This is a genomic window from Christiangramia sediminicola (assembly GCF_031344135.1).
Taxonomy (GTDB): Bacteria; Bacteroidota; Bacteroidia; order Flavobacteriales; family Flavobacteriaceae; genus Christiangramia; species Christiangramia sediminicola.
Genome location: NZ_JAVJIU010000004.1, coordinates 461,371 through 519,041, shown reverse-complemented (window position 1 = coordinate 519,041; position 57,671 = coordinate 461,371). Strand labels below are relative to the sequence as shown.

General features: G+C 37.9%; 52 protein-coding genes (2 of these 52 only partly in view). 15 read left to right on the top strand and 37 right to left on the bottom strand.

What is annotated here, in order from left to right; all coding sequences use genetic code 11:
• The 15 genes from RE431_RS12880 to RE431_RS12810 form a co-directional block, all read right to left on the bottom strand.
• Positions 1-412, bottom strand: the 5' portion of a protein-coding gene (locus RE431_RS12880; protein ID WP_309562397.1) for a hypothetical protein. The gene continues 146 nt to the left of window position 1, outside the view; the window shows 412 of its 558 coding nt (coding positions 1-412); it begins with the start codon at positions 410-412; its stop codon lies beyond the left edge, outside the window.
• A gap of 154 nt (positions 413-566) precedes the next feature.
• Complete coding sequence (locus RE431_RS12875) at positions 567-1,295, bottom strand: hypothetical protein (protein ID WP_309562396.1); 729 nt, start codon at positions 1,293-1,295, stop codon at positions 567-569.
• A gap of 66 nt (positions 1,296-1,361) precedes the next feature.
• Entirely contained in the window at positions 1,362-2,588 is a 1,227-nt protein-coding gene (gene hflX / locus RE431_RS12870; protein WP_309562395.1) for a GTPase HflX, read from the bottom strand.
• 118 nt (positions 2,589-2,706) lie between these two features.
• On the bottom strand, positions 2,707-3,612 hold the full coding sequence (locus RE431_RS12865; RefSeq protein WP_309562394.1) for a DUF3078 domain-containing protein: 906 nt from the start codon (positions 3,610-3,612) through the stop codon (positions 2,707-2,709).
• 2 nt (positions 3,613-3,614) lie between these two features.
• The gene (locus RE431_RS12860; protein ID WP_309562393.1) at positions 3,615-4,127 is read right to left on the bottom strand and encodes a DUF2480 family protein; all 513 of its coding nucleotides are present in this window, start codon (positions 4,125-4,127) and stop codon (positions 3,615-3,617) included.
• Positions 4,128-4,136: 9 nt separating this feature from the next.
• Positions 4,137-4,460 carry an iron-sulfur cluster assembly protein gene (locus RE431_RS12855; RefSeq protein WP_309562392.1) on the bottom strand — a complete coding sequence of 108 codons (324 nt, stop codon included), beginning with the start codon at positions 4,458-4,460 and terminating at the stop codon, positions 4,137-4,139.
• Position 4,461: 1 nt separating this feature from the next.
• A complete protein-coding gene (locus RE431_RS12850; protein ID WP_309562391.1) occupies positions 4,462-4,884 on the bottom strand; it encodes a SufE family protein in 423 nt (140 codons plus the stop codon).
• A 37-nt stretch (positions 4,885-4,921) separates the two neighbouring features.
• On the bottom strand, positions 4,922-5,353 hold the full coding sequence (locus tag RE431_RS12845) for a hypothetical protein (protein WP_309562390.1): 432 nt from the start codon (positions 5,351-5,353) through the stop codon (positions 4,922-4,924).
• 82 nt (positions 5,354-5,435) lie between these two features.
• Complete coding sequence (locus RE431_RS12840; RefSeq protein ID WP_309562389.1) at positions 5,436-6,410, bottom strand: M43 family zinc metalloprotease; 975 nt, start codon at positions 6,408-6,410, stop codon at positions 5,436-5,438.
• A gap of 303 nt (positions 6,411-6,713) precedes the next feature.
• Positions 6,714-7,952 carry an aminotransferase class V-fold PLP-dependent enzyme gene (locus RE431_RS12835; protein WP_309562388.1) on the bottom strand — a complete coding sequence of 413 codons (1,239 nt, stop codon included), beginning with the start codon at positions 7,950-7,952 and terminating at the stop codon, positions 6,714-6,716.
• Between the two features lie 25 nt (positions 7,953-7,977).
• Entirely contained in the window at positions 7,978-9,294 is a 1,317-nt protein-coding gene (gene sufD / locus RE431_RS12830; protein ID WP_309562387.1) for a Fe-S cluster assembly protein SufD, read from the bottom strand.
• 47 nt (positions 9,295-9,341) lie between these two features.
• The gene (gene sufC / locus RE431_RS12825; protein ID WP_309562386.1) at positions 9,342-10,094 is read right to left on the bottom strand and encodes a Fe-S cluster assembly ATPase SufC; all 753 of its coding nucleotides are present in this window, start codon (positions 10,092-10,094) and stop codon (positions 9,342-9,344) included.
• 45 nt (positions 10,095-10,139) lie between these two features.
• Positions 10,140-10,526, bottom strand: a complete 387-nt coding sequence (locus RE431_RS12820; RefSeq protein ID WP_309562385.1) for a hypothetical protein — start codon at positions 10,524-10,526, stop codon at positions 10,140-10,142.
• Positions 10,527-10,547: 21 nt separating this feature from the next.
• Complete coding sequence (gene sufB, locus RE431_RS12815; RefSeq protein ID WP_309562384.1) at positions 10,548-11,993, bottom strand: Fe-S cluster assembly protein SufB; 1,446 nt, start codon at positions 11,991-11,993, stop codon at positions 10,548-10,550.
• Positions 11,994-12,042: 49 nt separating this feature from the next.
• Positions 12,043-12,372, bottom strand: coding sequence for a HesB/IscA family protein (locus RE431_RS12810; protein WP_309562383.1), 330 nt, complete (start codon positions 12,370-12,372; stop codon positions 12,043-12,045).
• Positions 12,373-12,597: 225 nt separating this feature from the next.
• Here RE431_RS12810 and thiL point away from each other — a divergent pair, with 225 nt between their 5' ends.
• The gene (gene thiL, locus RE431_RS12805; RefSeq protein WP_309562382.1) at positions 12,598-13,653 is read left to right on the top strand and encodes a thiamine-phosphate kinase; all 1,056 of its coding nucleotides are present in this window, start codon (positions 12,598-12,600) and stop codon (positions 13,651-13,653) included.
• Positions 13,654-13,667: 14 nt separating this feature from the next.
• On the opposite strand, the gene RE431_RS12800 is transcribed toward thiL, so the two are convergent.
• Complete coding sequence (locus RE431_RS12800; protein ID WP_309562381.1) at positions 13,668-14,348, bottom strand: hypothetical protein; 681 nt, start codon at positions 14,346-14,348, stop codon at positions 13,668-13,670.
• A gap of 262 nt (positions 14,349-14,610) precedes the next feature.
• On the opposite strand from RE431_RS12800, the gene RE431_RS12795 reads away from it, so the two are divergent.
• The gene (locus RE431_RS12795; RefSeq protein WP_309562380.1) at positions 14,611-15,066 is read left to right on the top strand and encodes a hypothetical protein; all 456 of its coding nucleotides are present in this window, start codon (positions 14,611-14,613) and stop codon (positions 15,064-15,066) included.
• On the opposite strand, the gene RE431_RS12790 is transcribed toward RE431_RS12795, so the two are convergent.
• The 3 genes from RE431_RS12790 to RE431_RS12780 form a co-directional block, all read right to left on the bottom strand.
• A complete protein-coding gene (locus tag RE431_RS12790; protein WP_309562379.1) occupies positions 15,063-15,314 on the bottom strand; it encodes a hypothetical protein in 252 nt (83 codons plus the stop codon). The genes RE431_RS12795 and RE431_RS12790 overlap by 4 nt on opposite strands.
• A 73-nt stretch (positions 15,315-15,387) precedes the next feature.
• Positions 15,388-16,167, bottom strand: a complete 780-nt coding sequence (locus tag RE431_RS12785) for an alpha/beta fold hydrolase (RefSeq protein WP_309562378.1) — start codon at positions 16,165-16,167, stop codon at positions 15,388-15,390.
• Positions 16,168-16,259: 92 nt separating this feature from the next.
• Positions 16,260-17,552: an aminopeptidase P N-terminal domain-containing protein gene (locus RE431_RS12780; RefSeq protein WP_309562377.1), complete on the bottom strand. Its 1,293-nt coding sequence runs from the start codon at positions 17,550-17,552 to the stop codon at positions 16,260-16,262.
• A 129-nt stretch (positions 17,553-17,681) separates the two neighbouring features.
• Here RE431_RS12780 and RE431_RS12775 point away from each other — a divergent pair, with 129 nt between their 5' ends.
• On the top strand, positions 17,682-18,206 hold the full coding sequence (locus tag RE431_RS12775; RefSeq protein ID WP_309562376.1) for a GNAT family N-acetyltransferase: 525 nt from the start codon (positions 17,682-17,684) through the stop codon (positions 18,204-18,206).
• A 12-nt stretch (positions 18,207-18,218) separates the two neighbouring features.
• On the opposite strand, the gene RE431_RS12770 is transcribed toward RE431_RS12775, so the two are convergent.
• Genes RE431_RS12770 through RE431_RS12760 form a run of 3 tightly spaced genes read right to left on the bottom strand, consistent with a single transcriptional unit; the run spans position 18,219 to position 19,948 of the window.
• A complete protein-coding gene (locus RE431_RS12770) occupies positions 18,219-18,509 on the bottom strand; it encodes a chaperone modulator CbpM (RefSeq protein WP_309562375.1) in 291 nt (96 codons plus the stop codon).
• Complete coding sequence (locus RE431_RS12765) at positions 18,506-19,423, bottom strand: DnaJ C-terminal domain-containing protein (RefSeq protein ID WP_309562374.1); 918 nt, start codon at positions 19,421-19,423, stop codon at positions 18,506-18,508. Before RE431_RS12765 ends, RE431_RS12770 begins: the two co-directional genes overlap by 4 nt.
• 15 nt (positions 19,424-19,438) lie before the next feature.
• The gene (locus RE431_RS12760; protein ID WP_309562373.1) at positions 19,439-19,948 is read right to left on the bottom strand and encodes a DinB family protein; all 510 of its coding nucleotides are present in this window, start codon (positions 19,946-19,948) and stop codon (positions 19,439-19,441) included.
• Between the two features lie 266 nt (positions 19,949-20,214).
• Here RE431_RS12760 and RE431_RS12755 point away from each other — a divergent pair, with 266 nt between their 5' ends.
• The 6 genes from RE431_RS12755 to RE431_RS12730 all read left to right on the top strand — a co-directional run bounded on the left by RE431_RS12755 (position 20,215) and on the right by RE431_RS12730 (position 26,424).
• Complete coding sequence (locus RE431_RS12755; protein ID WP_309562372.1) at positions 20,215-20,931, top strand: succinate dehydrogenase cytochrome b subunit; 717 nt, start codon at positions 20,215-20,217, stop codon at positions 20,929-20,931.
• Between the two features lie 3 nt (positions 20,932-20,934).
• A complete protein-coding gene (locus tag RE431_RS12750) occupies positions 20,935-22,938 on the top strand; it encodes a fumarate reductase/succinate dehydrogenase flavoprotein subunit (RefSeq protein ID WP_309562371.1) in 2,004 nt (667 codons plus the stop codon).
• 59 nt (positions 22,939-22,997) lie between these two features.
• The gene (locus RE431_RS12745; protein ID WP_309562370.1) at positions 22,998-23,741 is read left to right on the top strand and encodes a succinate dehydrogenase/fumarate reductase iron-sulfur subunit; all 744 of its coding nucleotides are present in this window, start codon (positions 22,998-23,000) and stop codon (positions 23,739-23,741) included.
• 79 nt (positions 23,742-23,820) lie between these two features.
• Positions 23,821-24,975, top strand: a complete 1,155-nt coding sequence (locus RE431_RS12740; RefSeq protein WP_309562369.1) for a methionine aminotransferase — start codon at positions 23,821-23,823, stop codon at positions 24,973-24,975.
• Positions 24,976-25,611: a ligase-associated DNA damage response endonuclease PdeM gene (gene pdeM, locus RE431_RS12735; RefSeq protein WP_309562368.1), complete on the top strand. Its 636-nt coding sequence runs from the start codon at positions 24,976-24,978 to the stop codon at positions 25,609-25,611. It begins immediately after the preceding gene.
• 15 nt (positions 25,612-25,626) lie between these two features.
• A complete protein-coding gene (locus tag RE431_RS12730; protein ID WP_309562367.1) occupies positions 25,627-26,424 on the top strand; it encodes a tryptophan-rich sensory protein in 798 nt (265 codons plus the stop codon).
• Here the strand turns inward: RE431_RS12730 and RE431_RS12725 are convergent.
• Entirely contained in the window at positions 26,421-27,776 is a 1,356-nt protein-coding gene (locus tag RE431_RS12725) for a dihydrolipoyl dehydrogenase family protein (RefSeq protein ID WP_309562366.1), read from the bottom strand. The two genes, RE431_RS12730 and RE431_RS12725, sit on opposite strands and share 4 nt — an antisense overlap.
• 143 nt (positions 27,777-27,919) lie before the next feature.
• Here RE431_RS12725 and mfd point away from each other — a divergent pair, with 143 nt between their 5' ends.
• Positions 27,920-31,303, top strand: coding sequence for a transcription-repair coupling factor (gene mfd / locus RE431_RS12720; protein WP_309562365.1), 3,384 nt, complete (start codon positions 27,920-27,922; stop codon positions 31,301-31,303).
• A 55-nt stretch (positions 31,304-31,358) separates the two neighbouring features.
• Here the strand turns inward: mfd and RE431_RS12715 are convergent, their stop codons facing one another.
• Both RE431_RS12715 and RE431_RS12710 read right to left on the bottom strand, forming a co-directional pair.
• Positions 31,359-32,735 (bottom strand): DUF5689 domain-containing protein, encoded by a 1,377-nt coding sequence (locus RE431_RS12715; RefSeq protein ID WP_309562364.1) that lies wholly within the window; start codon positions 32,733-32,735, stop codon positions 31,359-31,361.
• 13 nt (positions 32,736-32,748) lie between these two features.
• Positions 32,749-35,520: a TonB-dependent receptor gene (locus tag RE431_RS12710; RefSeq protein ID WP_309562363.1), complete on the bottom strand. Its 2,772-nt coding sequence runs from the start codon at positions 35,518-35,520 to the stop codon at positions 32,749-32,751.
• Between the two features lie 186 nt (positions 35,521-35,706).
• Here RE431_RS12710 and RE431_RS12705 point away from each other — a divergent pair, with 186 nt between their 5' ends.
• A complete protein-coding gene (locus RE431_RS12705) occupies positions 35,707-36,738 on the top strand; it encodes an endonuclease/exonuclease/phosphatase family protein (protein WP_309562362.1) in 1,032 nt (343 codons plus the stop codon).
• 45 nt (positions 36,739-36,783) lie between these two features.
• Here RE431_RS12705 and RE431_RS12700 read toward each other — a convergent pair whose 3' ends face one another.
• From RE431_RS12700 to uvrC, 12 genes are all read right to left on the bottom strand, one after another.
• On the bottom strand, positions 36,784-37,221 hold the full coding sequence (locus RE431_RS12700; RefSeq protein ID WP_309562361.1) for a hypothetical protein: 438 nt from the start codon (positions 37,219-37,221) through the stop codon (positions 36,784-36,786).
• A 49-nt stretch (positions 37,222-37,270) separates the two neighbouring features.
• Positions 37,271-38,902, bottom strand: coding sequence for an Ig-like domain-containing protein (locus RE431_RS12695; RefSeq protein ID WP_309562360.1), 1,632 nt, complete (start codon positions 38,900-38,902; stop codon positions 37,271-37,273).
• A gap of 107 nt (positions 38,903-39,009) precedes the next feature.
• Positions 39,010-40,725 (bottom strand): hypothetical protein, encoded by a 1,716-nt coding sequence (locus RE431_RS12690; protein WP_309562359.1) that lies wholly within the window; start codon positions 40,723-40,725, stop codon positions 39,010-39,012.
• Positions 40,726-40,735: 10 nt separating this feature from the next.
• Positions 40,736-43,273, bottom strand: coding sequence for a TonB-dependent receptor (locus RE431_RS12685; RefSeq protein WP_309562358.1), 2,538 nt, complete (start codon positions 43,271-43,273; stop codon positions 40,736-40,738).
• A gap of 189 nt (positions 43,274-43,462) precedes the next feature.
• On the bottom strand, positions 43,463-45,094 hold the full coding sequence (pgi, locus tag RE431_RS12680; protein WP_309562357.1) for a glucose-6-phosphate isomerase: 1,632 nt from the start codon (positions 45,092-45,094) through the stop codon (positions 43,463-43,465).
• On the bottom strand, positions 45,095-46,327 hold the full coding sequence (locus RE431_RS12675) for a peptidoglycan DD-metalloendopeptidase family protein (protein WP_309562356.1): 1,233 nt from the start codon (positions 46,325-46,327) through the stop codon (positions 45,095-45,097).
• Positions 46,328-46,331: 4 nt separating this feature from the next.
• The gene (locus RE431_RS12670; protein ID WP_309562355.1) at positions 46,332-47,297 is read right to left on the bottom strand and encodes a tryptophan 2,3-dioxygenase family protein; all 966 of its coding nucleotides are present in this window, start codon (positions 47,295-47,297) and stop codon (positions 46,332-46,334) included.
• A 2-nt stretch (positions 47,298-47,299) separates the two neighbouring features.
• Positions 47,300-48,076: a DUF3108 domain-containing protein gene (locus tag RE431_RS12665; protein ID WP_408914518.1), complete on the bottom strand. Its 777-nt coding sequence runs from the start codon at positions 48,074-48,076 to the stop codon at positions 47,300-47,302.
• A 299-nt stretch (positions 48,077-48,375) separates the two neighbouring features.
• Positions 48,376-49,518: a 4-hydroxyphenylpyruvate dioxygenase gene (gene hppD, locus RE431_RS12660; RefSeq protein WP_309562353.1), complete on the bottom strand. Its 1,143-nt coding sequence runs from the start codon at positions 49,516-49,518 to the stop codon at positions 48,376-48,378.
• Positions 49,519-49,621: 103 nt separating this feature from the next.
• The gene (locus RE431_RS12655; RefSeq protein WP_309562352.1) at positions 49,622-50,794 is read right to left on the bottom strand and encodes a homogentisate 1,2-dioxygenase; all 1,173 of its coding nucleotides are present in this window, start codon (positions 50,792-50,794) and stop codon (positions 49,622-49,624) included.
• Positions 50,795-50,965: 171 nt separating this feature from the next.
• Positions 50,966-53,188, bottom strand: coding sequence for a patatin-like phospholipase family protein (locus RE431_RS12650; RefSeq protein ID WP_309562351.1), 2,223 nt, complete (start codon positions 53,186-53,188; stop codon positions 50,966-50,968).
• Positions 53,189-54,982 carry an excinuclease ABC subunit UvrC gene (gene uvrC / locus RE431_RS12645; RefSeq protein ID WP_309562350.1) on the bottom strand — a complete coding sequence of 598 codons (1,794 nt, stop codon included), beginning with the start codon at positions 54,980-54,982 and terminating at the stop codon, positions 53,189-53,191.
• A 155-nt stretch (positions 54,983-55,137) separates the two neighbouring features.
• Here uvrC and RE431_RS12640 point away from each other — a divergent pair, with 155 nt between their 5' ends.
• The 4 genes in view from RE431_RS12640 to RE431_RS12625 are tightly spaced (at most 3 nt apart) and all read left to right on the top strand, a layout consistent with a single transcriptional unit that may run on beyond the window.
• On the top strand, positions 55,138-55,590 hold the full coding sequence (locus tag RE431_RS12640; RefSeq protein ID WP_309562349.1) for an ATP-dependent zinc protease family protein: 453 nt from the start codon (positions 55,138-55,140) through the stop codon (positions 55,588-55,590).
• The gene (gene rimK / locus RE431_RS12635; RefSeq protein ID WP_309562348.1) at positions 55,559-56,431 is read left to right on the top strand and encodes a 30S ribosomal protein S6--L-glutamate ligase; all 873 of its coding nucleotides are present in this window, start codon (positions 55,559-55,561) and stop codon (positions 56,429-56,431) included. The genes RE431_RS12640 and rimK overlap by 32 nt, the downstream gene beginning before the upstream one ends.
• 3 nt (positions 56,432-56,434) lie before the next feature.
• A complete protein-coding gene (locus RE431_RS12630; protein ID WP_309562347.1) occupies positions 56,435-57,430 on the top strand; it encodes a succinylglutamate desuccinylase/aspartoacylase family protein in 996 nt (331 codons plus the stop codon).
• Positions 57,417-57,671: the beginning of a 5-formyltetrahydrofolate cyclo-ligase gene (locus tag RE431_RS12625; protein WP_309562346.1), read on the top strand. The gene runs 318 nt beyond the window's last position; the window shows 255 of its 573 coding nt (coding positions 1-255); its start codon is at positions 57,417-57,419; its stop codon lies off the right edge, out of view. The genes RE431_RS12630 and RE431_RS12625 overlap by 14 nt, the downstream gene beginning before the upstream one ends.

The following is a 57,671-nucleotide window of genomic DNA, read 5'->3' as shown; positions in this document are numbered from 1 at the left end:
AATGAGAATGCCATGAGGTTCCAAAGTGGAAAAAATTACAATTATTTCCAGAAGAAATTCCGGTCTTATAAATTCCAGTTCCCTCAAACTCCTCTATACTACTGCCAATTCTTTGATATTCCCTATAACTTTTATCTTCAAGACCTCCCCAAATTACAAGAGAGTGATATGGAGCTCCAAAAGGTTTGTATTTGACAACCAATTTCGCACCGATATTATTTTCTTCCTGATTTTTTCTTTCCGCACCAAAGATCATTTGTTTAGAATCCATATTCACCAGAATATACTCTTCATAATTTTCAATGTTTATCGGGTCTGAAGCCTGTTGACTTTTAGCCTCACTTAGTTCATCTGAGGGTTCGCAAGCATAATAAATAATAGAAATCAGAATTACTTTGAGAAGAAAACGCATAATACCCTAATTTAAATTCATAAATGCAGGGTCGTTTCAATCTATAATTTACATTTTTAGTTGCTGATTATCAGTTATTTATAAAATTTTTAGATGATTTAAACAAAAAAATCGGCGTATTAGCCGATTTTCATTTTAATGTAAGAATTAGAGTTTATTTCTTATATGCTTTCGCATATTTTGACCATATCTCATAAATAGGATCTCCTTTTGAACTTTTTCCTGAATGATGCCATTCACCATCTTTTAATTCGTAATCAAACTCCAGGCTTGCTCCTATTCTACTTTTGTCTCTGGAGAAAACATCGATGCTCTCGGTATAGACTCCATTTTCAGCCGTATAAGTTCCGCCACCAGTACCATAAAATTCCTTGGTTGCAGAGTTGAATGCAACCCACTGAAATCTTTCTCCTCCAAGAATTTTGATGGTCCTGCGATCCCCGGGTTTCATAGTATTCATCACACCGTCTCTTTTTCTTCCAGTGATCACCCAGTTACCATCAAGATCATTATTATCATCTGAAATTCGTTCCCAAATCTGGGTGGAATTATCCGTAGTGATTTCGATTTTATCATCATCAGTAAATTCCAGATCTGCTTCGGTAGACTCGCCAACGACCTCCGGAGATTTGGTATTGAAATCTAAAAGAAAAGAATAATCAGAAGGCTTATATTCACCCCCGAGGGCCCATAAAAATTCATCTGAAGAGGAGTCTTTGGCAGTTTCTGCGAAATAATTATCCTGATAGATCCTTTTTACGATCTTATCTGAAACTTCCTTTCCATATTCTTCCACGAGTTTCCAGGAACCGTTTAAAGATTGTGCGTAATTAGTAAAACCGATAAGAAGTACCAGCAAAAGTATAAGTGTATGTTTCATCATTTATAAGTATTTGATCCTTATAAATTTAAAAATATACTTTCAGAAATTAGTTAAAGCTGTATTAAGCTATTCCTTCTGCTCTCCGTATTTATCGTATTCTGGATAAAGGAAATTATTATAAGGGAACCTGGTGATGTGTATCTCTCTTACCGCTTCGTATACTTTTTTACGGAAATGCTCCATATTCTCTTTATTCAAAGCTGAAATAAAAAGGGCATTATCATCTCCCACCTTGCTCATCCAGGTCTTCTTCCATTCCTTTAAAGTAAAATGAGCTGAAGTTTTTTCAGTTATCAGATCATCATCGTCTATAGTTTCCGGCTCGTAGGCATCGATCTTATTAAAAACCATAATTGTTGGTTTGCCTAAGGTTTCGATCTCTGTTAAGATCTGGTTTACCGAATCTATGTGTTCTTCAAAGTTAGGATGTGAAATATCTACGACATGCAATAGCAAATCTGCCTCTCGAACCTCATCAAGAGTAGATTTAAAGGACTCTACAAGCTGAGTAGGCAACTTTCTAATAAATCCAACTGTATCACTTAGCAAAAACGGCAGGTTACGTATAACCACCTTTCTAACGGTTGTGTCAAGGGTCGCAAAAAGCTTGTTTTCGGCAAAAACTTCACTTTTGGAGATCACATTCATTAAAGTAGACTTACCAACGTTGGTATATCCCACCAAGGCAACTCGAACTAGCTGTCCACGATTCCCTCGCTGAACCTCCATTTGTTTATCTATGGTCTGAAGCTTTTTCTTAAGAAGTGAGATCTTGTCTCTAACGATCCTACGGTCGGTCTCGATCTCTGTTTCCCCAGGACCACGCATACCAATACCACCACGCTGTCTCTCAAGGTGAGTCCACATTCCGGCAAGTCTTGGTAGTAAATATTCATATTGCGCAAGTTCTACCTGAGTTCTTGCATAACTGGTTTTAGCTCGCTGAGCGAATATATCAAGGATAAGACCGGTTCTATCCAGGATCTTACACTTCAGGATCTTTTCTATATTTTTTTGCTGTGCGGGTGAAAGTTCGTCATCAAAGATCACTGCTCCTATATCATTTTCTGCAGCAAACTCTTTTACATCATTCATCTTTCCCGAACCTATGAAAGTCTTTGGATCTGGACGGTCCATACGCTGAGAAAATCTCTTGATGACTTCTCCTCCGGCAGTATAGGTTAGAAATTCTAATTCATCCAGGTATTCTTCCAGTTTTTCCTGATCCTGTTCTTTGGTAACTATACCAATAAGGATGGTTCTTTCATAAGATAAATCGGTCTTTTCAATCATAAACACAAAGATAATCAATACAATGCTACTCTTTTAGCATCAACAATACTTCAACAAAATTTTAACTGAAAAAGGCCCGCAATAAAGCGAGCCCTTTAATTTTATATTTTAGATCGGCCTAGAATCCGAAATTAATTCCAAGTCCGAAAACTTCCCTGATCTGAAATGCTCCAACAGCATTATCATCATAAATAGCCTGGAAAATAAAGTTTGCAGAAAGGTAATCGTTGATTCCCATTTCAAGATTCAATAGATAATCTATATCAACATTTCCTGGTTTATCTAAATAATTAGAATATAATGAAAGGGTGTGATCCATATTCACGTTCTCAAGAATCTCATAGCTAACAAATCCGCTAAGCGATGCACCAAATTCAAACCTCATAGATTCACCCTCATTTACTCCAAAATAGTCACCGTCAACATATCCTTCAGTACTGGTAAAATCTTTATCTACAAAGATGAACCTTGCTGTAGCCGGAGCAAGATTAATCATAAAATTATCGCTCTTCTTATACATGATGCCAGGACCGGTTTGTAAATATGCCGGAGACATGAAATGTGTAGTTTCGGTTCTGGTAGTTTCACCGGTTTCGGGATCTTCTCCAAATTCGTAACCTTTGGCAAACTGAGTTCTGAAATTCAGAAACCACGAGTAGTAGAAATTCGTTTCCTCAATTTGCTTGCCAGCAATAGAATTCAATTCTAATCGGTCACTGGTCTTTCTTGCAAATTCATCTCCTTTCACTTTAGTAAGACCATAATTCGCCAGGATCCTATTATCCCAGGTAAAGGCGTCTTTTCTGTAATTAAACTGATAATCTACGGTAAGGTTTCCGGCAATGCTGGAAGTTCCTCCACCAGTCCATTCTTTATTAAAAGCAGATTGGTTAAAAAGCAATTGAACATTTCCTTCACGAGTCCAGCCGTTTGGCGGAATGGAGTCTTTCTTTTCTTCTTCTTGTGAAAATGCGATCCCAGTGCAAAAAAGCAATGAAAAGGCGAATAGTAAATTTTTCTTCATAACTAATTTTTTGGTTTTTTATAAAGCGGAACTGATGAGCAGGCTTCACCATACATCAGGCTTTTCACTACAGGCTGGAGCTTATTAATCAAAAATACATAAGCATTTTTGGGTACAGGTTTATTGGAACAACCTTTTACGATCACCGGTTTATCTTCTAAATCTGAAACATCCAGACCTTCGATAACTTCCTGATATAAATGACTTTCCAGACTCTCAAGATCTCCAATTACCACTTTCTTAGCATATGGATCCAAATAAGTGGTCACCAGCATATACGCCCAAGCCGGCACAATAGCATCGGTAGAGCAAGTTAAAGCGATATATTTATCCTGATATTGAGTCCAGTCATGAGCCTTTGCATGATCTCTAAAATCTTTCTCCTTTAAAACAAAACCTTCAAACAGCCACTTACTAAGGTCAAAAAGAAACCTTTCGCCTTTCGGATAATGATCCTCAAGATTAAAGGTTATCAATTTACTTTGAGCGACTCGATTTACAATCTCTTCCGCCATAATCATGTTTTATAAAAGTCCGAGCTCAAGCTTAGCGCCTTCACTCATTAGATCCTGACTCCAAGGTGGGTCAAAAGTGATCTCTACCTCAGCATCTTTTACCATATCCAGAGATTTCACCTTCTCTTCTACTTCTAATGGTAAAGTTTCAGCTACCGGGCAGTTTGGTGTAGTTAGGGTCATTAAGATCTTTACATCATGATCTGTACTAACCATCACATCATAAATAAGACCTAACTCGTATATATCTACAGGGATCTCAGGATCGTATATCGTTTTAAGAACGGTAACGATCTTTTCCCCTAATTCCTGCGTATTTATTTCCTGTTCCATTCTAGTTCAATTGAGTTTGGTATGCTACGGCATACATTTTTAATTGCTTGATCATACTAACTAATCCATTGGCTCTGGTTGGAGACAAATGTTCTTTTAAACCAATTTCATCAATGAATTTAGTATCTGCCTCGATAATTTCTGAAGGATGCTGATCTGAAAAAACTCTTATCAATATCGCCACAATACCTTTAGTGATAATTGCATCACTATCTGCAGTAAATGCAAGCTTGTCGCCTTCAAGTTCAGCATGAACCCACACTTTACTTTGGCAACCTTTAATAAGGTTCTCGTCTATCTTATATTTCTCGTCAATAAGAGGAAGCGATTTTCCCAGCTCTATCATATATTCATAACGCTGCATCCAGTCATCGAACATTGAAAACTCATCAATTACCTCCTGTTGTTTTTCCTGAATCGTCATATTTCAATTTTAAGCAAAAGTACAATAAGAAGAAGTGCTATTCAACATTTTCTGCCAATCTTAAAATAGCTTCAACTAATGGCTTGACTTCTTCTGGCGGATTACCGTGATCGAATGAGTTAGTCTTATAAATGGTATCATTCTTACGCACACTTAAAATAGCATGCAGAGCGGCATCTGAAGCTCTTGAATCTGAAGGTGCTTTTAACTGACTCATTTTTGCAGCATCTATTTCTCCAGCGATATTGATCAATTCTGACCATTCTTCTGATGATATAGAGTTTGAGTTTTCATTTTTGTTCAAACCTGTGCTTTTTACTGTAATCTGATTTGGTGTTACCGTGTACATAGTGGATGAGCCTCTGGTAAAGGTTTCATAACTAAAGGATTCTATAGAGCCTGCCTCCGGATTAGAACAATTATTAGTAGAAAAGAACATGATCACTATAGCTAAAAAAGGAATTTTCATATCTGGTGTTTTAATGATTAAGGACATATTACAAAAAAAGGCACCACAAGGGTGCCTTTTTAGATTATTATTAACTGAAAGCTTAGTCAGCCATAGTCGCACGGAAACCTCCGTTAGCGAATACAGAAAGCATTCTAGACTTCTGTCCTTCAGTAAACATGTTTAGACATGGGTCATCAGAATAGTCCATGAAGTTCATAGTCATATCTGCAGTTCCACAGTTTACTGTTGGGTAAGTTGGGCAACCTCTTGAAGCTGCATCAGAATCTGGAGTATCTGCTACGTAATCTGTAGCTCCACATCCACCATCACCCCAAATGTGGCGAAGGTTTAACCAGTGTCCAACTTCGTGAGTTGCAGTTCTACCAGTAGAATACTGAGTAGTTCCAGTAAATCTGTGATCCATTACAACACCATCTGTAGCCCAGCTTCCTCCAGGGAATTGAGCATATCCAAGAATGTTTCCACCTCTGTAAGGCATGTTGCTTACTACCCAGATATTAAGAAATTCCTGAGGGTTTACAACATCAGACCCGTCGCTAGAAGAAAACTTCATGCTGTCATCTGGTCTCCACTGACGTTTTTTAGTTTTCACACGAATCACATCTTCAAGTACGAAACGAACACCAATATTTGCTTCAACTGCAGCAAATTCAGCTGGAATTGTATTTCTTCCAGGGTTGTTCATACTAAAATCTTCATTTAGCGCAGTAACCTGATCCTGAAGTTGTGAAAGTGGAATATTCTCATCTGCACTATTGTAAAGTACGTGGAATACGATTGGAATTTCAATTTTTCCGTCAGCTGCCAGGCGCTTCGTCCATCCGTTGCTAAGAGCCTTTTGAGTGTGTTCCTCAACAGCAGCCATTTTTGCAACTAATTCTGGATTTTCAGCGATCTTCTCATCTAAAACTCCCATAGTACCACACTGGTCATCTGCGAGAGCAAAAGTTTCCTGTTGGTTTACCATAGTTTCTTCAACAGTTTCTTCTGAAGACTTCTGGCAAGATGCGAAGACTAGGGTCAGGGCCGAGGCCAACAAATAAATTCTTTTCATTAAATAAAAGTTTTTTGGGTTAAAAAAATTATTTCCCGTCGATCTTTTCTTTGAGTGTAAGGGCCAAAAATGTGAAAATATCGACTTGCTAATTGTTTGGTTTAAGCTTAAGCTTTTTGGCACTTTTTCAGATGTTTTTCTGAAAAATACGAGCCGAATATAGCCAAAGTTTTAAATAATTCTTAACGGAATGAAAAGAAAAATTTAACGGAAATGGACGATTTATCCCACAAATAAGGCTATTCGTCGGATACGAGCAGGTGTTAAATCTGGAAAATTCTTATAATTTTAACAAATACAATGCTATTGAAGCATCATTTTGGCCTTTTTAACCGCCTCGATAAAACGGTCAATCTCCTGGTAAGTGTTGTAAAATGAAAACGAGGCTCTAACCGTTCCCGGTATTTTAAAGAAGTCCATTACAGGTTGGGCACAATGATGACCGGTTCGTACCGCAATACCCATTTTATCTAATAAAGTTCCAATATCATATGGATGCAAACCTTCAATATTAAATGAGATCACAGCGGTCTTTTCTGAAGCTTCGCCATAGATCTTCATTCCTTCGATCTCCTTTAATTTTGCTGTCGCATATTCCAGCAATTCGTGCTCATAATTTGCAATTATCTCAAAACCAATATTATTCATGTAGTCTATAGCAGCTCCAAAAGCAATACCACCACAAATATTTGGAGTTCCTGCTTCAAACTTATGAGGTAAGCCGGCATAAGTCGTCTTTTCGAAAGATACAGTGGCGATCATCTCTCCTCCACCCTGGTAAGGCGGAAGTTTCTCCAGCCATTCCTCTTTTCCGTATAAAACTCCAACTCCTGTAGGCCCGCACATTTTATGAGCAGATACCACATAAAAATCGACATCAAGCTCCTGCACATCTGCCTTAATATGAGGCGCTGCCTGAGCTCCATCTATCAATACTGCGGCTCCATTTTCATGAGCTTTCTGAATGATCTTTTTAATTGGATTCACCGTTCCAAGTGCATTGGAAACGTGATTCAGGAAAACAAGCTTTGTATTTGAATTGACAAGTTTTTCGAACTCAGCATAAATCAATTCACCCTTATCGTTCATGGGGATCACCTTCAACTCAGCGCCTGTTCTTTCACAAAGCATTTGCCAGGGAACGATATTAGAATGATGCTCCATGGCAGAAACCAGGATCTCATCACCTTTTTTCAGAATAGATGAAAATCCGTTGGCTACAAGATTAATACCATGGGTGGTCCCAGAAGTAAATATGATCTCATGAGATTTTTCAGCATTAAAGTGCTTCTGAATCTTTATCCTGGCCTGTTCATATTTATCTGTAGCTTCCTGAGAAAGGGAATGCACACCTCTATGGATATTGGCGTTATAATTTGAATAATAATCAACGATCACATCCATTACCTGTGTAGGTGTCTGGGCAGTGGCCGCATTATCAAAATAAACCAAAGGATAGCCATTAACCTCGCGGTTAAGAATTGGAAAATCCTTTCGGATCTTTTCGACCTCAAAAGTCTTAGCCTGAGTTTGCTGACTCATCCTTAAAGTTTTTTTTGAATTTATATTACAGGTCGTTAAACCCTAGATCTACTTCTAATTTTGAAGCGATAAGCTTGTTGATCCTTTTCTTAACTTCAGGGATCTTAACGCTTTCAAGTACATTGTTAGCGAATGCATACATCATCAATCCTCTTGCTTCCTTTCTAGGTATTCCTCTTGATTGAAGGTAAAACAAGGCATCTTCGTCTAACTGACCAATAGTACAACCATGACTACAAGCCACATCATCTGCAAAGATCTCTAATTGAGGTTTTGAGTTGATCGTCGCCTTATCATCAGCTAAAATATTGTTGTTAGACTGATAAGCATTCGTTTTCTGAGCTTCTTTTTCAACCAGAACTTTTCCATTAAAAACGCCGGTTGAACTATCTCCAAAAATACCTTTGTAATCCTGGTGACTTTCACAATTTGGTTGAATATGATGCACAAGCGTATTGTGATCTACGTGCTGCCTATCTTCAATGATCGTAATGCCTTTCATAGTAGAATCTATGCGCTCACCATTCTGATAGAAGTTCAGGTTATTACGCGTAAGCTTACCACCAAATGAGAAAGTATGTATAGATACATTACTTTCATCCTTCTGATCTATAAATGTATTATCGATTAGAGATGCCGAAGACTTATCGTTCTGGATCTTATAATAATCAACCATCGCTCTTCTGTCTGCATAGATCTCGGTTACCGAGTTGGTTAGCACCGGATGATCTGTCAAACTCTGATGTCTTTCAATGATCTGAACATGAGAATTCTCTTCAGCAACGATCAAATTTCTAGGCTGAAGCAATAAAGATGATTCATTGCCTGTAGCGAAATTGATGATCTGGATAGGCTTATCTGCCTGTTTGTTCTTATGAATGTGAATAAAAGCACCTTCTCTCGCAAATGCTGTATTCAATGAATTTAGCCCTGATTTTGGAGCTACTTTATTAAAGTAGTTATCAATCACAGGTCTGTACTTAGCCTTGTTCAGCGCAGACGACATCAAACAAACATCAATCTTCTCATGAGTTGTTTGCGAAAGGTGCGAAGAATAGATCCCATCAATAAAAACAAGATCATAGGTATCGATATCATGAATAAGATATTTCTTGATATCCCTGTATTCTATAGCATCCTCTTTCTTTGGGAATACACTGTAATCATGTTTTAAAACAGATCTCAGTGAAGTATATTTCCAGTTCTCATCTTTCTTATCTGGAAAACCAAGGCTTTCAAAATTCTTGATAGCCTCACTTCTAATGGCGTCCATTCCATTATCAGGCTCCAGACCTTCTTCGAAGGCCAAAAATGATGAGATAAGTTTATCTTTTAATTCCATTACTTTCAAATTTCATATTAAACAATCTAAATTCAGAAAACTGAATATTAAACTGTTTTTTCCGGCTTAACCCAGTCGTAACCTCTTTCTTCAAGTTCGTGCGCAAGTTCTTTGCCTCCTGACTTCACGATCTTTCCATCTACCATTACATGAACTACATCTGGCACGATATAATCTAATAGTCTCTGGTAGTGAGTAATAAGCAAAACAGCATTATCTTCATTCTTCAGCTTATTTACTCCATTTGCTACAACTTTCAATGCATCGATATCAAGACCAGAATCGGTCTCATCTAGAATTGATAGTTTTGGGTTTAGAACTGCCATCTGGAAGATCTCGTTACGTTTTTTCTCACCTCCAGAGAATCCTTGGTTTAGAGAACGAGATAAAAATTTACGATCTATTTCCAGCATTGCAGATTTCTCACGGATCATTTTCAGCATTTCATTAGCTGGCATATCTTCTTTACCATGAGCTTTACGCTGGGCGTTGATAGCCGTTTTAATGAAATTAGTTACTGAAACTCCCGGAATTTCCACTGGATATTGAAAAGATAGGAAGATCCCTTTGTGAGCTCTTTCTTCAGGATCCATTTCCTGAAGATCTGCACCTTCAAAGATCATTTCTCCATCGGTCATCTCGTATTCTTCTCTTCCGGCGATTACCGAAGAAAGAGTACTTTTTCCAGATCCGTTTGGTCCCATGATCGCATGAACTTCTCCCGGCTTGATCTCAAGATTAATACCTTTCAGGATTTCTTTATCTTCTATGCTGGCGTGTAAATTCTTTATTTTAAGCATGTCTATCTATTCTGAATCTGCCAATGCAGATATTTAATTTTTCTTTTATTCTTTTATTGTGTCTGAAACTTTTTCCATTTCGGGAACTTCAACGATCTGAAGGATTTCAATAACCTCTTCCCATCCTTCCTGCTCCGGATTAGGAACTATTTTCGCTTTTACCGTTACCGGGATCATCTGAAAATCATCCTTTTTTAATGGCGCGATCTTATCAGAAAGAACCTGACTCATAGAATCTAAAGTAACTCCATAAACAAAATTCTCCCCTCTAATTACCGCAGCATCTGCCGTATAAATGAATTCACCTTCAAGAACCTGAATACTATCCGGAACTTTTTCAACTTCCGGGCCATTCATAAGTTCCTTACGCTCTTCATCCTGACAGGAAAAAAGAATCAAACTTAATATCAGTAATCCAAATAACTTCTTCATAACAGTTTCTAGCGCTGTTAATTATCCAACTGAACCTTCTAAAGAGATCTCCAGTAATTTCTGAGCCTCTACAGCGAATTCCATTGGCAGCTTGTTCAACACTTCTTTGCTGAATCCGTTCACGATCAATGCGATCGCTTTTTCAGTATCAATTCCTCTCTGGTTACAATAGAAAATCTGGTCTTCCCCGATCTTACTGGTTGTAGCCTCATGTTCTACCTGAGCTGATTTATTTTTCACCTCGATATAAGGGAAAGTATGCGCTCCACACTTGTTCCCCATTAGAAGAGAATCACACTGTGAAAAGTTTCTTGCATTATCTGCTCTACCATTTATCTGAACAAGTCCACGGTATGAGTTCTGAGATTTCCCTGCAGAGATACCTTTTGAAATGATCGTACTCTTGGTATTCTTTCCTAAGTGGATCATTTTTGTACCTGTATCTGCCTGCTGGTAATTGTTAGTTACCGCAATAGAGTAAAATTCTCCTACTGAATTATCTCCTTTCAAAATACAGCTAGGATACTTCCATGTAACCGCAGATCCAGTTTCAACTTGAGTCCAGGAAATTTTCGCCCCTTTTTCACAAAGTCCTCTTTTGGTTACGAAGTTGAAAACTCCTCCTTTACCTTCTTTGTTTCCAGGATACCAGTTTTGAACGGTACTATATTTTATTTCAGCATCATCTAAAGCGATAAGTTCAACCACCGCTGCATGAAGCTGATTTTCATCTCTTGTTGGAGCAGTACAACCTTCAAGGTAACTTACATAACTACTTTCATCAGCAACTACGAGAGTTCTTTCGAACTGTCCCGTTCCCGCCTGATTAATTCTGAAATAAGTAGAAAGCTCCATTGGGCAACGAACACCTTTTGGAATGTAACAGAATGAACCATCACTAAATACTGCTGAATTCAGAGCTGCATAGAAATTATCTTTCTTCGGAACCACAGTTCCAAGATATTTCTTTACCAGTTCCGGATGTTCTTTGATAGCTTCAGAAATTGAACAGAAAATAATACCTTTTTCAGCCAATGTCTTTTTAAAAGTAGTGGTTACAGAAACTGAATCCATTACCACATCTACCGCAACACCGGCAAGCTTCTTCTGCTCATCTAACGAAATACCAAGCTTTTTGAAAGTATCCAGTAATTCTGGGTCAACCTCATCCAGACTATCGTATTTCGGTTTTTTATTTGGTGCCGAATAATAAGAGATATTCTGAAAATCAGGTTTTGGGTAATTTACGTTCGCCCAATCTGGCTCTTCCATTTTCTCCCATTCACGAAAGGCTTCTAATCGCCATTCAGTCATCCATTCTGGTTCTTCCTTCTTCTTAGAAATTGCCCGCACGATATCCTCGTTCAAGCCCACAGGAAAAGTATCAGATTCTATATCGGTATAAAATCCGTACTCATACTCTTTGGTTTCGAGCTCTTTCTTTAAATCGTCTTCAGTATATGCCATTCTTTCTAATTCTAATTTTTAATCACATCAATTGATTGATGGGTATATCTTACAGTGAAAAACTTTCACCGCATCCGCATGTTCTCTGTGCGTTTGGATTATTAAATACAAAACCCTTTCCGTTAAGACCTCCTGAATATTCCAGAATGGTCCCAGCCAGATAAAGAACACTGCGCTTATCCACAACGATTTTTACGTCGTTGTCTTCAAAGACTTTATCGCCTTCGGCCTGGCTCTTATCGAAATTCAATTCGTAAGATAAACCAGAACAACCTCCGCTCTTCACTCCCACTCGCACATAGTCGGCTTCAGGATTGAAACCATCCTCAGTCATCAGGGCGGAAATTTTCTTTTTAGCCTCTTCGCTAACTTTAATCATAAGCTATAAAGATTAATTCTAAATTGGGCACAAATATACTACAAAGCATACGTTTTACCATAGACTAAGCATATGTTTTAAGAATTGAATTATAGAGCCCGTCAATTAGAAATTAATGCGGAAATTCCGCAGTTTCAAGCAGGTTCTAACAAGCCTTAAAGCTTTTGCCTCTTTCTTCTTCATTGAATTTTATAATCGTACTTTTGCATTTTAAAATTCAATTGCATGTTTGAGAATAGTCAGGAAAGCAAGACAAACCTTTCACAATTAGGAGAATTTGGATTAATAGACCACCTAACAAAGAATTTCAGCCCGAAGCTGGAATCAACCATTAAGGCGATAGGCGATGATGCCGCGGTGCTCAATTTTGAGAACAAGCAAACTATTATTAGCACAGATCTTCTGGTTGAGGGAGTACATTTTGACCTTGCTTATATGCCTTTAAAACACTTGGGATATAAAGCTGTAATGGTAAATCTTTCCGACGTTTATGCAATGAATGCAAAAGCAACTCAGATCACCGTTTCTATTGCAGTCTCGAACAGATTTCCTGTAGAAGCCCTGGAAGAACTTTATGCAGGAATTCAACTGGCATCAAAAATTTACAATATTGACGTTATTGGTGGTGACACCACTTCTTCAACTTCCGGATTAATGATAAGCGTTACCGCGCTTGGAATTGCTGAGAAAGAAGATGTCGTATACAGAAATGGAGCAAAAGCAAATGATCTTCTGGTTGTAACGGGCGACCTTGGCGCAGCTTATATGGGTCTTCAGGTGCTTGAACGTGAAAAAGAGGTTTTCAAGGCAAATCCAAACTCACAGCCAGACCTCGATCAATATACTTATTTGATCGAAAGACAATTGAAGCCGGAAGCAAGAAAAGACATTCCACCACTTCTAAAAGATCTGGATGTTCTTCCAACTTCTATGATAGACATAAGTGACGGACTTTCTTCTGAAGTGATACACCTTTGCAAAAATTCAAAATTAGGCGCCAATATTTTTGAAGAAAAGATTCCACTGGATCCTGCGGTAATTTCAGTTTGTGAAGAATTTGAAATTGACAGCACCATGATCGCACTAAGCGGCGGTGAAGATTATGAACTTTTATTCACGATATCACAGGATGATTACGACAAAATAAAAGGAAATCCGCATCTAACGGTTATTGGCCATATGACAGAGGAAAATGAAGGTATGCATCTTGTTACCAGAGCCAATCAAAAATTACCTTTGATCGCCAGGGGTTGGAATTCGATGGAAGATAAAGAGGATTAAAAAAGTTTAGATTTTTAAGGAATAAATTTACTTCCATAATACCGCGCTTCCTTCTCATAGAATCCACTAGCATCCCTGTTAGGATTGGCTATATAGCTAATAATGGAATTCAGAAGTAAATTATAATCGGTATAGAAGATCTTATGATAAATTTCTATGGCTGGAATTTTCTTTGCTATTTTATGCTTATACTTTTTCTCGAAATCAAATAGAAATCCATTAACCCCAGAAAGTTGCTCATATTGATAAGTGTGAATAATTTCGTGAGGTAATGCTATGTTTCCTTCAATCCTTTCTAATAAACGAATACTATTACCAAAAGCAGCACCTCGATATTGGCTATTCTCCATTATAATTTTGGAACGAAATACAAAAGTTCCCACTTTCATGCTTGTGTTCCAATCCAGCCGGGAATTCACTGAGTGATATACTGTAGCAGCAAGGTCAAACGGCATTATTCTATAACTGATTTTGAAGTTATCTTTAGTGTTCACTTCAATTCTATTAAAGCCAATATTCAAATGCCATCGCGCCCAGAAGTCGCGATTCGCTGCGGCATTTTCAATAATCGAAGTTCCAGCAGAATTTACAATTTTAGAAGGCCATACGTAGTTATAATCACCAGATTTAGCAAACTCACGCACCAGTCTTTTACTCTCAAATACCAAGTAACCGCCAAGTGCACCCTGACCCATGCCCCTTAGCAAAGTTTTTCCAAACTTTTCACCAGGTTCTTTATTGATCACGGCGCCTACTCCTCCAAGAATACTACCGACACCAACATTATAAATACCAGCTTCTAAATCATTATTCTGAGACCTAGCTTCAGTATTTAATGAAATAAATAGAAAAATACAGATTGTTAATCTTAAGGAATTCCCAGCGATAATCGATGATTTTCAGCAATTATACTGAAAAATTAAGACATAGTTAATATATTGGCGAAAACCCAAAGATGTGAAAAATTTATTATTTGGAATTTTAGCATGTTTATGTCTAATTTCTTGTAGCAAAGAAAACTTATATGAATTTAAAGATCTAACAGATACAGAAGATTATATATACATGGTAAGTTTTTATGCCGCAGACAGCACGAAGGGCATGAGTTTTACTGTTAAAGCAGAAGAGACCAACGGATATAATGAAGTTACCTCTTATCCTTATTCAATAGGAACTGCCGGTAATGAAAAAATTCATAGCCAAGAATTTGCCGTTAAAGGCTACAAAAAGAATGGCGTTCAGATAATTCCCGAAAGTAATATTAAGGGATATATGGTAAACTTATATGAAATTGGAGACGCTAACATCTATAATGGGTTAATATTTCAGCATGTCTCTGAAAATTCAGAACCTGTATTTGTAGGTTATAATTTTGAAACCGATGAAAGAGTCATCGAAAACAGAGAAAATTAAGAAGCTTTTGCAAGAAATATTCTCTTGCGTCTTTTGTGGATCTTTGCAAGGTACTCATTGGTCTCCTTGAATTTTGGGGTAAGTCGAGCTAGTAATCCGTCCGCAGTATCTGTCATTTCCATTCCACAATTTTTACATTCATACTCGTGAACGTGATTGGTAATGTTTTTAGACACTCTTAATTTATGACCGAAAATACTGCAACGAACCTTTGCAAATGAAAATAAAGTAGGGTGCGATTTTTTCATGATAAGGTTAAATTTCTGGTTTCTAGTTTTCTAAATTATAAAAAAAAGTTAATGTTCCGACAAAAAGCGTTAATTAATCGATGAAAAGCATGATTGTTCTTAAATTGTTCATATCTTCCATATAGGAATTATGCCCTCGTTCCAGCATGTGAAATTCACAATCACATTCTTCTGAAACCTTTGCTATTTCATTGATTACCAATATTGGATCCTGTTTTCCAGCTACGATTATCTTCTGTTTTTGAAAGCTTTTCAAGACATCTCTATAATTTGTACGAATTTTCATACCTTTTAATGCTGCCTGGACATTTTCACCTTTCATTTTAATTGCCCGGCTCTTTAATTTTTCAATCTCCTCAGAAAATTTAATCTTACTTTCTTCCGGAAAGAGATTTGAAATAGCCATACTTATATAAGCATCTTTATTTTTCCCGACCAATTTAACAGATCTTTCACGTATTTGGCGTTTTTCCACAGTGTCCTCATCTGGTGTTGAATTAATCAACATTACGCTCTTTAATACAATAGGAAAATTTTTCAGGAATTCCAAACTTACATAACCTCCCATACTGTGTCCGGCAATACTAATCACTTGAATTTCAAGCTTATTTAGCACTTCGTGAACCACTTCAGCCATGAGTTCCATACTATGTATTTTGGCAACTCCATCAGACTTCCCATGTCCGGGTAAATCGATGCAAATAACCGGCCGTTCTTTTTGCAGTTCTTTAACAATTGGTGACCAGATGCTGGAATCTTCCAGAAAACCATGCAATAGTACCAATGGCACTTTTTCACCATTACCCGTTACAGAATAATGAATTTTTGCTCCTTTATATATAATTGTACTCATACTATAAACTAAAAAACCGCGAACTCAAGAATAATAATTCCAGAATTCGCGGCAAATTTTAAACTTTAAATAATCCTTAAGGATCTTAGTTTTTAAGAATTCATGATATCTTCTATCTCTTCAATTTCAATAGGAATATTTCTCATCAGGTTGAATGGCTCGCCTTTCTCCTGGATCACTACATCATCTTCCAATCTAATTCCGAATCCTTCATCTGGAAGATAGATTCCAGGCTCTACAGTAAACACCTGATTTGCCTGCATAGGTTCGGTTAGAATTCCATAATCATGGGTGTCAAGACCAATATGGTGAGAAGTCCCATGCATGAAATACTTTTTGTAAGCTGGCCAGTCTGGATCTTCATTCTGAACATCTGCTTTATCTAAAAGACCAAGATCAAGTAATTCTGAAGTCATCATTTTTCCAACTTCCACATGGTATTCTTTCCACATAGTCCCAGGAACAAGCATTTTCGTAGCTTCCTTTTTCACCTTATTAACGGCATTATAAACCTGCTTCTGCCTGCCGTTATATCTACCCGAAACCGGTATCGTTCTACTCAGGTCACTAGAGTAATTAGCATATTCAGCTCCAGTATCCAAAAGAATAAGATCTCCATCTTTACACTGATGCCTGTTTTCTACATAATGCAAAACATTTGCATTGTTACCGCTGGCAATAATTGGTGTATAAGCGAAACCTTTAGAACGGTTTCTAATCATCTCGTGATAATATTCTGCTTCAATCTCATATTCCCAAACACCCGGCTTCACGAATTTCAAAGTTCTTCTGAAAGCCTTTTCGGTGATATCACAGGCTTTCTGCATTAGATCTAATTCAATAGGATCTTTTACTGAACGCAATCTCTGTAAAATTGGATTCGCTTTTGCCACCTGGTGAGCTGGGTATTTATCTTTACACCACTTAATAAAGCGATCATCTCTAGTTTCAGTTTGATGATTTGCTCTATAATGCTCATTTGTGTTCAGGTAAACCGTTTCACACTGCGTCATCACTTCAAAAAAGACCTTTTGAAAATCTTTCATCCAGTAAACGGTCTTAACACCGCTAACCTCAAATGCGTCTTCTTTGGTAAGTTTTGCTCCTTCCCAAACTGCGATATGCTCATTTGTTTCAGTTAGAAAAAGGATCTCACGATGCTTTTCTTCAGGTGCATCTGGAAACAAAACCAAAATACTTTCATCCTGATCTACTCCACTCAGATAAAAAATATCTCTGTTTTGCTGAAATGGCATCGTGCTGTCTGCACCAATCGGGTATATATCATTAGAATTAAAAACCGCTAAACTTTTCGGCTTCATCTTCTCCATGAAGTTTTTGCGGTTCTTTATAAAAAGTTTCGAATCTATTCTATCGTATTTCATAAATAAATCTTTTCAATTTTTTCAAAATTAAAAGGAAATAAACGCAAAAGCTATAAAAGCCTTTTAAAATTTCAGGTGAAGCCGGGTTTTGCTAAATTAGACTATAGATTCCTTCTTTAATTTTCATTAATGCAAGTAGATCGTTATAAATCATTTGAAACTGAAAGGCTTATTATAAGACCAACATCTCTTGAAGATGGTGAATTCATTTATGAGTTGCTTAATTCGCCAAAATGGATTCAATTTATTGGAGACCGAAATATTAGAAGTGTTGAGGATGCCGAAAACTATATTTCTTCCAAAATGCACACCCAGTTAAAAAAGCTGGGTTTTTCAAACAATACGGTAATCAGAAAATCTGATCTAAAAAAGATAGGAACCTGTGGTTTATATGACCGTGAAGGTTTGGATGATGTAGATATAGGTTTCGCGTTCCTGCCGGAATTTGAGAAAAAAGGATATGCTTATGAAGCAGCGAATGAATTGAAGAATGCAGCCAGAGAAGAATTCGGCTTAAAGGAAATTAGCGCGATCACGCTAGAAGAAAATAAAGGATCCAGAAATCTTTTGGAAAAACTAGGCTTCGAATTCCAGGAAAAGATCATGATTCCCAATGACCCGAATGAGCTAATGTTCTATCATCTGAAGTTTTAACCTAATTGAGAGTTATTCGTAAAGGCCAAGCCTGTTTTTAAGTCGGATATTATCTCTCTGTAATTGCTTGATCTGCCCAAGTAAATGGTTGATCGCTTCCAGACCTTCCAGATTAATATCCAACTCATGATGTAATCGCATCATTTTTTCAAGTTCTGCCAGATGATCACAATGAACGTATTCGGTTTCTTCGATACGCACGATCTCAATAATGCCACTTTCATTTAGCGAGCTTACAAACTTTCGTTCCACTTTATAGCGAATACAAATCTCTTCTGCAGGAATTAGATCTTCATTTCTCATAATCCTGTTTTTTTAAGTTCCTGAAATAACTCTTTTTGCTTTTCAGATAAATTCTCCGGAATTTTCACTTTGTAAGTGATAAAGAGATCCCCAAATTGATCTGCTTTTTTATACTTAGGAAATCCTTTCCCTTTTAATTTCACTTTGGAATCATTCTGAGTTCCGGGTTTCACCTTCAGTTTAACTTTCCCATTAAAAGTATTCACCTCGATCTCCCCTCCAAGTGCTGCAGTAGTTAAACTAATTTCCTTGTCTGCATATAGGTTTTCCTTTTCACGTTTGAAGGAAGTATCATTAATAATATTGAAAGTAATGAATAGATCACCTTTAGGACCACCCTGAACACCCGGCCCACCATGACCCTTGATCTTGATCGTCTGCCCGTTCTCTACGCCAGCCGGAATGGTTAAGCGTATATTTTTACCATTTACGGTAAGTGTTTGCTTCTGACTTTGATAAATATCACTTAAACGTAGCTGAAGTTCGGCGTTAAAATCCTGTCCTTTAAAATGCCTTCCACGGTGGGCGCCTTCTGCCCTTGCCCTGCCTCCGAACATCTGCTCAAAGAAATCTGAAAAGGTGTCATCGTCAAAATTACCGGAATAAGAATGTGACTGACCGCCACCAAAGCCTGCTCCAAATCCGCCTGAAGATGCCTGTTGTTTTCTGGCCTCCTCAAATTGATCGGCATGTTTCCAGTCCTTACCGTATTCGTCGTATTTTTTACGCTTTTCAGGATCGCTTAAAACTTCATGAGCTTCATTGATCTGCTGAAATTTAGCCTGCGCATCCTTATCATTTGGATTGAGATCTGGATGATATTTCCTAGCCAGCTTTCGATAAGCTTTTTTGATATCGGCCTGAGACGCCGACTTATCAAGTTCCAGTAATTTGTAATAATCTATAAAATCCATTTAAACAATCTGTTTCTAAGCCTTAAAAACACCAGAGTCTACTTCTTTCTTTTTAAGCTGACTTTCAATTAAGCCAATCTGACCAATATGATAGATATCATGCTGAATAATCCCGTTAAGAAGATACCCGAAATGATAATCTTTTCCGCTCACCTTTTCTTCCAGGTAAGAATCATCTTTTTTTTCATTCAACAACTCATATATCTTACTTTGAGCAGCAACAAGCCTGCGCTTTAAATCTTCCCATTCTTCCTGGGAATGAACCTCGATCTTTGGCCAATCATCAGGAGAATCTATTTTAATATTATACGCATCGTTCCCCTTCAGTTTTTCAACCGCGTATAGCTTCCACGAGATCAAATGTCCAACGATCTGGGCCACGCTATGAGATTCTGGAATACAGGTTTTATATCCAATCACATAAGGAACGTTCTCCAATTTGCGCATTACGGAATCTCCATACCATGGTTCTCCTTCGAAGATCTCAGACAGAGACCGGATAATTTCTTTTGTTCTATTTTTCATTGCAGGGATAGATGAAATTGGAAATTACAAAAATTGCCTTTTCGCCGCAGTTAAGTTTTTGCCAAAACAAAATTTTTGAACGAATGAAAAAACTTTAAGAATCGTTTAATCACCTAATATGCAAGGCTCTCTGACTCAAAGCTTCAACAAATTATAAACTACTTTAAATTAGTTCTAAATAGACCCTAAAAAGGTGTCCAAAGTTTGTTAAAAATTAGCAGGAAGCTTATTTTTGCTCCACTTTATCTAAATAATTCAAAACATTTATGGCGAAATCTGCGCTTTTAAAGTCATCATTGGCGAAAAAATACTGGATGGCTTTCACAGGCCTTTTTCTGTGCCTGTTTTTAGTAGGTCACCTTCTCGGAAATTTACAATTATTACAGCCTGTTAGTGAAGCGGCTAAAGATCAGTTTAATGAATATGCATTATTCATGACTACTAATCCAGCCGTTAAGGTATTATCTTATCTTACTTACTTAAGTATCATCTTCCATGCAATTGACGGTTTAATGCTAACCATTCGTAATCGCAAGGCACGACCTCAGGGCTACGTAAGTTTTAAACCTTCAACAAATTCTATGTGGTCTTCAAGAAACATGGGTATTCTTGGAACCATCATTCTAGCCTTTATCATTGTTCATATGAGCATGTTCTGGGCCGAAATGAAATTTGGAGGATTAGACGACACTTTCTACACAACAGCTAATGGGGAAAAGGTAAAAGACCTCTATACATTAACCATTAAAACCTTTCAGGATGCGCAATACGGCTTGATCTGGGCAATAGCTTACGGATTGTCGATGGTTGCCATTGCATTTCACCTGTCTCACGGTTTTTCAAGCGGATTTCAGTCACTTGGTGTTAATCATCCAAAATACAACGGGTTTATCAAAAAGTTAGGATTAGCCTTTGCGGTCTTAGTACCATTGGCATTCGCTGTGATACCTTTTTATATTCACTTTGTACTAGAAAAAATTTAAGCTATGGGAATATTTGAATCTAATGCACCTAAAGGCCCATTGGCAGAAAAGTGGACCAAACATAAAAACTCTATAGACCTTGTTAACCCTGCAAACAAACGTAACATTGATGTTATCGTGGTAGGAACAGGACTTGCTGGTGGTAGTGCCGCTGCAACCCTTGCTGAACTTGGCTATAACGTAAAAACATTTTGCTACCAGGATTCTCCACGTAGAGCTCACTCGATTGCAGCCCAGGGAGGAATTAACGCAGCAAAGAACTACCAGGGAGACGGTGATTCTATTTATCGTCTTTTTTATGATACTGTAAAAGGTGGTGATTATCGTTCTAGAGAATCCAACGTCTACAGGCTTGCTGAAGTTTCTGGTAATATTATTGACCAGTGCGTTGCTCAGGGAGTTCCTTTTGCTCGTGAATATGGTGGTCTTCTGGACAACCGTTCCTTCGGTGGAGTTCTTGTATCAAGAACATTCTACGCTAAAGGGCAAACAGGACAGCAGTTATTGCTTGGAGCTTATTCAGCAATGAACCGCCAGATAAACCGTGGTAAGATCAAATCTTACAACAGGCATGAAATGCTTGATATTGTTAAGGTTGACGGAAAGGCTCGTGGAATTATTGCGAGAAACCTGGTAACCGGAGAATTAGAAAGACATTCAGCTCACGCGGTCGTTGTAGCTTCAGGAGGATACGGAAACGTATTTTTCCTATCAACCAACGCCATGGGAAGTAACGTAACTGCCAGCTGGAAAATTCATAAAAAGGGAGCATATTTTGCAAACCCTTGCTTCACTCAAATTCACCCGACATGTATTCCTGTTTCTGGAGATCACCAGTCTAAACTGACGTTGATGTCTGAATCCTTACGTAATGATGGTAGAATATGGGTTCCGAAGAAAAAAGAAGATGCTGAAGCGATTAGAGCCGGAAAGAAAAAACCGACCGAGCTTTCAGAAGAAGAAAGAGATTACTACTTAGAAAGAAGATATCCAGCATTTGGTAACCTTGTACCTCGTGATGTTGCTTCCAGAGCAGCAAAAGAGCGTTGTGATGCCGGATTTGGTGTAAATAAAACTGGAGAAGCAGTTTATCTTGACTTTAGTTCAGCGATCATGAGATATGGTAAAGAAGCTGCGACTACCAAAAAGATAAGCAATCCTTCAGATACTAAAATTAAGGAGCTTGGAAAAGAAGTTGTAGAAGCCAAATATGGTAACCTTTTCCAGATGTATGAAAAGATTGTAGACCAGAATCCATATGAAACTCCAATGATGATCTATCCTGCGGTACACTATACCATGGGAGGTGTTTGGGTTGATTATAACCTGCAAACAACTATTCCTGGATGTTACGCGATCGGAGAAGCGAATTTCTCAGACCACGGAGCAAACAGGCTTGGAGCTTCTGCTCTAATGCAAGGACTTGCTGATGGATACTTTGTTTTACCTTATACTATAGGAAATTATTTATCTAACGATATTAGAACCGGAGCAATCCCTACAGATTCTCCAGAATTTGATGCAGCCGAAACTGAAGTTCGTGAAAGACTTGAGAAGCTGATCAATACTAAGGGAACTAAATCTGTAGACCACTTCCATAAAATCTTAGGAAAGATTATGTGGAACAAGGTGGGAATGGCAAGAAACGCTGAGGGTCTTCAGGAAGCGATCACAGAGATCAAAGAACTTCGTGAAGAATTTTGGAAGGATGTTAGAGTTCCAGGAGGAGCAATGGAAATGAACGCAGAGCTTGAAAAAGCTGGTCGTGTGGCAGATTTCCTAGAACTAGGTGAATTGTTCGCTAAAGATGCACTACATAGAAACGAATCTTGCGGTGGTCACTTTAGAGAAGAATACCAGACTGAAGAAGGGGAAGCCCTTCGTGATGACGAGAACTTTATGTATGTAGCAGCGTGGGAATACACAGGTAATCCGGCAGATGCTATTCTTCATAAAGAAGATTTAGATTACGAAAATATCCAAGTGAAAACAAGGAGCTATAAATAGATTTGAGATATGAGATTCTTTATATCAGATCTCATTTCTAAATACTCAATACTTAAAGTATGAACCTTACACTAAAAATATGGCGTCAGAAAAACGCCGATACAAAAGGAAAAATGGTAACCTATCAGGTTTCAGACATTTCTACTGATATGTCTTTTCTTGAAATGATGGATGTTCTTAACGAACAGCTTATCGAAAAAGGAGATGAACCTGTAGCTTTTGATCACGATTGTCGTGAGGGAATTTGTGGATCCTGTAACTTACAGATCAATGGAGAACCTCATGGTCCAGATCGTGGCGTTACTACCTGCCAGTTACACATGAGAAGATTCAAAGATGGTGATACTATCGTTATTGAACCTTTTAGGGCTAAAGCATTTCCTGTGATCAAGGATCTTGTGGTAGACCGTAGCGCATTTGATAGAATCCAGCAGGCTGGTGGATATATTTCTGTAAACACTTCTGGAAATACTCAGGATGCGAATTCTATTCCTGTTGAAAAGGAAAATGCAGATATGTCTTTCTACGCAGCGACCTGTATTGGTTGCGGAGCTTGTGTTGCAGCATGTAAAAATGCAAGTGCAATGCTATTTACCTCAGCAAAAGTGAGTCAGTTCGCACTTCTTCCGCAAGGTGAAGTTGAAGCAGATCGCAGAGTACTTCAAATGGTTGAACAGATGGACAAAGAAGGTTTTGGTAATTGTACCAACACCGGAGCTTGCGAGATAGAGTGTCCAAAAGGAATTTCATTGGAGAACATCGCAAGAATGAATAGAGAATATTTGAAAGCTAGCGTTAAGTAAGCAGCTTACTAATTCGATATAGATGAGCCCGGACTTTGTAGTCCGGGTTTTTTTATGCATTTTATTTAAAAATTGACGAATGCCAGCTATCTCTGAAATAATCTCAAAATTACCCGGAACCAAAACCAGCATTTTCTCAGTTATGAGCAAAATGGCCAATGATCATAATGCGATTAATCTGTCTCAGGGATTTCCGAATTTTGAGACAGATCAGAAATTGAAAGATCTGGTTACGGAAGCCATGAACAATGGTTTCAACCAATATCCTCCAGATTCGGGGGTTCATGAATTAAGAGAACAGATCGTCTCCAAGATCAAATTATTATATGGTAAATCCTATGATGCAAATACAGAAATAACAGTTACTTCAGGGGCAACTGAAGCACTATACACCGCTATTACCGCATTTGTGAATAAAGGCGATGAAGTGATCGTTCTTAAACCCGCTTATGATACTTATGAACCAACTATCAAACTTAGCGGTGGTATTCCAATACAAATTCAACTTAAGGGAGAAAATTATACGGTAGACTGGGATGAAGTAAGATCGGCGATCTCTTCAAAAACGAGAATGATCATCATTAATACTCCACATAACCCAACAGGAACTATCCTTTCAGAGAAAGATATGCTGCAGTTACAGGAAATTCTTTCAGATACTAATGTAATCTTACTGAGTGATGAGGTATACGAACATCTTATTTTCGATAAGGAGCAGCATCAAAGTGCCTCAAAATTTTCTGAATTATCTGAAAGAGCCATTGTATGCGCCTCCTTTGGTAAGACTTTTCATAACACAGGCTGGAAAACAGGGTATTGCGTAGCGCCTGAAAAACTGATGAAAGAGATCAGGAAAATTCACGAAGTCACTGTTTTTTCAGTAAATCATCCCATGCAGCGAGCTTATGCTGAATATTTAAAGAATGCCGATAATTACCTGAAACTCTCTAAATTTTATCAGACCAAAAGAGACCTTTTTCTGAATCTGATAAAAGATTCAAAATTTACATACACCGCATCTAAAGGCACCTACTACCAACTTTTAAATTTTTCTGGAATAACCGATGAAAATGATGTAAATTTCGCCGAGAGACTAGTGAAAGAATACGGAATCGCCTCAATTCCAGTTTCAGTTTTCAATATTAACGAAAAGGATAACAGCCAGTTGAGATTCTGTTTTGCAAAAACCGATGATACACTGGAAATGGCAGCGGAAATACTTTGTAAATTATAGATGAACTTAAATATTAAGATCCGTGACCAGGATTTTGTATTACATCCTTTCGGAGCCGCTTACTGGCCGGAACAGGAAGTTCTTCTTGTTGCCGATGTACATCTTGGTAAGGTTTCTCACTTTAGAAAACATGGCAGTGCTGTTCCCGTAAATGCCATTGCCGAAAACTTTAGAAAACTAGACCAGCTTAGAAAAGATTTTGATCCAGAACACATTGTCTTTTTAGGAGACCTTTTCCATAGCTCCCTAAATATTGAATGGAATATATTTGAAGAATGGGTGAACAGCATTGATAACCAGGTTTATCTTATTGCTGGAAATCATGATATCATTTCACCTTTAAAATATGAAGCGCTTGGTATAAAGATCTTTTCTGATGTGAAAGTTGATGGTTTTCATTTAAGCCATCATCCAGAAATCCTGGAAGGCCATTTTAACCTGTGTGGCCATATCCACCCCGGATTCAAAATGAGAGGACATGGAAGACAATTATTAAAGCTATCTTGTTTCTTTAAAAGTCAGGACCAGATGATTCTGCCGGCTTTTGGAGAATTTACCGGAAATTATTTTATGCAACCCGAAGACGGGGATCGTGTTTTTGCCATCACTGGCAAAGAAGTGATCCAAATCAATTAACCTACACTTACCCAAATGATCAAAAAATTAGCCGTTCTAAATTTCCTTTCAGTACTGCTGAATATTGCATTGAATTTTTATGCGCAGACTGGAAGAATTAACAACACCACAATTGGCGAAATAAGCGATAAATATTCTAATCTTTTTACTCCGGCAGATTATGCTTTTTCCATCTGGGGTTTAATTTATTTCAGTCTTCTGGCCTCTTCCATTTTTATGGTTTACCAGGCATATACAGACGGGAAATATACTAGCTTCATTAAAAATACATCCATCTGGTTCATTGTAGCGAATATTGGCACTGGACTTTGGATCGTTGCCTGGTTGTATGAATTCACAGGAATGTCTGTAGTTATTATGTTTCTTATCATGGCGAAGCTTTTAAAACTGATAATTAACAATGATATGGAAATCTGGGATGCACCGTTAAAAGTCATTGCATTTTACTGGTGGCCAATTTGCCTATTTTCAGGATGGATCGCGGTAGCGAGTATCGCAAATATGGCGGCGTGGCTTATAGAGATAGGTTGGGACGGAGCGATATTTTCAGAAATTGAATGGACCATGATCATGATTTGTGTAGCTGTTATCATCAACCTATTAATGATCTACCTTAGAAATATGAGAGAGTTTGCCGCAGTAGGAGTTTGGGCACTAATAGCGATTTTTGTAAGACATATAGAGAATGAAAATCTCATAGCTTATACGGCCATAGCAGGAGCTATTCTTTTATTACTGAATATAAGCTATCACGGATACAAAAATAGAAAGACCAATCCTGTATATCGTCTATTTCATGGTGAAAAACCTTAAACCATGGCCTTGATATCACTTCCCCAACTTGGGTAAGAAAAGATCATTCCCTTCAGGGTTTCACAAGTTAATTTCCCGCACATCGCCATGACGAACATATTTATCATTTCGCCGGCGTCGGGACCTACGAGATGGGCGCCAAGTACGAGTCCAGTTTCTTTATCGACAAGAGTTTTATAGCCGTAATAATCTTCATTAATTCGCTTTGCATTAAACCATTTTGGAACAAGTTTCTTTTCTACCACGAAATCATAACCTTTTTCCCTGGCCTGTTTTTCATTAAGACCAACTGAAGCAACATTTGGAAGGGTAAAAACAACAGAAGGCTGTGGCGGGTAATCCACCGCTTTTTCACGGTTTTTATCCAAAATATTTCCAGCGACAATCCTTGCTTCCTGGGAAGACAAAGGAGTTAAGGGCAAACCTTCACTGGCTGAAACATCACCGCAAGCGTAAACATTTTTATTGGTAGTACTTTGCAAATGTTCATTTACGCTGATTCCTTTATTTGTAAATGCTACATTCCCTTTTTCAAGATCAAGCTCATCGATAGAAGGCACTCTGCCTGCCGCGTTCACTATCAGTTTAGCCTTCAATTCTATCTTCTTCCCTTTTTGATCTGCTTTTACACGGAAATTTGTTTGAAGCTTCTCAACTTCAGTAACTTCAGCATCAAATACAAATTTGATCCCTATCTCTTCGGAAGCCTTTTGTAAATATTCCACCATATCCGCATCAAAATTACTTAGGGGTCTGGATTCACCATCGATCACGGTAACATCAACTCCACATCTTGCAGCGATATGAGCAAATTCCATCCCGATATAACCGGCTCCGATAAAAATGATACTTTCAGGCAATTCTTCCAGTTCCAGAAAATCGTCGCTGATTATAGGATGTTCTCTACCCGGAATTGGCAATTCAAATGCTTTATTCCCTGTGGCAATGATGATCTTTTTCGCACTCACCGTTTTTCCTTCTACAGAAAGCCTGTTCTCATCAAGAAATTTTGGTGACTGATGATACATTTTTATACCGAGTTCTTCCAGATCTTTTTCCGTCGCTGCCGGAACAGCGCTGGTAAAGGTTTTTTTGAATTCCATGAGATCTTTCCAGCTGAATTCAGGCATTTTAGTAATGCCATGACCTTTCATTTTTTCAGCTCTATCCAGAATTTCAGTAAGACCAACCAGAACCTTTTTTGGATCACAACCGCGATTTGCACAGGTTCCTCCAAATTCTCGATTATCGGCGATCGCAACGCTCAAACCCTCAGCAACACATTCTTTTGCGACACTCTTCCCGGCAGTTCCGGTTCCGATCACGAATACATCAAATTCTTCAAATCCCATAACAATTCATCATTTTGAGTGAAAATAGATAAGTTTCGAGCCATTTTGCGTTAGAAAAATGGTAAATATTTTAAATGCTATTTAATCGTTAAAAATCAATTAACTGGTTGTAAGGCAATTTGTATGAAATTATATTTGCCGTAATGAGTACAAGTCTTATCGCCCAGAAATTTTCACAGTCCCCGCAACAGCAGGAACTGCGAAATGCTATTGCCTCTTCCGAAAAAAAATTGTCGAATATTCATTTAAAAGGTCTGGTTGGATCGGCTTTATCTTTCGTTGTTGCCGATGCCTTTAAAGATTCAGAAAATCCTTTTCTCTTGATTTTCAATGATAAAGAAGAAGCGGCATATTACTTGAATGACCTGGAACAACTGGTTGGAGAGAAGAACGTCCTTTTTTACCCTGGAAGTTACCGCAGGCCATACCAGATCGAAGAAACCGATAATGCGAATGTACTTTTAAGAGCCGAGGTTTTAAACAGGATCAATTCCAGAAAAAAGCCGGCTATTATCGTTACTTATCCCGATGCGCTTTTTGAAAAAGTAGTGACTCGAAAAGAGCTGGACAAAAGCACCCTGAAAATTGCCGTTGGTGATGAGCTTTCCATAGACTTTGTGAACGAAGTTCTTTTTGAATATCAGTTTAAAAGAGTAGATTTTGTTACGGAACCCGGAGAGTTTTCGGTACGTGGTGGAATTATTGATGTTTTTTCTTTCAGCCATGATGAACCATACAGGATTGAGTTCTTTGGTGATGAAATAGACAGTATCAGAACTTTTGATGTGGAAACCCAGCTTTCTACAGACAAAAAGAAAAAGATCTCTGTGATGCCGAATGTGGAAAACAAGCATCTGGACGAAGTAAGAGAGAGCTTTTTGAAATATATTTCGGCTAAGACCATCGTTTTTATAAAAAACCTCGATCTTCTTTCTGCACAGGCAGATAAGCTTTATAAAAAGGCAGAAGAAGCTTTTAACCAACTTTCAGAAGATGTTAAGCATAGTGCGCCTTCAGAATTGTTTTGCGACGGCCAGCTGATCAAAAAACAATTACTGGAATATTCTTCAGTAGAACTAAGCACACAAGCATTTCTGAAAACTGAAAAAAGTATTGTTTATAATACCAAACCTCAGCCTTCTTTCAATAAACAGTTCGAATTATTGATTGAAAACCTGATCGAAAATCAGGAAAATGGCTATACCAATTTTATTTGCTGTGTTAGCGAACAGCAGGCAAAACGATTCCATGACATTTTCGAGGACCAGGAGAAAGAGGTGAAATATCAGACTCCTGTTTTTTCAATGTTCCAGGGTTTTATCGATGAAGATTCTAAAACGGTTTGCTATACAGACCACCAGATTTTTGAACGATATCATAAATTCAATTTAAAGAACGGTTACGCTAAAAAGCAGGCGATCACCTTAAAAGAGCTGACCAATCTTGAAGTTGGTGATTACGTAACTCACATAGATCACGGGATTGGAAAATTTGGCGGACTTCAGAAGATAGACGTTGAAGGAAAAAAGCAGGAAGCGATCAAGCTTATTTATGGCGAACGCGATATTCTTTATTTGAGTATTCACTCGCTTCATAAGATCTCAAAATTTAACGGGAAAGATGGTAAGCCACCTAAGATCTATAAACTTGGAAGCAACGCCTGGAAGAACTTAAAGAAAAAGACGAAGGCAAGGGTTAAACATATCGCTTATGACCTTATCAAGTTATATGCGAAGCGACGTATGGAAAAGGGCTTTAAATATGACCCCGATTCTTACTTGCAACATGAGCTTGAAGCCTCATTTATGTATGAAGATACACCAGACCAGAGTTCAGCAACCGCCGCGGTTAAGGCAGATATGGAAAATGAACGACCAATGGATCGCCTGGTTTGCGGAGATGTTGGTTTTGGAAAAACTGAAATTGCCATTAGAGCTGCCTTTAAAGCGGTTGATAATAATAAGCAGGTGGCCATACTGGTTCCAACAACCATTCTTGCCTTTCAGCACCACCAGACTTTTTCTGAAAGATTGAAAGATTTCCCGGTAAGAATAGATTACCTGAATCGCTTTAGAACAGCAAAAGAAAGAAAACAAACGCTGGCCGATCTTGAAGACGGTAAAGTTGATATTATCATTGGAACTCATCAATTGGTGAGTAAAGCAGTAAAATTCAAGGATCTTGGATTGCTTATCGTTGATGAGGAACAGAAATTCGGTGTAGCCGTTAAAGACAAATTAAAAACAATCAAGGAGAATGTTGATACGCTAACACTAACGGCGACGCCAATCCCAAGAACGCTCCAATTCAGTTTGATGGCGGCGAGGGATCTGTCAACCATTACCACTCCTCCACCAAATCGATACCCGATAGAGAGCCATGTGATACGCTTTTCTGAAGAGACTATTCGTGATGCGGTGTCATATGAAATTCAGCGTGGTGGTCAGGTATTTTTCATTCATAACCGGGTAGAAAATATTAAAGAAGTTGCCGGGATGATCCAGAGACTGGTTCCCGATGCGAAAATTGGTGTAGGCCATGGCCAGATGGAAGGTAAGAAACTGGAAAAACTGATGTTGAGCTTTATCAATGGTGAGTTTGACGTTCTGGTTTCAACTACCATTGTGGAAAGCGGACTTGATGTTTCTGAAGCAAACACGATATTCATTAACAACGCCAACAATTTCGGATTATCAGATCTTCACCAGATGCGCGGACGTGTGGGAAGAAGTAATAAAAAAGCTTTCTGTTATTTTATCACTCCGCCATATTCAGCAATGACCGAAGATGCTAGAAAACGAATCACTGCGCTGGAACAATTTTCAGAACTGGGAAGTGGTTTCAATATAGCGATGAAAGATCTTGAGATCAGAGGTGCCGGTGATCTTCTTGGAGGCGAACAAAGTGGATTTATCAACGATATTGGATTTGATACCTATCAAAAGATCCTGAATGAAGCCATTGAAGAACTTAAAGAAAATGAATTCCGTGATCTGTATGCTGAAACTGAAGATGTAGAGCAGAAGGATTTTGTGAAAGATACACAGATTGATACCGATTTTGAATTATTATTCCCTGATGATTATATCAATAATATCACGGAAAGATTGAATTTATATACCAAGTTGAACGAGCTCAAAACTGAAGAAGAACTTCAGAAATTTGAATCTGAATTAGTAGACAGGTTTGGAGAACTTCCAACTCAGGCGGTAGACCTATTGAATTCTGTAAGGATCAAATGGATCGCCGCGAAAATTGGCCTGGAAAGAGTGGTCATGAAAAAGAACAAAATGGTGGGTTACTTTATCGCCGATCAGAAATCAAGGTTCTACCAGACCAATAATTTCACCAAGGTGCTACAATATGTGCAAACGCACAGGCAGAACTGTACGATGAAAGAAAAGGAAACCCGTGGCGGACTAAAACTCCTACTAACTTTTGACAGGATCACTTCAGTAGATAAAGCATTAAAAGTATTACAGCCCTTAGATTTCAGAAAAAAAGAAGAGCCTGTAGAAGCAGAATAAAATAATTAAACAAATTCTTTAGAAAGCTCCTTTTCATTTAAGAATAGGAGCTTTTTTAATTACCGGTAACCCTGATATTATCAAGATCATAAGTGGTAGTCTTATCATAAGCTGAGCCTAAATACCTGAAACCAACCCACACTTTACCTTCCAGACAGGAAATATCGATGTTCGATCTTTTAAAAATTGTGGAATTAGAACTCGACGGACCTAGAGGAATATTTGCATCCAGTTCGATCCATTCTGTTTCCTCAGGATTTCCATTAAAATCGGTAGTTATAAAAACTTCAAGGATGAGGCCTTTATCATAGGAAGATAGAATATCAAAACTTAAACTTTCCATTTCAGATACATTAAGGTCTATAGGTGGAGTCACCAGCCAGGCCTCTAAAGGACTCTCTACTGTATTATAAGCTGAGATCCTAAGAATTCTATTTCCGGAAGACAAGGTTGGGGTGAATTTTTTCTCTCCCCCGCTAACGTTGAGGTTGGTCCAACCCCTGGAATTTAAAGTTGAATTTGATGTAACTCCTTCAAAATTCTCCTCAAATATCACGTTAGGACCTTCACTTGATCGAGTTCCACAATTCAGATACTCTTTATCACAACGTTCATCATTCATATCAAGAGCGTCTGGTGAATTCACTACGATCACAAAATGCTCGTCGTAGAAATCTCTTGTTAGCACCCCTTCAATACTTCCCGAACCTTGCGGAATCAGAAGCATTTTGAAATTGGAAAAAGTACTTGTACTCATCAGAATTGTTTCTCCTGTTTCGCAATCTTCCAGCTGCCTTTCACCATCGTACTGATCTACAGGACTTGAAGCAAACGAAAAAAGCTCATTTTCATTCACTAAATTTCTATCGAATTGTACATCCTGCAGGCGGACAAAAAGATTTTTAAGATCCGGATTCAAATCTGAAATTTTTATATCTAATGGTGTAATATCCCTAGTAATAGCAGACCTGACTATATGATCGTCTATGAGTGAATTAGGAATTGCCACCACGTCTCCCCTGTTTTGAATTCCAAGTTGCAATAACCCGTTATTGTATCCCAAACTTAAACCATCTAGTTTGACGTAAATTTTTCTCCCCAGGTTATAGGTTTCGAACAAGGAGTTATGATCCAGTAAAATTTGAATGCCAGCAGTCGGATCTTCAGGTTTATCCTGGACTATGATCTCTTTGTAAAAATTTCCATTGGCATCGCTCGAAATAACATAAGCTTCAAACCAGGTATCGGTCTCTCTAAAAGTATAGATCGCTTCAGTTTCAAAATTGAAATTACCTTTTACTGAAGCTATATTGGTAATAATGCCATCTATTTCCACATCTGTTTCTTCAAATGTCGGAAGCTCAAAATCATCGGTTTTTACACATCCAAAGTTTACCAATAAGATCAACAGGCTCAAAATTCTCATTTTCATCATCATCCAGCTTTTAAAATTTTAAATACACATTAGCAAAAAATGTAGTTCCCTGGCCATACCAGTATTTATTCGAGAATAGCGGCAGATCCAGATCTCGATCTTCCTTTAAACTCCGGTAATTTGAATTTCTGGCCTGCTCGTAACCACCACTTTTGTAAAACACTCCGAAAAGATTATTAATACTTATAAAAGTTCCGAGGTATTTATCCTTTATTCGCCACGACTTACCTCCCACAAGATTGGTCAGGTAATAGTCATCAAACTTTTCCTGTTTAAGCATTTGATTCGCGATTTCTGGATCATAATCTAAAAGGGCTAAACCATCATAATCCTGCTGAAAATTCACAGTGCGAGTAAGCGGGTTTATATCTACAAAACCATTAGCAAAATAATTCAGACTCATTGCAAACCACCAGAAATCGGGGTCTCGATATTCAAATCCAATTTGGCCGGCAGTTTGAGGACCTCCAGACAAATGATAATTTTTCAAATTAGTGTTTCCGTAATTTAAATTTTGATCGAATGTCGCCGAGTATAACGACAACTCTGGATTATTAGCATAGATATACTCCCCAAAAGCCAGGGCAGCCTTCAGTTTTATTGTTGAATTGATCTGAGATTCGGCACCAAATTCCAATCCATAATATTTCTTATTCAAACCGGTAAGAACTTCCTGAACAAAGGCTGCAGTATTCTCCTGCTCTAAACCAGATAAGCCTTCAGCGAAATAATAAGACACTTCTGAAATATTTCTTATTTCAGTATAGAACCCAGTAATCCTGGCATTCAGAAAAGAAGTTCGATATCTATAGGACAGATCACCAGAAAATATCTTCTCATTATCCGGATTTTCAACTAAAAATTCATTCTGTCGCGGATTGATGAAAGTGTTTCTGAATCCGGGTGCCTTGGTGAATAAACCTGCATTAAATTCAATATTCTGTCTTCCGGAAATCTTGTATGTGAGGCCGCTTTTAATTCCGAAATTCAAAAAATCCACCTCTTCACCTTTTCCTAATGAATTATCAGGAAAAACTCCATTTTGAAAATTTCCTGTACGTTGATATTTTACAGCTTCAATATTTCCGGCAAGAAAGAATTCAAATTTTCTAAGCGACCATTGCAGTTGATTAAAAAGTTCAATTTCTTCTGCATCTATCGTATAATCATATTTATACCTCTCACCTTCAAAAACCTCGCGATTAATATTCTGAAGATCACTTTGGGCAGCCAAGCCAGTTGTATTACCTGGTTCATCCTGAACAAAAACATCTATATCAAGAAAGCGCTCGCCACCTAGTAGATCTTTTATTCTGCCGAAATTCCCACTTCTTAATCTTTGAATTCTGAGGTTCGAATTCAGTCTAAGGTGACTATTTATAACCCAATCTAGATTGGAATTAATCTGCAATGAATTATCGCTGTTCACGTCTTCTGAGAGTGCATAGATCGAGTTGCCAGCATTATTCAAATTGGCGGAATAAAGAGAAGCCCAATCTATTTGACCATTTTGAATAATTTCGTTCTGTGCCCGGTAGGCAGATTCAAAATTTTGAGAATTTGGAAATCTTAGAAAGTAAGATGGTAATTTCTGGTAATAAGAGGGGTCAGGATTTGCGCCTCCGCCAGAGAAAGAAAATTGACCATCCGTATCACTAAGGCTGGTTCCACCATAATCTATCCTGGAATTCGAGATCTCTCCAAATTGCCAGGAAATTCCAGTAGCCAGTTTTATATTATCTGATGGATTCCAGTGATGATGCAACATTAAAATAGGTTCCTTTGTTTCCCTTATTCTTGAATTTCTTATTTCTCCATCATGATAGCCCCAGTATGGGTTATAAGTTTTGCCTTTCAACTCAAGAACTTCATTGGTCAAAGCCGCCGATTTACCACGAATATTCGGAGTATAAATACCTGAAAAACTTATTGCATGTTCCTCATTCAGTTTCTTTTCAGCAGCAATAAAGAAAGAATTTGAACTATAGGTAGTTCCATCTATATAGGCCTCTTCAGCAAATCTTCTTCCTAATGATAGTGCATAGTACCATCCATTTTTCCGTTCCCCTGATGCATAGGTCGCCATGACCCTACCCGTATAACTTCTATTAGCTCCTGAAATTGAAACCCTGCCTCCCTTTTGATATTTAGATGCCCTCATGATCATGTTGGTAGTTCCTCCTAATCCACCAAATTGAAAATCATTAGACGATATACCGTTGGAAAAGACCTGATTTCTCTGAACATCATTCAATCCACCCCAGTTAGCCCATTGCGGCCTGCCGTCATACATTTTATTCATTTCAAAGCCGTTTACAAGCACTTTGCCATATTCTGACCCAAGACCTCTTGGACGGAAAAAAGTCTGACTAAAATCGAAGGCAGCAGTATTAAGGAATACATCGCGGGAGGATTGTAGGATACCGGAAATGTTATCAAATTCTGTATCATCTGAAAGCAACTCTGCGTCTGAAAGACTTATAGTGTTTTGATTAACCAATTCAAAAGCCGGATCTGGTTCCAGGTAGATTATTTCAAGATTTATACTCTCAACATTGAAATTTATCGGGATTCGCTTGAGCATATATCCCGACTTATCTATTCTCAAAATAAGTTCACCAGAAGCTTGCTCAGTTAAATCCAATACAAACTCACCATCCGAATTGGAATAGGTTTCATTAAAAACACTTTCAACTGAAACTTTTACCTGTGGTAAGGGCACTTCGGTAAAGGCATCTGCAAATTTACCTTCTAAGGTAATTTGCTGGGAATTTACAGACATGCCTAGCAGCATGAATGCAAACAACTTTAAAACCTTTATGTACATTTATTCGCCCCAAAATAAAATTGAATTATTCTATCGGTTAAATATATAATAAACTTATTTTCAGTACTTTAAAAAAGTAAAATAATTTTAAAAAAATTGAGAAATAACTGCAAACACCTAATTAAATCCCTACTTATTCTGATGGTATTTTTACTCTTTTTTACCTCTAGAGCACAAGAAAAGAGAGATTATCAAATTCAAACGATCGCATTTTATAATGTTGAAAACCTTTTTGATACTATAGATAATCCAGAAACCTTTGATGATGATAGAACTGAAAGCGGTAAGGATGTCTGGAATACGGAGAAATATGACCTAAAAATTGCTAATATTAGTAAAGTCATTTCCGAAATTGGTGCTGACCTCACTAAAAGTCTTCCTGCCGTTATTGGTCTTTGTGAAGTTGAAAACAGAGATGTGCTGGAAGATCTGGTGAATCATCCTAACTTAAGTAAATACTCATACGGTATTCTTCATCATGATTCTCCAGATGAAAGAGGTGTAGACGTTGCACTTATATATCGGCGGGAACTCTTTCAGCCTTTAGATTCAAAGGCTCGAAAATTAGTTATTTATGAAAGTGACAATCCATCCAAAAGAGATTATACCAGAGATCAGCTTGTAGTAACCGGGCTATTGAACAAAGAGGAAATTCATTTTATTGTAAATCACTGGCCGTCAAGAGGCGGTGGCGAAGCTCGAAGTGCTTATAAAAGAGAAAAGGCAGCCTTTCTGAATAAGCGGATCATTGATTCCTTGCAAAGATTAAATCCCGATTCAAAAATAATTTCTATGGGTGATTTCAACGATGATCCAACCAATAAAAGTTTTAAAAAGATTTTAAATACGAAGGAAAATAAAGAAGGGCTAGAGCCTTCAGCTCTATTCAATCCAATGGAGAAAATGCTAAAAAGTGGGAAAGGTAGTCTTGCTTACAGAGATTCGTGGAATTTATTTGATCAGATATTTATGACGGCAAACCTGGTATCTAATAAAGATTCCGGATTTCAGTTCTATAAAGCCGGGATATTCAATGCGACATATTTGATAACAAACGCTGGCCAGTTTAAAGGTTATCCGGCTAGAACGTATGGATATTCAGGTTACGAAGGCGGCTATAGTGATCATTTTCCAGTCTATATCTATTTGATAAGAACTACAAATAATCCATAAAAAAAGCCCGGTTAGAACCGGGCTTTTCAATATATGTTTAGTCTTCTATAACCATGCGCTCCATGGTATCCTGGAAAGCACTACTACAAATGCCAGTCCGTAAAAAATGGCCAGCATTTTAAATTTTGGTCTGGAAGTAAGCTTCTTTTTATGCCTGGAATATCCCACAGTGATCAAGGCGATTGCAATGATCATCATAAGTGGGTGCTCTACATTATATATTCTAAGCGTCGCATCGCTCATCACTCCGCCCATTCCTTCTTCAGCCCACATGCTGAAATAAGGTGCAGTAAAGTAAAGTACGATCCCTATTAATAACTGAATATGAGAAACGATTAGCGTAAACAGGGCTATCCTGAAATTAGTCGCTGAATATTCTTTATTCGCTGCAAAACCAATGATCCCGTTAAAACTTGCGATCAAAAGCATGAAAAGTACCAGGTATGCCCAGTAGGAGTGTATAAACTGAATAGTTTCGTACATAGTTAAATCAATTTTTAGGTCGTTGCAAAATTACTAAAAGCAATCGGGATTATTCCCAGCGATTTTCAGCGGCATCTCCGCCCCAAATAAGCGTTGCAAGGTATGGATTGTCAATAAATGGGTTTCTGTTCCCCTGCGCACCTTCAATTACGTTATTACGCTGCATTTCGAAAGCTGAAACAGGATCTTCACGATTCCATTTAAGGAAAAGCTCCAGGTTACCAACTTCATCAAAATCATCTCCGTAACTAAGGTTTACATACATCACGATTCTGGCAACATCTCCTCTCCAGTCGTCACCAGGGAACCATGAATCACCATTTACCAGTTTGTAAGTTCCGCTACCATCAGTGAAAGGATAGTTTAATCTTTCTGAATTCACATCAACGTCTACTACTCTCAACAAGTGAAGGTCATTTTTAGATTCCTCAGTATTCAGTTTAGACTGCGGATAGATATGCTCTGTGTTATACGTTTCACCTTCGTCAAGATCACCCAATTGATACTCATCATCTGGTCTTAATTCGCCTGAATACATTAAAACAACCATACTGTCGTCATCGAGATCTGCATCTGCATCGTACAGGTAATCATGTCTCTGGAAATATTCCAGCCTGTTGGTATGCTGTGCATCTGTATAGCTGGACAATTCCTGATAAAGTAAAGTTGGGTCTACTGAAAATGTAACTCCTGAATAATAATCTTCTAAAGCATCTGGCACATTAAAACTTACCGGATCTACCACCGTTACGGTTACTGTAGCATCTGAACAGGTGCCATCATCATCACAAATAGTATAAGTAAAACTATCTGTACCCGTGAATCCTGCCGCAGGTGTATACATTACAGTTCCTTCTTCAGTAATGCTTATAGTAGCATTAGATCCTGTATCGTTTAGTGAAGTTAGTACAGCGTCATCGGTAAGATCATCATTGGAAAGTAAGTTTTCTAAGATCACATTGGAAGCGCCTCTTTCAACTACCACTTCATCATCACTGGCAGAAGGAGATCCCTCATCCAATACATTCACTGTAATGGTTGCTGTAGCACAATTTGGAGTTTCATCATCATCACAAATGGTATAAGTGAAAGTGTCTACTCCAGAAAAACCATTCACGGCCGTATATCTTAAAGTTCCATTCTCACGAATCTCTACAGTACCATTGGTTCCATCAGTATTGATCTCGGTTAACGTAGCTCCATCAACCAGGTTATCATTATCAAGGAAATTAGTAATATTATAAGACTGGTTCTCGGTTGTTTCATAAGAATCATCTTCAGCTATTGGAGCACCGGCATCAGATACCTTTATGGTAATTGTAGCTGTTGAACATCTATCACTGTCGCCAGGTACGCAGATAGTATAATCAAAAGTATCCTCACCAATAAAGTCCTCTGCAGGAGTATAGGTAAGTGTTCCATCACGGTTATCTGTTACTGTTCCACCTTCAGCAGTTTCTGAATCGAAACCAGTAATCAAAGCATTATCAACTAAGGTATCATTCCTTAAAATATCATCTTCTGAAATGATCTCATCTTCATTTTCTACTGCAATAAAATTGTCATCTACAGCTACAGGTTTTTCTTCTGCTGGCTGAGGTGTTGGCGTTGGTGCAGGACTATCATCTGAAGAACATCCTAGGATGGCAATACTCATTGCCAGGTAAATTAATTTTTTCATTGTAGATTTTTATATCAGGATTGCAAATATCATATAAATCAATGAATTAAAAAACCTCTTACCCGAAGGATAAGAGGTTTTTAATATTGAATCAATACAATTTCTACTTAGAAACGAACCCACTCACCACCTTCTTTAATAAGGCTGATAGATTCTGTAGTATTTGTACCGTTATAGATATCAAAAGTTAATACATACTTCTGTCCTTCTGGCGCATTTGGAGCGATCTCGTTCAAGAAAGCCTGCATTGCAAGAAGTACTGCATCATCATCCCAGTAAGCAGAAGCTCCCGGACGACGGTCGAAGTTAGAGTAACGCTCCATACTAGCAATTTGAGTTGCTAGATCTGTATTTCCGCTTAAAGCGTCAGCGATGATAGAGTAATCTCCACCAGCAAGCGTGTACTTAATAGTGTTATCTGGAACCCACATTCCATCTTCGTAACCAAACTGAAGAGTTTCAGAAGTTACCGTTGGGATTGCATTCCACTCACCACCTTCAAATACGTAGTTTACATATTCTGTAACAGTAGCTTCACCGTTGTAGAATCTGTATCCTACAGCTTTGTATTCACCTTCCTGAGCATATGGGAATTCTCTTCCTAGGAAGATTCCAATTTTCATTAGTGCTTCTTCTTCGTCACCGAAGTTAGAAAAGCTCTGTCCGAATTCTTCAGTATATGAATCTGAAGGAAGCATGTAAGGCTCATCCCAATCTCCATTAGTATAAGCGAAAACAGTAGTTTCTTCGATAGTTGATACAGAAGCATCAGTATCGATCACGTAATCGTCTCCACTAAGAACAACATTCATGATAGAAGTTGCAACAGAACCATTGTAGATAGCATAAGAAACGATGAATTTACTTCCATCTTCAGCATCTGGATAAGCTGCTTTTAGTGTGAAGTTCACAGCTTCTAGCAACATAGATTCGCTCCAGTAATTATCACTGCTTGCTCTAACATCGAAAGAACCAAATCTTGCAACGTTAGCAGCTGGCCCTGGGTAAGTTTCAGCGAATTCAGCTCCAACAGCATCGTAATCCTCGTCAGAGAACTCATAAGCAGTTCCTCCAACAGATACGTAAGTATTACCGTCAAACTGGATAGTCATGCTTCTAGTTTCAACGCTACCGCTGTAAACCTGGTAAGAAACATTGTATTTCTGACCTGCAACATCTCCAAATTCTTCAGAAATTATTGCTCCTAAAGCTTCAACAAGCATTTCATCACTCCAGTAGTTATCACTAGTTGTTCTAACATCAAAACTTCCAAACTGAGCTGCGTTTCCAGCAGGTCCAGAATATGTATCAGCAAACTCATCTCCAACGAAATCGTAATCATCGTCATTTAGAGTATAAGAGATCTCTTCAGCAAGTACATTATAAGTAAGCTCTACGAAATCACCCTCCTCTGCCTGAGGATATTTAGCATCAAGAAAATCAATGATCTCTCCTCTACCAGAGAAATAATCTACGCTAAGGTCTACCATTGCGTAATCTGAAGAAGTTACAGTGTAACCATCAACTCTAAGTGGATTGTAAAGATCAAAACCAACGTTGATGATAGAACCATCTCCGTAAGTTGGGTAAAGGTCTGAAAGAAGAGAAGGAATCAAAGTTCTTGCATCTTCTACTGAACCGAAGTTAGGGAAACTCTGTCCCAGGTCTTCGTAATCGTCCTCTGTAAGAACGTAATCAGTCTGCGCAACAGCAAGCTGGCTATCCAGCTCGTTGTCAATTTCGTCATGAATATCATCAAGAGGGTTACAGCTAACTACAACCAATCCTAACAATACCAATAAATAGTTAAAAGACTTTTTCATTGTTATTTTTTTAGAAATTAAGTTTTGCTCCTACTGTATATGTTCTTTCGAAACCGTACCATACAAGAGCTGTACGAGCGTTGTTTCCAAGTCCATTTTGTGCATTAGCAATATATTCTGTGTCAGTAATGTTATATACGTTCGCATTCAAAGTAGCATCAAATCCAGCTACAGAGAAATCGTAAGTAAGACCTACATCTAGAGTTCCAAAGTTTGGTGTTTTCCATACTTCTGGAGTGTCAGGATTAGTTCTGCTTACAGGATCAAAATCAGAATAGAATTCTGCGAAATAGTTATAGTTCGCTCTGAATCTCATATCTGAAAGAAATTCGTAATCTACTCCAAGACCAGCAGTAGTTTGTGGAGTACCACCTACTTTAGTGTCTTCGATGTAAAGGTTGATCTCATCAATTAGGTTTTGCTCCTCATCAAAGATCTGAACACCTTCTACATTATCTTTCCAGGTGAAATCACCTAAAGATGCAAATCCAGTTACACTAAGACCATCAAACGGACGGTATTCAAAGTCTAATTCTAGACCCTGGTGAAGTGCGTTTACACCTAAGATGTTTGCTACACCAAGAGAACCATCAGGGTTGTTATAAGAATAGATCAAAGATCTATCGCTCCATACAGTTCTGTACACATTCACATTTGCTCTTAACACTGGGTTTCTGAAAGTATATCCAAGTTCAGTACTAAAGATCTTCTGATTTTCGGCATCAGGGTTAATGTCATTCACGAAGTTAAGGAAAACAGCGTCAAAAAACGGAGCTTTTTCGAAATATCCAATGTTAGCGAAAAGACCGCTGCTCTTAGTAAAGTTGTAGTTTGCACCACCTTTTACCTGATATCCGAAGAAGTTTACGAAGTCAGTTTCCTGTTGTGGATCTGAATCAAGGTAGTTAAAGTAATCAACTCTCTTGTAAGAAGTATTTGAAGCTGCAAGAGATACGAATGCATCTAGATCACCTTTAGAGTACTCAGCCTGAAGGAATCCACCTTCCCAAAGAACGATACCATCGTTCCAGTAGCTGATCTTATCTCCAACCTGAGCCAGGTTTACTGGATCATTTGCGTTAGAGTCATCAAAATAGTATTGTCCACCAAGAAGGTTTGTTACTTCCTGGAAGTGCTTTCCTTTGTAGTATCTTAAGTCGATACCTGCAAGGATTTCGATATCTTCAGTAATATCTGTAGATAGTGTTGAAAGACCCCCAAACCAGTTGTGGTCGTTTCTTGAAGCTCTAAGGATAGTCTCAGATCCTTCAGCTCCTCTAGCTACGTTTTCATCTACGATTAGATCAAGGTTTACAGGCTGTAGGTAACCATCTCTGTATTCAGAATCAAGTCCAAATTTGTTGGTTCCGGCCCATCCACCTCCACCACCTGTACCAAAAGAGGCGTAGATAGCAGTAGATAATTGAGTTTTTTCATTGATATCCCAGTAGTGATTCAATGACATTTGTGGTTTGTGATAGAAGTTATCTTCAATATGAGTTACCTGTCCATTAAGGTATCCCCAGTCTGAGTTGAATTTAGTTCCTCTGTCACTCTCACGGTAAGTTTGAATAAGGTGTCTGTTCTGACGCTGACCGTGTCTCTGTGGAGCACCGAAAGCAGTGAAAGACAACTCATGATTGTCACCTAATTCTTTAGCGATATTTACGAAGTAGTTGTAACCGATAAACTCAGTACCATCTACATAACCATCACCAACTGTTCTTGAAGCTGAAACTGTAGCAGCAAGTCCGTTTTCAGAAACTCCTGTAGATACAGTCGCTCCAAATTTTGTATATCCATCATTACCAGTAGCAGCGTAAATGCTTCCACCTTTTTCTGCATCTGTAGTTTTAGTAACAACGTTTACAGTACCACCAATTGAAGGTACAGCAACTTTAGCCGCTCCAAGACCTCTTTGAGTCTGCATAGTTCTTGTCACGTCTGAAAGACCAGCCCAGTTACTCCAGTATACACGACCATTCTCCATGTCGTTTACAGGAACACCGTTGATCATTACAGCAATGTTTTCACCTTCGAAACCTCTCATACGAAGCTCAGCATCTCCAAAACCACCACCGGCTTTGTTAGCGTAAACCCCAGGAGTAGATTTAAGTACCTCAGGAAATTCCTGGTTACCAATCTTAGTTTCAATTTCAGCAGCGCTAATTGTTGAAACCGCTACAGGAGTTTTTCTATCAATAGCAAGGTTGAAAGAAGTAACTACAATCTCGTCAAGAGCATCAGCATCAGGAGCCAATACGATTTCACCAAGATCTGTTGTTGCTCCATTACTCACAGAAAAATCTACTGTTTTAGTTTTGTATCCTACAAAACTAAGTTCGATTTTACCAGAAGCTTTGTCAACATTCAGTGTAAAATTACCATCAAAATCTGTTGTTGTTCCGGTGTTTGTTCCTACCACCATTACATTGGCACCAGGAAGAGGGCCATCCATTTCAGGATCGATCACCTTACCGGTAACAGTTCCTTGAGCAAAAATTGTAGCAGATGCAAATAACATCGCCAACAGTAATAATTTCCTCATTTGTTTAATTGTTTGAGTTTGATTAAAAAATTCGTGGCAAAAAAAGCTAATTCCTAAGACCTATACTTTATCCAAATGTTAAGATATTTAACTTTAACATTCTGCCACCGCAAATCTATACAAAAAAAGAAAGTGCCTGATATAAGGCACTTTAAAACTACTAACAGGTTTTTAACAAACTGGGTGTTATTAACTTAAATAAAATTTTAGCAAATTTTTAGTAGAAGAATCGTGATTATCTACCTCTTTGTTTGAGAATTCTGCAAGAATTTTGTTAGCAAGTTGCTTCCCTAATTCCACACCCCATTGATCGTAACTGAATATGTTCCAGATAATTCCCTGGACAAAGATTTTATGTTCATATAGAGCGATTAATTTACCCATACTTTCAGGAGTCAGTTTCTGTATTAGAATAGTATTCGTAGGGTTATTACCATCAAAAACCTTGAAAGTTTTGATCCTGTCTATTTCCTGCTGACTAAAAGCTTTAGCTCTTAATTCTTCTTCAACCTCCTCTTCGGTTTTACCATTAAGCAAAGCTTCTGTTTGTGCAAAGAAGTTAGCCATTAGTTTATCCTGGTGCGATTTATCTCCAAAAAGTGATTCTTTAAACCCAATAAAATCTGTCGGAATCAATTTTGTTCCCTGGTGAATCAACTGAAAGAACGCATGTTGTGAATTGGTCCCCGGCTCCCCCCAGATAATAGTTCCGGTTTGATAATTTACTTTTTCCCCGTTTCTGTCTACGCTCTTTCCATTACTTTCCATAATAGCCTGCTGAAGATAAGCAGGAAATTTATCTAAATATTGAGAATAAGGAATAACGGCTTCACTTTCAGCATTAAAGAAGTTATTGTACCAGATGCTAATTAAAGCTAATTGCACAGGAAGGTTATCTTCAAGGGATGTCTCCTTAAAGTGATCATCCATTTTTCGAGCTCCATCAAGCAATGCGTCAAAATTATCATACCCAATTGCGAGACTAATTGACAATCCAACTGCACTCCAAAGGGAGAATCTTCCTCCTACCCAATCCCACATCGGGAAAATATTCTTTCTATTTATTCCAAAATCTTCAACTTTCTGAAGGTTTGTAGACACAGCCACAAAATGCTTTGAAACTTCTTCCTTAGGAACAAATTTCAGAAACCACTCTCTTACCGTAGTGGCATTACTGAGCGTTTCCATGGTAGTAAAGGTCTTGGAAACCACTAAGAACAATGTAGTTTCAGGGTTCAGATCCTTTATAGTTTCATGCACATGGTCTCCATCCACATTAGAGATGAAATGTACATTTAAATGGTTTTTATAGAATTTAAGACTTTCAGCAACCATTACAGGGCCAAGATCTGAACCTCCGATCCCGATATTAACAACATCGGTAAAAGCTTTACCGGTATAACCTTTTCGCTTTCCACCAATGATTTCTTCACTGAACTGTTTTATCCTGGCTTTTACTTCCTGAACTTCAGGAACAACATTTTCACCATGAACCTTTATATCTGCATTCTTATCTGCTCTTAGGGCAGTATGCAGAACAGGACGATTTTCTGTCTGGTTAATAGCCTCACCAGTAAAATAACTATCGATCGCTTCCTTTAAATGACACTCTTCAGCCAGTTGAATTAATAATGAACGAGTATCTTCAGTAATTCTATTCTTGCTGAAATCTACCAGAAAATCTTCCCACTTGATCGTAAATTTCTCGGCACGCTTTTCATCATTACTGAACATATCTTTCATATGCTCATTTTCGACCTTTTTATAATGATCTTCTAATTCCTTCCAGGCTTGTGTAGTGGTTGGATTTATATTTTTCATTTATATGTTTTTGTAGGGAATTTGTTCTAATTCTTCTTGTAATGGTTTGATATAAGCGAAATATTCATCTTTAAGCTCATCTTCAATATGTTTTGCTGATGGAAGATTTTGACGGTAAGGATCTACCTGCCTTCCATTTACCCAGAAACGATAACAAACATGGGGTCCTGTAGCAAGACCAGTACTCCCTACATATCCAATCACATCACCCTGCTTAACAGTTTGCCCGTTGCGAACATTTCGTTTGGTCATATGGAGATATTGCGTGGTGTACTTACTATTATGCCTAACCTTCACATAATTCCCGTTTCCGGAAGTGTAGCTGGAAGCGATCACGGTTCCATTAGCAGTACTAACGATAGGTGTTCCATAAGGAGCTGCGTAATCTGTACCCAAATGGGCTTTCCATCTTTTCTGAACCGGATGAAAACGTCTTTTAGTAAATCTTGATGAAATTCTTGAATAATTAAGTGGCGCTTTCAGAAAGAAACTTTGCAAAGCTTTTGCTTCCGAATCATAAAAACTTGGTTTTCCTGAAATAGTATCGCTTAGATATCTGAAAGCGTAATAAGGTTCATCTGAATGTCTAAAAACTGCCGCATCAACCTTTTCTACTCCCGCAAAGATGGTATCATCAATATACTTCTCCTGATACACCATCTTGAATTGATCTCCTTTCTGAAGTTTAAAGAAGTCGATACTCCACTGGTATATATTCGATAATTCATAAACTAGCAGGTTACTTAAACCTTGCGCTTGCATAGCTTCTGAAAGTGACGAAGTGATCACTCCGGAGACTTCTCTTCTCTTTACAGTAACAGGTCGCTTTTTCTTTTCCGCATAAATGCTATCTCCCAGAGCAACAACCGTATAATTGATAAGGTCATTTTCGTAGATAAAATACTGCGGTGTCCTGGCCGAATCTTTAGCTTTAAGGATCATATACTTCTTCCCGGCGGTAATTCTCGCAGGATTAAAAGTGTCTTTTACTTTATTAGAGATCTCGAACACTTTCCCGTGACCCACTCCATTCTGGTCCATGATGAAACCAAAACTATCACCAGATTCTATGGTATCCCTGACAACGTCAAAATCATTGAGCACAAAACCATACTCCTTTTCAACAGGAGGCAGTTTTTCTTTTTTCACTTCCTTGACCGCCTGGTCTTTTTCTTCATCATTGCAGGCAACGAGTGCCAGCATCATCATTAAGATTAAGCCTAATTTTTTCAATGTATTACTTTTTATTTTCTGTATTAAAAGTATGATTAACCCATTGTTTTCCCCAATCGTCTTGCTCTTCTTTTGTCCAGAGATTTGGGAAGAATGAAATTCTCTGAAAGCTTGGCGGTAGGAATTTTTTCCAGTTGGTACCACCTGTAGCTTTTACAGTTGTTTTGTCTTTGCTAAGATAACGATAAGCAGCCCCCATATGCATTAATAACCAGTTGATATTTACATTCACATCAAGGTTTCGCATAGCCTGGATAAGATCTTTATTATTTCGATCGTCCTCATGCATCTGTAAGTAACGATGATAAAGCGTATTTTCTTTTACATCATTTGCAATTCTTAAAAACCGGGGAGTGTATCTTTTTTCGAATTGCTTTAGCGTAAGCGTTTTTTCACCCGTTTCCAGGTCTATTCCGCCTCTTTTCCAGTAGATATTTTCGTAAAGTTCCTCCTGGGAATTATCTGAAGAAAAATCCTGCCTGATTTCTGAAAGCACTAAGTTTTCCAAAGGGGTGGAATACAATTCAATCATTCTGAATTGTGCAGATTGAAATCCGCTGGCTGGCAATAACGCCATTCGAAATTTCAGGAATTGTTCTCTTTCCATTCCCTTGATCATCACATCAAATGAATCTATAAGAATTCTGAAATAACGGTTTATTCTATTGAGCTTTTCGATAAAGAAAGGCGCCGTTAACGTAGTGCTTTCTATAATCTGCTTTTGCTCGTGAATTATTAATTTAAAATACAATTCTGTGATCTGATGATAAGTGATAAAGATCATCTCATCAGGAAAATGTGTATTTGTTTTTTGCAGACTTAGTAAAGTGTCTACTTCTATATAATCCCAGTAGGATAAATAACGGTCGTAAAGAAGACCATCCAAATAGGACCCCATATCCTGTCCCGAATTCTTAAACTTCTCTTCCAGTTTTACAATTCGTTCCGCGATTTCGGGTTTTATCTCCATATTTATTTCATTATGATGCTAAATTGATGCTTTAAACCTTTGTATGCTTCAAGGTCTGCATCTAAAGATCCAACAGCGAGATCGGCTTCAATTTTAACAGGGATCTTATTTTTATCATCACTAATCCAGAAAGTTAAGCTTTCCTTTTCCTTAAATACACGACCTGCAAGCACATATGGTCTGAATTTCAAGGTCGCAACCTTTCCAAATTTGGTCTTGATAACTTCTCTCCCCAGGAATACAAGTTTGAAATCTATGTTCTCATCATCGATGAACATATTCAACCTCATCTCGTCTCCGGTCTTCAGCCTATCACTGTCAATTTGGTTGCGAATATAATAAAATGAGGATAACATATCATGTACATTATTGGGTACAGAATATGTTTTTCTATCGCTGGTCTCGCGATTGTGCACGTATGCCTTATTAGCCTGATGATCAAAATTTATTTCCAGGTCCTTGGTATAGCCACCTTCATTAATTTTTCTAATGAATCTGTAAGGTTTTCCTGTCCTTTTATCTATATAAGTCTGGTAATCATCATCCACTTTAAAGAAAAGACTAAGCAGGCCTGTAGATTTTCCTATTCCCTGAACGTGATAAACTGGCTTATTATTGATATTTGTCTCATTTACCTTTAGTGTAGCATAGCTCGCATTGAATAATCCGTAATGAATTCTGAATTTGAACCACTCACCATCCTGAAATGCATCCTGGGCTGAAATCTGGGGGGTAATGAACAAGAAAAAAATGAAGGTAATTGTAAAAAGTCTTTTTATCATAATAATGTTCTAAGTTTCAGTATTTATCCGCTTAATACGCTGATTACAATTACTATTCCAAAAGTATTAAAACAAAAAACCCCATCAAATTAATGACGGGGAATTTTATCTTATTAACCAACTAAAACTTAAATTATGAAAAAAATTTAAATCATTTCCGGTAACCACTCCAGAAATGCGGTGCAAAAGTCTTGTATTTCTACCTTACCCGCAAACCTTAAATAAACTTTAACTTATAAATTATGTGATTATCAAAAAAATGTTTTGACCACCTAAGTTTTAGCAGTTTTTTAATTTTAATTTAATGTACCTCTCAAATCCTGTTCTCTCTCAATCGCCTCAAAAAGAGCCTTGAAGTTCCCTTTTCCGAAAGATTGAGCTCCTTTTCTCTGAATGATCTCAAAGAACATCGTTGGTCTATCCAGAACAGGTTTCGTAAAGATCTGTAATAAGTATCCTTCATCATCACGATCTACAAGAACACCTAATTCTTTTAACGGCTCAAGATCTTCATCTATATCACCTACTCTGTCCAGAAGGTCATCATAGTAAGTTTCTGGAACATATAAGAATTCAACACCTCTATCTCTTAGCTGAGTTACGGTTTCAATAATATTATCTGTGGCTAATGCGATATGCTGAACTCCTGCTCCATTATAGAAATCTATATATTCTTCTATCTGAGATTTTTTCTTTCCTTCTGCCGGTTCATTGATAGGGAATTTAATTCTTCCATTCCCATTACTCATCACCTTACTCATCAAAGCAGTATAATCTGTAGAAATGTCTTTATCATCAAAAGAAACTAATTGAGCAAATCCCATCACTTTTCCGTAGAATTCAACCCATTTGTTCATTTCGTTCCAACCAACATTACCAACCATATGGTCAATAAATTTTAGTCCGGTATCTGGCGATTTTGCCTTCGTATCATAAACTCTGTATCCAGGAAGAAATGGACCTTCGTACTCGCCTCTTTCAACAAATAAGTGAATCGTTTCTCCATAAGTATGGATTCCCGAAATCACGGCTTTTCCGTTTTCATCTTCCAGCTCGTAAGGCTCTACATAAGATTTAGCTCCTCTTTTTGTAGTTTCTTCATAACTTTTTCTGGCATCGTCAACCCATAGTGCCACGAATTTAACCCCGTCACCATGTTTATTGATGTGTTCATTAATACTTCCGTCCTGAGATAAAGGAGATGTTAGTACAATTCTAATTTTTCCCTGCTGCATTACATAAGAAACGCTGTCTTTCTTCCCTGTTTCAAGCCCTGCAAAAGCAATTGGCTGAAAACCCCAGGCGTGCTGATAATAATATGCTGCCTGTTTTGCATTTCCTACATATAGTTCTACAAAGTCAGTTCCCAGAATAGGAAGAAAATCTTCTGCTTCAGGAACTACTTTTTCTAAATTTAATGATGTGCTATCTGTCGACATTTTATTTTATTTTTTTTGGATTATTGATATAGTAAATATTTGAAAATTAAATTCAAAATCTTACCACATCGCTCTATCCTGTGCTGATAAATCTTCTTTCATATTATTCTCTATCCTCTTCTTCTAACCATGACTTATGGTAAGTTTCATCTGCGATCTCCATGGCATCTTCCGTAAGTTTTAGTGGCTTGAAAGTATCTACCATCACTGCAAGTTCTTCAGTCTCTACCTGCCCGATACTTCTTTCAACAGCTCCAGGGTGCGGACCATGTGGAATTCCAGCAGGGTGAAGTGAAATATGTCCAGCTTCAATATCATTCCTACTCATAAAATCTCCGTCAACATAATATAATACCTCATCACTATCTATATTACTGTGACTATAAGGTGCCGGTATACTTTCCGGGTGATAATCATATTTTCTAGGACAGAAACTGCAGACTACAAAAGCATCGGTTTCAAAAGTCTGGTGTACAGGTGGCGGCTGGTGAATTCTACCGGTTATCGGTTCAAAATCGTGAATTGAAAATGCATAAGGATAATTGTAACCGTCATATCCAACAACATCAAATGGATGCGTGGCATAAACCATATCGAAAATTTTTCCCTGCTTTTTGATCTTGATCAGGAAATCGCCTTTTTCATCGTTGGTTTCCAGTTCATGCGGCTGCCTAAGATCTCTCTCGCAAAACGGAGAATGCTCTAACAATTGCCCGAACCAGTTTCTATATCTTTTTGGAGTATAAATTGGTCTTCTTGATTCTACAATGAACAACCTGTTATCTTCATCATCAAAATCTATTTTATAGATAGTTCCCCTTGGAATCAAAAGGTAATCGCCATATTTAAAATCCAGGTTTCCCAGATGTGTGCGCAACTTTCCGGTTCCTTTATGAATAAAAAGCAACTCATCGGCATCTGCATTTTTATAAAAATAATCCTCTGTAGATCCCTGCGGAGATGCAAGAATGATATCACAATCTGAATTTGTAAGCACCGGTTTTCTACTCTGTAGATAATCTGGATGAGGAGTTATTTGAAAACCTCTAAATCTATATGATTTCAGGTTATTGCCTACTGCAACCTTTGGCGTCACATCATAACTACCCTTGATCTCTTTGACCTGGGTAGGACGATGTTCATGATATAGATTGGAAGACATTCCGTCAAAACCAATAGTTCCAAATAATTGTTCGTAATACAAACTACCATCTGGCTTTCTGAATATGGTATGACGCTTATGTGGAATTTTACCAAGCTTATGATAAAAAGGCATAATTATATGTTTTTAAATCGACTTAAAATTCACGAATTATTAATAGAATGCGATAAAATCGACTTTATTTTTCGATTTATACAAATATCATGAAAATTTAGCGAAACAATCTTAAATCTAGTCTAAAAACCGGAGCTGAAAATATAAATTATTGGCATTAAACCGGGTACTTTAAAACCAGAAGCCAAGACTAAAGAACCAGTAGCTTTCTTTGATCTCGGGTGAGTAAGTATATTTCGCTTCCAGTGGCCCCATAAAAGTATCGATACCATAACCCAGGGCAAAACCACTATAATCTGGAGTGCTCAACCAGTTTCCAGTAGTATAAAGACGGTCTTCTACGTTTGCAATATTCACTCCGCCAATAATGTGATGCTTCCTGAAAATCTGGTAATCGATTTCAAAAAGCGCCTTGATATAACTATCTGCTGAAAGGCTTAGGAAATCATACCCATAAAATGGTTTAATATTATTGATAAAGTCATTTCCATATCCACCAAGTAAAAAATCCAGCACCTGAGTCCCGTCGTTACCTATTTTGAAACCGGTTTCCGTAGAGATTCTTGCCGTAAGATTTGTAAACGGTGTAACTGCATAGCCTATGGCTCCTTTTGCTATAGAGAATTCCGCGAAATTATCATTGTAATCTGAAGAATATAGGTACAAATGAAAATCGCCATTAAAACTGATTCCTCTCGTAGGGAAATATTTATTGTCGTAAGAATCAAATTTTAGGTATCCAAAGGCACTCGCATAATGACTATTATCAAAAATGAGTTCGCTGTTCTGATTTAGATCATTAAAGGTAGAGCTACTGAATTTTAAATATTTATGTTCCAGACCTACACCAATAGAGAAGACTTGTTGGAATAAAGTTTCAGCATATATTTGATTGGTAAAATCCTTAAAATTCACTTCCAGTTCTCGAAGCTCTTCAAGGCCAGTATTTTCATCTACCTGCCGTAACGTATTCAGGTTGATATATTTCTCAAAAGTATTATACCTTGAATTCACCCCAACGCTCCAGTAATAACCCTTATCCAGATAATAATTGAAATTATACCTTAGATTATCTCCCACGATCAAGTCTATAGATGCAACATCATTGGTAAAAAGCAAACTTTTCTTGGTAAGATTCACCAAAGCTCCACTTTTATAGAGCTCATCATAATGCAGTCCCAAACGCAGCAACATTTTATTCTCACTTTCTTCGATTTGCATCGCAAGTACATAGTTCCCTTCATCATCTTCAGGAATAAGCTGATAATTGATCCGCTCAAAATTGCCGGTAGCCGAAAGGTTGTTCAAACCTATATTAAGATCATCAAAATTATATGGCTCATCATAATCCAGTTTTAATTTCCCCTGGACATAAGCTCTCGGATAAGTACTGTTTCCCCTTAAGGTCAAAGCGCTAATATTGAAGGTATCAACTTTCGTTACATTTTCTCTTTGATATTGCGCTCCTTCTTTTACAAGTTGAGAGAGTTCTGGAAGTTTCTCAAGTGCAGCAACCCGACCAGAATCGATAATAGCATTTCCCTCTTCAAAAGACATCACCGAAAACGGACTTATATTTGGCTTTATATAAATATCGGTTAGCGGTTTTTTCTCTTTCATGTCCTTGATCGTTCTAAAATTGCTGATCTGTGACATGATCTCAAAAACACTTCTTAGCTCCTCTCTTTTTACCAGGCTATCCTGAACATCCACTCCAATAATAATATCAGCGCCTCTGCGACGTAATTCCTCTACCGGATAATTATTAGCGACGCCTCCATCGGTAAGTAATTGATCATCAATTTTAATAGGACTCAACAAGGTTGGAATAGCCCCACTAGCTGAAATCGCCTTTGCCAAAGAACCTTTGTCCAGAATTACAGCTTCACCGGTTTCAACATTTGCCGCGACACAAAAAAATGGAATTGGCAATTCACTAAAATCATTTACATCACCTACATGCATAGTAAGCCGTGACATAAGGTTATAAATATTTTGTCCTTTAGAGAGACCGGTTGGGAAGGAAACATCAAAATTATCAAATGGCAATGTGATGGCGTATTTTTCTGAGTCTTCCTTTTCATAGAAAGTTTTAGCGCGCCTGGGAAGATCATCCTGGATAAGAATATCGAATTTTGTTCCGTTAAAAATAGAATCCAGTTCGCTTGCCGAATAGCCCGATGCGTAAAGCCCACCGATAATAGCGCCCATACTGGTGCCGCCTATGTAATCTATCTTCACTCCTTGCTCCTCAAGGATCTTTAAAACTCCTATGTGAGCCAGTCCTTTTGCTCCACCACCACTTAAAACCAGGCCGATCTTAGGCTCCTCTTTTTCCTGACCAAAGCCAAGTAAAGTGAAACTTAAGAATATGAAGATCAAAATTTTTCGCATTTATTCGGTATGATAATGATTAAAAACTATTCCCGCTTTTGCAGAACCTACAACATCGGCCAGTTCTTTTTGCGAAGCTTCTTTTACTCTTTTTAGGGATCTGAAATGCGTTAACAGCTCTATAACTGTTTTTTCTCCAATTCCCTGGATCGATTCCAGCTCTGTATTAAGCGCAGTTTTACTTCTTTTATTGCGATGAAAAGTGATCCCAAATCTATGCGCCTCGTTTCTTAATTGCTGAATGATCTTTAAAGTTTCAGATTTTTTATCAAGATACAAAGGAATTGAATCATCAGGATAAAAAATTTCTTCCAGTCTTTTTGCAATCCCAATAATAGCGATCTTTCCGCGGAGACCTAGTGTCTCCAAAGCCTTTACACCGCTTGACAACTGCCCTTTTCCACCATCAACGATAATAAGTTCAGGAAGATCTTCCCCTTCGTTGAGCAACCTTCGATATCTTCTAAACACAACTTCTTCCATTGAAGCAAAATCGTTAGGTCCTTCTACTGTCTTGATATTAAATTTACGATAATCCTTTTTACTGGGTTTCCCGTTCTTGAAAACTACACAAGCTGCTACCGGGTTACTTCCCTGGATATTGGAGTTATCAAAACATTCTATATGCCGAGGCTCTTTACTTAATCGAAGATCTTCCTTCATTTGAGCCATTACCCTGTTCACATGCCTGTCTGGATCTACGATCTTCATTTGCTTAAAACGCTCTTGCCTGAAATATTTGGCATTTCGCTGAGATAACTCTACGATCTTCTTTTTATCCCCAAGCTTTGGAATTACAATCTTTATTTCTTCTCCAACATCAACTTTGAAAGGAACATAAATCTCTTTCGAATTTGAATTGAAACGCTGCCTTATCTCTACAATGGCTAACTCCAGAAGCTCGCGATCATCCTCATCCAGCTTTTTCTTCATTTCAATGGTATGAGACCTGATTATCGCTCCATGAGAAAGTTGAAGGAAATTTACATAGCCATACCCCTCATCGCTCACAATAGAGAAAACATCAACATTACTTATCTTAGGATTAACCACGGTAGATTTAGACTGGTAATTCTCCAGAACATCGATCTTATTTTTAATTCTCTGAGCATCTTCAAATTCCATTTTTGCAGCATGCTCTTTCATCTGCGTTCTGAACCTTTGCAGAGAATCCTTAAAATTACCTTTTACGATCTGCCGAATCGCTTCAATATTATTGTTATACTCTTCTTCCACCTGAAAACCTTCGCAGGGTCCAAGACAGTTTCCAAGATGATATTCAAGACAAACTTTGTATTTACCATCCCTGATCTTGTCTTCAGCCAGGTCATAATTACAGGTTCGTAATTTATAAAGGCCTTTTATTAGGTCAAGAAGAGTATTTACGGTCTTAAAACTTGTAAATGGTCCGTAATATTCACTTCCATCCTTTATTAGTTTTCTGGTTGGAAATACTCGTGGAAACCTTTCATTTTTTATGCAAATCCAGGGATAGGTCTTATCATCCTTCAGCATTACATTGAAACGCGGCTGGTGTTTTTTGATCAGGTTGTTTTCCAGAAGCAATGCATCTGTTTCAGATTCTACAACTATATGCTTGATCTCATTGATCTTCTTAACCATCACGCCTATGCGGTGGCTATCATGTTTTTTATTGAAATATGAGGTTACTCTCTTTTTAAGGTTTTTGGCCTTACCCACATAAAGTATCTTCCCGTTCTTATCGAAATACTGATATACTCCCGGGCTGTTGGGCAGAGTTTTTAACTGAACTTCCAGAGCAGGTTTTTCCATTAGCTCAAATTTAAAACATTAATGAGAGCCAGATAAACTTTTTTCAAATTCAACTTTAAAAATTTCGGTTTCACACTTTAGAATTTGAATATATACCTAAACTTTGCTTTACTTTGCCAAGCCCTTTAATTCATGGGTTTTTAGTATATTGCAATATGGAGAAAATCGTAATTGGCAGGTTTGATAAAGCAGACTTTCCAGCTTTACACCTCAACGATATCGCCGTAAAGATCGATACCGGAGCATACACTTCATCTATTCATTGCGAAAACATTATTGAAAAAGACAATGTAATACACTGTACTTTTCTTGATGAAGAACACCCTCTTTACAACAATAGGGAATTCGTTTTTGAAGATTATGATGTTGTTTTTGTACGAAGCAGTAATGGGATGATCCAGAAGAGATATATGGTACAATCCAATATCAAGTTGTTCAATAAGGTATTTAAGATCTCGCTATCCCTTTCAGACAGGCAGGAAATGAGATATCCGGTTTTGATCGGCAGAAAATTTTTAACCAAAAAATTTATAGTAGACACTGAATTGATTGATGTGTCTTTTAATAAAAAGTTAGATGAAGATAAGAATTCTATCAAGAAACCCTAAGCTATATTCCACTAGCCGACTGGTTGAAGCAGGAAAGAAAAGAAATCATGAAGTTGAAGTAATAGATCCCACAAAGTGTGATCTGGTTATTGAAAAGAAAAAACCCAGTATTTATTATAAAAATCATTTTCTTGACGATACCGATGCGGTAATCCCAAGGATTGGTGCTTCGGTAACTTTTTACGGAACGGCAGTAGTAAGACAGTTTGAGATGATGGGAACATTTACCACTACCGAATCTCAGGCACTGGTAAGAAGTCGTGATAAATTGAGAAGTCTTCAAATACTTTCCAGAGCAAGGTTAGGTCTTCCAAAAACCGTTTTCACTAATTACTCAAAAGATGTTACTGAAATTCTGGACCATGTTGGAGGTGCCCCGGTAATCATCAAATTACTTGAAGGAACACAGGGTCTAGGAGTTGTTCTTGCCGAAACCCAGAATGCGGCAGAATCTGTTATTGAAGCCTTCAACGGTCTTCAGGCCAGAGTGATTGTTCAGGAATTTATCAAAGAAGCTGGCGGAGCAGACATTAGGGCTTTTGTGGTAGATGGACAGGTTGTTGGTGCGATGAAAAGACAAGGTAAAGAAGGTGAATTCAGGTCTAATCTTCACCGAGGCGGTTCTGCTTCGATCATTCAACTTTCAGACGAAGAAGAGAACGCAGCGATCAAAGCAGCTAAAGCAATGGCGCTTGGTGTTGCCGGTGTAGATATGTTACAAAGTAGCAGAGGACCTCTGATCCTAGAAGTTAACAGCTCTCCGGGACTGGAAGGAATAGAAGAAGCTACTGGAAAAGATATTGCTAAAACCATCATTAGATATATAGAAAGAAACGTCTAATATATGCCTCGTATAACCAAGGACAATGTTCTTGAAATTTTAGGTGAAAAAGTCCTTCCAGGAAAGGGCGCCACCATAAATTTCAATATGGCAAAACTTTACACCACTACTTCTGTAGAGGTGCCGGTTATTATAGAACGTTCTAAAAAACCGGGTCCGGTTGTTCTACTTACCGCAGGAATTCATGGAGATGAAATCAACGGAGTAGAAATCGTAAGACAGATCATTTCAAAAGGGATTAATAGACCTAAATCGGGCACTGTTATTTGCATCCCGATCGTGAACATTTTTGGTTTTCTGAACATGGCCAGGGAATTTCCTGACGGGCGTGACCTAAACAGGGTTTTTCCCGGAACAAAAAATGGTTCTTTAGCCAGCAGGTTTGCATATCAGTTCGTGAAAAAAATTCTCCCTATTGCAGATTTCTGTCTGGATTTTCATACTGGTGGGGCAGCAAGATTCAATGCGCCACAAATAAGGGTGAAAAAAGGCGATGAACAAAGCATTAAATATGCTCGAATCTTTAATGCGCCTTTTACGATTCATTCTAAAACGATTACAAAATCTTATCGTGAAACCTGTTCAAAATTGGGTATTCCGGTTTTGCTTTTTGAAGGCGGAAAGTCCCTGGATAGCAATAAAGATGTTGCCCAATATGGTGTTGAAGGAGCTATGCGAATTTTAAGTCATTTGGATATGCTGGCTACTAAATTTGAATATCCTGATGTTAGAAAAGAAACCGTTCTTATCGAGAACAGTTCATGGCTACGCGCTAAATACAGCGGACTTTTACACGTAAAAATTCCATGTGGCAAGCATGTTGAAAAAGGCGAATATATCGCGACCATTACAGATCCATACGGGAAATTCAGACATAAGATCAAGTCTTCAAGTGAAGGTTATGTGATAAATGTGAACGAATCACCAATCGTGTACCAGGGAGATGCCATTTTTCATATTTCCATGCAACCAAAAACCGAAGATCATGCAGAAGGATAACCTGCGTAAGAAGTTTAAAGATCTCAGGCTGAAAATGAATGCAAGCGAGATTGAAGAACTCAGTCTTCAGATCGCAAATAAATCTCTTGAATTACCCATCTGGAATCACAGGTATTATCACATCTTTCTTAGTATTGCTGAACAAAAAGAAGTAGATACAGAGTTTCTGTTACATATTCTGCAAGGCAAGGATAAGGAAGTTATTATTCCGAAATCTGATGCTGAAACCGGAGCATTGACC

What these genes read in the sequence shown, in the direction of transcription:
- RE431_RS12800 (WP_309562381.1), bottom strand. Translation starts at nt 14,348, where the DNA reads ATGGGTCAGGGTGCACTTGGCGGTTACTTGGTATTTGAGAGTAAAAGA.
- RE431_RS12875 (WP_309562396.1), bottom strand. Translation starts at nt 1,295, where the DNA reads ATGATGAAACATACACTTATACTTTTGCTGGTACTTCTTATCGGTTTT.
- RE431_RS12670 (WP_309562355.1), bottom strand. Translation starts at nt 47,297, where the DNA reads ATGGAGATAAAACCCGAAATCGCGGAACGAATTGTAAAACTGGAAGAG.
- RE431_RS12850 (WP_309562391.1), bottom strand. Translation starts at nt 4,884, where the DNA reads ATGACGATTCAGGAAAAACAACAGGAGGTAATTGATGAGTTTTCAATG.
- RE431_RS12765 (WP_309562374.1), bottom strand. Translation starts at nt 19,423, where the DNA reads ATGGATTTTATAGATTATTACAAATTACTGGAACTTGATAAGTCGGCG.
- pgi (WP_309562357.1), bottom strand. Translation starts at nt 45,094, where the DNA reads ATGAAAAATATAAATCCAACCACTACACAAGCCTGGAAGGAATTAGAA.
- RE431_RS12760 (WP_309562373.1), bottom strand. Translation starts at nt 19,948, where the DNA reads ATGAAAAATAGAACAAAAGAAATTATCCGGTCTCTGTCTGAGATCTTC.
- RE431_RS12725 (WP_309562366.1), bottom strand. Translation starts at nt 27,776, where the DNA reads ATGGGATTTGAAGAATTTGATGTATTCGTGATCGGAACCGGAACTGCC.
- hflX (WP_309562395.1), bottom strand. Translation starts at nt 2,588, where the DNA reads ATGATTGAAAAGACCGATTTATCTTATGAAAGAACCATCCTTATTGGT.
- RE431_RS12750 (WP_309562371.1), top strand. Translation starts at nt 20,935, where the DNA reads ATGGGAATATTTGAATCTAATGCACCTAAAGGCCCATTGGCAGAAAAG.
- RE431_RS12700 (WP_309562361.1), bottom strand. Translation starts at nt 37,221, where the DNA reads ATGTACGAAACTATTCAGTTTATACACTCCTACTGGGCATACCTGGTA.
- RE431_RS12695 (WP_309562360.1), bottom strand. Translation starts at nt 38,902, where the DNA reads ATGAAAAAATTAATTTACCTGGCAATGAGTATTGCCATCCTAGGATGT.
- RE431_RS12855 (WP_309562392.1), bottom strand. Translation starts at nt 4,460, where the DNA reads ATGGAACAGGAAATAAATACGCAGGAATTAGGGGAAAAGATCGTTACC.
- RE431_RS12640 (WP_309562349.1), top strand. Translation starts at nt 55,138, where the DNA reads ATGGAGAAAATCGTAATTGGCAGGTTTGATAAAGCAGACTTTCCAGCT.
- RE431_RS12705 (WP_309562362.1), top strand. Translation starts at nt 35,707, where the DNA reads ATGGTATTTTTACTCTTTTTTACCTCTAGAGCACAAGAAAAGAGAGAT.
- RE431_RS12810 (WP_309562383.1), bottom strand. Translation starts at nt 12,372, where the DNA reads ATGATTAAAGTTAGCGAAGAGGCTAAAAAGAAAATTTCCGCCCTGATG.
- RE431_RS12865 (WP_309562394.1), bottom strand. Translation starts at nt 3,612, where the DNA reads ATGAAGAAAAATTTACTATTCGCCTTTTCATTGCTTTTTTGCACTGGG.
- sufB (WP_309562384.1), bottom strand. Translation starts at nt 11,993, where the DNA reads ATGGCATATACTGAAGACGATTTAAAGAAAGAGCTCGAAACCAAAGAG.
- RE431_RS12790 (WP_309562379.1), bottom strand. Translation starts at nt 15,314, where the DNA reads ATGAAAAAATCGCACCCTACTTTATTTTCATTTGCAAAGGTTCGTTGC.
- sufC (WP_309562386.1), bottom strand. Translation starts at nt 10,094, where the DNA reads ATGCTTAAAATAAAGAATTTACACGCCAGCATAGAAGATAAAGAAATC.
- sufD (WP_309562387.1), bottom strand. Translation starts at nt 9,294, where the DNA reads ATGGAATTAAAAGATAAACTTATCTCATCATTTTTGGCCTTCGAAGAA.
- RE431_RS12775 (WP_309562376.1), top strand. Translation starts at nt 17,682, where the DNA reads ATGCAAGTAGATCGTTATAAATCATTTGAAACTGAAAGGCTTATTATA.
- RE431_RS12755 (WP_309562372.1), top strand. Translation starts at nt 20,215, where the DNA reads ATGGCGAAATCTGCGCTTTTAAAGTCATCATTGGCGAAAAAATACTGG.
- RE431_RS12685 (WP_309562358.1), bottom strand. Translation starts at nt 43,273, where the DNA reads ATGAGGAAATTATTACTGTTGGCGATGTTATTTGCATCTGCTACAATT.
- uvrC (WP_309562350.1), bottom strand. Translation starts at nt 54,982, where the DNA reads ATGGAAAAACCTGCTCTGGAAGTTCAGTTAAAAACTCTGCCCAACAGC.
- RE431_RS12740 (WP_309562369.1), top strand. Translation starts at nt 23,821, where the DNA reads ATGCCAGCTATCTCTGAAATAATCTCAAAATTACCCGGAACCAAAACC.
- pdeM (WP_309562368.1), top strand. Translation starts at nt 24,976, where the DNA reads ATGAACTTAAATATTAAGATCCGTGACCAGGATTTTGTATTACATCCT.
- RE431_RS12840 (WP_309562389.1), bottom strand. Translation starts at nt 6,410, where the DNA reads ATGAAAAGAATTTATTTGTTGGCCTCGGCCCTGACCCTAGTCTTCGCA.
- RE431_RS12785 (WP_309562378.1), bottom strand. Translation starts at nt 16,167, where the DNA reads ATGAGTACAATTATATATAAAGGAGCAAAAATTCATTATTCTGTAACG.
- mfd (WP_309562365.1), top strand. Translation starts at nt 27,920, where the DNA reads ATGAGTACAAGTCTTATCGCCCAGAAATTTTCACAGTCCCCGCAACAG.
- RE431_RS12630 (WP_309562347.1), top strand. Translation starts at nt 56,435, where the DNA reads ATGCCTCGTATAACCAAGGACAATGTTCTTGAAATTTTAGGTGAAAAA.
- RE431_RS12710 (WP_309562363.1), bottom strand. Translation starts at nt 35,520, where the DNA reads ATGTCTGTAAATTCCCAGCAAATTACCTTAGAAGGTAAATTTGCAGAT.
- rimK (WP_309562348.1), top strand. Translation starts at nt 55,559, where the DNA reads ATGAAGATAAGAATTCTATCAAGAAACCCTAAGCTATATTCCACTAGC.
- RE431_RS12650 (WP_309562351.1), bottom strand. Translation starts at nt 53,188, where the DNA reads ATGCGAAAAATTTTGATCTTCATATTCTTAAGTTTCACTTTACTTGGC.
- RE431_RS12860 (WP_309562393.1), bottom strand. Translation starts at nt 4,127, where the DNA reads ATGGCGGAAGAGATTGTAAATCGAGTCGCTCAAAGTAAATTGATAACC.
- RE431_RS12845 (WP_309562390.1), bottom strand. Translation starts at nt 5,353, where the DNA reads ATGAAAATTCCTTTTTTAGCTATAGTGATCATGTTCTTTTCTACTAAT.
- RE431_RS12690 (WP_309562359.1), bottom strand. Translation starts at nt 40,725, where the DNA reads ATGAAAAAGTCTTTTAACTATTTATTGGTATTGTTAGGATTGGTTGTA.
- hppD (WP_309562353.1), bottom strand. Translation starts at nt 49,518, where the DNA reads ATGTCGACAGATAGCACATCATTAAATTTAGAAAAAGTAGTTCCTGAA.
- RE431_RS12715 (WP_309562364.1), bottom strand. Translation starts at nt 32,735, where the DNA reads ATGAAAATGAGAATTTTGAGCCTGTTGATCTTATTGGTAAACTTTGGA.
- RE431_RS12835 (WP_309562388.1), bottom strand. Translation starts at nt 7,952, where the DNA reads ATGAGTCAGCAAACTCAGGCTAAGACTTTTGAGGTCGAAAAGATCCGA.
- RE431_RS12770 (WP_309562375.1), bottom strand. Translation starts at nt 18,509, where the DNA reads ATGAGAAATGAAGATCTAATTCCTGCAGAAGAGATTTGTATTCGCTAT.
- thiL (WP_309562382.1), top strand. Translation starts at nt 12,598, where the DNA reads ATGTTTGAGAATAGTCAGGAAAGCAAGACAAACCTTTCACAATTAGGA.
- RE431_RS12745 (WP_309562370.1), top strand. Translation starts at nt 22,998, where the DNA reads ATGAACCTTACACTAAAAATATGGCGTCAGAAAAACGCCGATACAAAA.
- RE431_RS12820 (WP_309562385.1), bottom strand. Translation starts at nt 10,526, where the DNA reads ATGAAGAAGTTATTTGGATTACTGATATTAAGTTTGATTCTTTTTTCC.
- RE431_RS12780 (WP_309562377.1), bottom strand. Translation starts at nt 17,552, where the DNA reads ATGAAATACGATAGAATAGATTCGAAACTTTTTATAAAGAACCGCAAA.
- RE431_RS12655 (WP_309562352.1), bottom strand. Translation starts at nt 50,794, where the DNA reads ATGCCTTTTTATCATAAGCTTGGTAAAATTCCACATAAGCGTCATACC.
- RE431_RS12730 (WP_309562367.1), top strand. Translation starts at nt 25,627, where the DNA reads ATGATCAAAAAATTAGCCGTTCTAAATTTCCTTTCAGTACTGCTGAAT.